Annotated in this window: 32 protein-coding genes, 1 tRNA gene and 1 pseudogene; 18 read left to right on the top strand and 16 right to left on the bottom strand. The window is 56.6% G+C overall.

Annotated elements, in window-relative coordinates; genetic code table 11:
* From ACIQ0G_RS01355 to ACIQ0G_RS01340, 4 genes are all read left to right on the top strand, one after another.
* Positions 1–1,904, top strand: a 1,904-nt coding sequence (locus ACIQ0G_RS01355; protein ID WP_397576354.1) for an ATP-binding protein, incomplete at its 5' end; no start/stop codon positions are given.
* A 117-nt stretch (positions 1,905–2,021) separates the two neighbouring features.
* On the top strand, positions 2,022–3,653 hold the full coding sequence (locus ACIQ0G_RS01350) for a family 43 glycosylhydrolase (protein ID WP_397576353.1): 1,632 nt from the start codon (positions 2,022–2,024) through the stop codon (positions 3,651–3,653).
* Positions 3,650–5,050 (top strand): glucuronate isomerase, encoded by a 1,401-nt coding sequence (gene uxaC, locus ACIQ0G_RS01345; protein WP_397576352.1) that lies wholly within the window; start codon positions 3,650–3,652, stop codon positions 5,048–5,050. Before ACIQ0G_RS01350 ends, uxaC begins: the two co-directional genes overlap by 4 nt.
* The gene (locus tag ACIQ0G_RS01340; protein WP_397576351.1) at positions 5,047–6,414 is read left to right on the top strand and encodes a mannitol dehydrogenase family protein; all 1,368 of its coding nucleotides are present in this window, start codon (positions 5,047–5,049) and stop codon (positions 6,412–6,414) included. Before uxaC ends, ACIQ0G_RS01340 begins: the two co-directional genes overlap by 4 nt.
* A gap of 31 nt (positions 6,415–6,445) precedes the next feature.
* Here the strand turns inward: ACIQ0G_RS01340 and ACIQ0G_RS01335 are convergent, their stop codons facing one another.
* Both ACIQ0G_RS01335 and ACIQ0G_RS01330 read right to left on the bottom strand, forming a co-directional pair.
* Complete coding sequence (locus ACIQ0G_RS01335) at positions 6,446–7,021, bottom strand: hypothetical protein (RefSeq protein WP_397576350.1); 576 nt, start codon at positions 7,019–7,021, stop codon at positions 6,446–6,448.
* A complete protein-coding gene (locus tag ACIQ0G_RS01330) occupies positions 7,021–7,956 on the bottom strand; it encodes a sterol desaturase family protein (RefSeq protein WP_397576349.1) in 936 nt (311 codons plus the stop codon). The genes ACIQ0G_RS01335 and ACIQ0G_RS01330 overlap by 1 nt, the downstream gene beginning before the upstream one ends.
* A 90-nt stretch (positions 7,957–8,046) precedes the next feature.
* On the opposite strand from ACIQ0G_RS01330, the gene ACIQ0G_RS01325 reads away from it, so the two are divergent.
* Positions 8,047–8,949 (top strand): LysR family transcriptional regulator, encoded by a 903-nt coding sequence (locus tag ACIQ0G_RS01325; protein WP_397576348.1) that lies wholly within the window; start codon positions 8,047–8,049, stop codon positions 8,947–8,949.
* Between the two features lie 24 nt (positions 8,950–8,973).
* Here the strand turns inward: ACIQ0G_RS01325 and ACIQ0G_RS01320 are convergent, their stop codons facing one another.
* The 4 genes from ACIQ0G_RS01320 to ACIQ0G_RS01305 are packed head-to-tail and all read right to left on the bottom strand — an operon-like array spanning position 8,974 to position 11,941.
* On the bottom strand, positions 8,974–10,602 hold the full coding sequence (locus tag ACIQ0G_RS01320) for a sulfatase-like hydrolase/transferase (RefSeq protein WP_397576347.1): 1,629 nt from the start codon (positions 10,600–10,602) through the stop codon (positions 8,974–8,976).
* Entirely contained in the window at positions 10,599–11,057 is a 459-nt protein-coding gene (locus ACIQ0G_RS01315) for a hypothetical protein (protein ID WP_397576346.1), read from the bottom strand. The genes ACIQ0G_RS01320 and ACIQ0G_RS01315 overlap by 4 nt, the downstream gene beginning before the upstream one ends.
* A complete protein-coding gene (locus ACIQ0G_RS01310) occupies positions 11,054–11,686 on the bottom strand; it encodes a hypothetical protein (protein WP_397576345.1) in 633 nt (210 codons plus the stop codon). Before ACIQ0G_RS01310 ends, ACIQ0G_RS01315 begins: the two co-directional genes overlap by 4 nt.
* A 3-nt stretch (positions 11,687–11,689) precedes the next feature.
* Positions 11,690–11,941 carry a hypothetical protein gene (locus tag ACIQ0G_RS01305; protein ID WP_397576344.1) on the bottom strand — a complete coding sequence of 84 codons (252 nt, stop codon included), beginning with the start codon at positions 11,939–11,941 and terminating at the stop codon, positions 11,690–11,692.
* Between the two features lie 141 nt (positions 11,942–12,082).
* On the opposite strand from ACIQ0G_RS01305, the gene ACIQ0G_RS01300 reads away from it, so the two are divergent.
* The 4 genes from ACIQ0G_RS01300 to ACIQ0G_RS01285 are packed head-to-tail and all read left to right on the top strand — an operon-like array spanning position 12,083 to position 15,466.
* Positions 12,083–12,703, top strand: a complete 621-nt coding sequence (locus tag ACIQ0G_RS01300) for a TetR/AcrR family transcriptional regulator (RefSeq protein WP_397576343.1) — start codon at positions 12,083–12,085, stop codon at positions 12,701–12,703.
* Entirely contained in the window at positions 12,703–13,617 is a 915-nt protein-coding gene (locus ACIQ0G_RS01295; protein ID WP_397576342.1) for a formylglycine-generating enzyme family protein, read from the top strand. Before ACIQ0G_RS01300 ends, ACIQ0G_RS01295 begins: the two co-directional genes overlap by 1 nt.
* A gap of 59 nt (positions 13,618–13,676) precedes the next feature.
* Positions 13,677–14,567, top strand: a complete 891-nt coding sequence (locus ACIQ0G_RS01290; RefSeq protein WP_397576341.1) for a haloalkane dehalogenase — start codon at positions 13,677–13,679, stop codon at positions 14,565–14,567.
* Between the two features lie 2 nt (positions 14,568–14,569).
* Positions 14,570–15,466, top strand: a complete 897-nt coding sequence (locus ACIQ0G_RS01285; protein WP_397576340.1) for a haloalkane dehalogenase — start codon at positions 14,570–14,572, stop codon at positions 15,464–15,466.
* A gap of 15 nt (positions 15,467–15,481) precedes the next feature.
* Here the strand turns inward: ACIQ0G_RS01285 and ACIQ0G_RS01280 are convergent, their stop codons facing one another.
* From ACIQ0G_RS01280 to ACIQ0G_RS01260, 5 genes are all read right to left on the bottom strand, one after another.
* Positions 15,482–17,275, bottom strand: coding sequence for an arylsulfatase (locus ACIQ0G_RS01280; protein ID WP_397576339.1), 1,794 nt, complete (start codon positions 17,273–17,275; stop codon positions 15,482–15,484).
* Entirely contained in the window at positions 17,272–18,267 is a 996-nt protein-coding gene (locus tag ACIQ0G_RS01275; protein ID WP_397576338.1) for a glutathione S-transferase N-terminal domain-containing protein, read from the bottom strand. Before ACIQ0G_RS01275 ends, ACIQ0G_RS01280 begins: the two co-directional genes overlap by 4 nt.
* 146 nt (positions 18,268–18,413) lie before the next feature.
* Positions 18,414–19,127 (bottom strand): HAD family hydrolase, encoded by a 714-nt coding sequence (locus tag ACIQ0G_RS01270; RefSeq protein ID WP_397576355.1) that lies wholly within the window; start codon positions 19,125–19,127, stop codon positions 18,414–18,416.
* 14 nt (positions 19,128–19,141) lie between these two features.
* Positions 19,142–20,062, bottom strand: coding sequence for an aminotransferase class IV (locus ACIQ0G_RS01265; protein WP_397576337.1), 921 nt, complete (start codon positions 20,060–20,062; stop codon positions 19,142–19,144).
* A 149-nt stretch (positions 20,063–20,211) separates the two neighbouring features.
* Positions 20,212–20,285, bottom strand: a tRNA-Gln gene (locus ACIQ0G_RS01260).
* 168 nt (positions 20,286–20,453) lie between these two features.
* Here ACIQ0G_RS01260 and ACIQ0G_RS01255 point away from each other — a divergent pair.
* Entirely contained in the window at positions 20,454–21,638 is a 1,185-nt protein-coding gene (locus ACIQ0G_RS01255) for a Ppx/GppA phosphatase family protein (RefSeq protein WP_397576336.1), read from the top strand.
* Between the two features lie 2 nt (positions 21,639–21,640).
* Positions 21,641–22,327 carry an RlmE family RNA methyltransferase gene (locus ACIQ0G_RS01250; RefSeq protein WP_395634884.1) on the top strand — a complete coding sequence of 229 codons (687 nt, stop codon included), beginning with the start codon at positions 21,641–21,643 and terminating at the stop codon, positions 22,325–22,327.
* Here the strand turns inward: ACIQ0G_RS01250 and ACIQ0G_RS01245 are convergent.
* From ACIQ0G_RS01245 to ACIQ0G_RS01235, 3 genes are all read right to left on the bottom strand, one after another.
* Positions 22,324–23,130 (bottom strand): DsbA family protein, encoded by an 807-nt coding sequence (locus ACIQ0G_RS01245; protein WP_397576335.1) that lies wholly within the window; start codon positions 23,128–23,130, stop codon positions 22,324–22,326. The genes ACIQ0G_RS01250 and ACIQ0G_RS01245 overlap by 4 nt on opposite strands.
* Before the next feature lie 42 nt (positions 23,131–23,172).
* Complete coding sequence (locus tag ACIQ0G_RS01240; protein WP_397576334.1) at positions 23,173–24,540, bottom strand: M48 family metalloprotease; 1,368 nt, start codon at positions 24,538–24,540, stop codon at positions 23,173–23,175.
* Between the two features lie 107 nt (positions 24,541–24,647).
* Entirely contained in the window at positions 24,648–27,287 is a 2,640-nt protein-coding gene (locus ACIQ0G_RS01235; RefSeq protein ID WP_397576333.1) for a ribonuclease E/G, read from the bottom strand.
* Between the two features lie 530 nt (positions 27,288–27,817).
* Here ACIQ0G_RS01235 and ACIQ0G_RS01230 point away from each other — a divergent pair.
* The 3 genes from ACIQ0G_RS01230 to prfB all read left to right on the top strand — a co-directional run bounded on the left by ACIQ0G_RS01230 (position 27,818) and on the right by prfB (position 32,619).
* Positions 27,818–28,744 (top strand): N-acetylmuramoyl-L-alanine amidase, encoded by a 927-nt coding sequence (locus ACIQ0G_RS01230; protein WP_397576332.1) that lies wholly within the window; start codon positions 27,818–27,820, stop codon positions 28,742–28,744.
* A gap of 82 nt (positions 28,745–28,826) precedes the next feature.
* Positions 28,827–31,343, top strand: coding sequence for a penicillin-binding protein 1A (locus ACIQ0G_RS01225; protein ID WP_397576331.1), 2,517 nt, complete (start codon positions 28,827–28,829; stop codon positions 31,341–31,343).
* 148 nt (positions 31,344–31,491) lie between these two features.
* Complete coding sequence (gene prfB, locus ACIQ0G_RS01220) at positions 31,492–32,619, top strand: peptide chain release factor 2 (RefSeq protein WP_183940049.1); 1,128 nt, start codon at positions 31,492–31,494, stop codon at positions 32,617–32,619.
* Positions 32,620–32,622: 3 nt separating this feature from the next.
* Here the strand turns inward: prfB and ACIQ0G_RS01215 are convergent.
* Positions 32,623–32,733: pseudogene (locus ACIQ0G_RS01215) on the bottom strand (short-chain dehydrogenase); the annotation flags it as partial.
* A gap of 169 nt (positions 32,734–32,902) precedes the next feature.
* Between ACIQ0G_RS01215 and acs the strand changes: the two are divergent.
* The 4 genes from acs (at position 32,903) to ACIQ0G_RS01195 (ending at position 39,561) form a co-directional block, all read left to right on the top strand.
* Positions 32,903–34,855, top strand: coding sequence for an acetate--CoA ligase (gene acs, locus ACIQ0G_RS01210; protein ID WP_397576330.1), 1,953 nt, complete (start codon positions 32,903–32,905; stop codon positions 34,853–34,855).
* Between the two features lie 121 nt (positions 34,856–34,976).
* Positions 34,977–36,134, top strand: coding sequence for a CaiB/BaiF CoA transferase family protein (locus ACIQ0G_RS01205; protein WP_397576329.1), 1,158 nt, complete (start codon positions 34,977–34,979; stop codon positions 36,132–36,134).
* 2 nt (positions 36,135–36,136) lie between these two features.
* Complete coding sequence (locus ACIQ0G_RS01200) at positions 36,137–37,351, top strand: acetyl-CoA C-acetyltransferase (protein WP_397576328.1); 1,215 nt, start codon at positions 36,137–36,139, stop codon at positions 37,349–37,351.
* A 14-nt stretch (positions 37,352–37,365) separates the two neighbouring features.
* Positions 37,366–39,561 (top strand): 3-hydroxyacyl-CoA dehydrogenase NAD-binding domain-containing protein, encoded by a 2,196-nt coding sequence (locus tag ACIQ0G_RS01195; RefSeq protein ID WP_397576327.1) that lies wholly within the window; start codon positions 37,366–37,368, stop codon positions 39,559–39,561.
* Between the two features lie 69 nt (positions 39,562–39,630).
* Here the strand turns inward: ACIQ0G_RS01195 and ACIQ0G_RS01190 are convergent.
* A partial coding sequence (locus ACIQ0G_RS01190) for a TonB-dependent receptor (protein WP_397576326.1) occupies positions 39,631–42,099 on the bottom strand: 2,469 nt, incomplete at its 5' end.

Raw genomic sequence — 42,099 nt, 5'->3', positions numbered from 1 at the left:
TTGCTGTCTTGGCCCCCAATCAAAGCCTGGCGGCATTTGCATCGGCTGAAGGTGGTTCGGTTATCGGAGCAACGAGGGCCAAAGCGGATTTATCGCCTTTGACGGACAAGCGTGCGCGCTTGGTTGCGTTAAATCTTGGGCCAGCGCGATCGAATGTCGATTTTGCATTGGTCGTTCCACATGTTCGAAACGGCAAAGCGGACTATATTGTCGCAATATTACGACCGGCAACGTTGCATGACCTTGTCGAAATCCCCGGCCAGCATTTCATGGACAATATTTTTGTGATCAGCCCTGCTCAAGGGACGTTCGCCCTGACTCATGTCACCACGAACGTGCGCACCCTTGTCGGTTCCATGCCCCAAAGCCAGCAGGCGACTGCAGTTACGAAACCGGTTCTTATAAGTGACGTCGATTATAGGCGTGCAATCACTTACGATCTGCGTGACTCGCAAATCGTTCGCGTGGGACCCATCGCTGCGCTGCCTGAATGGCAAGTTGCGTCAGTGCTTCCGCTGGCACCGGCGGTGCTTAAGGCGCGCAAGGGACAACTGCTTCAATTTGTTGCGCTCATCGCATTTGTTTTTCTGATTGGGCTGCTTGCATCGCGTATGAGCAAGAAGGCGTCGAAAATATTGCGGCGTGTGTCGCAGTCAGCAGCAGACCTTACGCAGTTTGAGGCGGGGCAACCTGCGTCCGACCAGATATTTATTGAGGAAGTTAGCGAGATTTCGGGAACGATAGCGATTGCAGCGGCTTCGTTCGGACGCGAGCGCGGCGCGTTGGCAAGCTATCAACGCCGGCTGAACAGCATCGCGCAGCATGCTCCGATCATCGTCTATGCCGTTGACGTCGCGAATGGCGAAGGGACGGACATGACCTATGTCAGCCCGTCACTTGAACAAATGCTGGGCTATTCGACGGCCGAAGGTTTGACGGAAAAATGGTGGAGCAGTTCCATTCATCCGGACGACTATGATTACTGCATGGCTGCGTTTAGACATTTGGAGCCGGGAAAAGTGTACGCGGCTGAATATCGCCTCCGGCACAAAAACGGCAGCTATGTCTGGGTATATGACACGCTATCCGTGGAGCCCACGGCGCAGGGGGCAGAGCAAGAAGCCGTTGGCATCATCATGGATATTTCCGAGCGAAAGGCATCCGAGGATCAGCTTTTGCAATCGGACAAGATGGCAAGCCTTGGCCGGATGATTTCGGGTACGGCGCATGAGTTAAACCAGCCGTTGAACTTCATCAAAATGGCAGCATCAAACTTGCGTGAAAACGCGGTTCGGGGGCGCTTGGACGCGGAAAAGTTCATTCCCAAGCTTGAAAATGTTCTGGCGCAGGTCGAACGTGCCTCTGCCATTTTGCTGCAGATGCGGATATTTGGCCGGACGTCGAAGGAAGCACCGTCCGCAATCAATATTCAACATACGGTTGAAGCGGCCATCTTAATGGCCGAACCACAGATGGAGCTCGACGGGACACAACTGATCACTGAAGTGAAAGCATCCGACATCTACGTTCGGGCGTTACCCGTGATGCTGGAGCAGGTTCTTCTGAATCTGTTCATCAATGCTAATGATGCCATTCATAGTCGGCATGATGTCGGCGATAGCGCAGAAGGTGAGATAAAAATCACCATTGATCGCAATGAGCGGTCGGCGGTGATCATAGTGGCGGACAACGGCCCCGGCATCCCCCCAGATGTCTTGCCCAAGATATTCGAACCCTTCTTTACGACTAAGCCGCCCAAGGAAGGGACCGGGCTTGGACTATCGATAAGCTATGGCATCATCCGCGACATGGGCGGCGTTTTGCGCGCCAAATCGAGCCGTAAAGGCGCACGGTTCATTATTGAACTGCCACTGGCCGATGCCACAGCAATCGAGGCCGCTTGAACCCGTCTGAGGGTTGGAACCAGATCTTCATGCGGTGTTCCATTGACAGGCAGAAGTCTTCACAGCAAAGTGTGAATGACACCGGTTACCCTAGTCCAATTTAAAAGGAATGAAGCGATGATCAGCCGCCGCACGAGCCTTTTGCTTTTGGGATCCGCGCCACTGCTGCCTTACGCAGCCCGCGCCCAAGGGTCGGCCGCTACATCCAGCCTTGATCCACATGCAGCGATGCGTTGGGCGAAGGGATTTGAAGGCCAGCGCCGTGCAGATTTGGGCAACGGCAAATTCCTTAACCCGATTTTTGCGGGCGATCATCCTGATCCGTCTTTGGTGTGTGATGGAGAGGATTATTATCTCACTTTTTCCACCTTTGACGCATATCCCGGCATTGTCATTTGGCACAGCCGCGACCTTGTGAACTGGCGACCCGTTACCGCCGCGCTAACAAAGCCAATTGGTTCGGTGTGGGCTCCAGATCTGGTGAAGCATGGCGGCCGTTTCTATTGCTACATTCCGGCGCGAACACCCGAAAAAAAATCGATCTACGTCATCACCGCGGACAAGATCGAGGGGCCGTGGAGCGACCCGGTTGACCTGAATTTGCCTCTGCATATCGACCCCGCGCATGTCGCAGACGATGACGGCACGCGTTGGCTGTTCCTGTCCGGTGGAGACCGTGTTCAGCTATCAGGCGACGGCTTATCGACCGTCGGCAATGTCGAGCATGTCTACGACCCGTGGCGTTATCCCGAAGAATGGGTGGTTGAAACATTCGCGCCCGAAGGCCCGAAGATCATGAAGCGCGGTGACTATTGGTATATGACGACTGCAGTGGGCGGCACCGCTGGCCCGCCCACTGGCCATATGGTCATCATGGCGCGCAGCAAATCGCTTGCTGGCCCTTGGGAGAATTGTCCGCGCAATCCGTTAATCCGGACTTTATCAGCGCGTGAAAAATGGTGGTCGCGCGGCCATGCTACATTGTTCGAAGGCCCGGGTGGCACATATTGGATGATGTATCATGGCTATGAAAATGGCTATTGGACCTTGGGCCGGCAGACGCTGCTTGAGCCCGTAAAATGGGACGCTGATGGCTGGCCGCGTCCATTGGGTGGTGATCTGTCCCGCCCGATCAAAAAGCCGCGGGACATTGGCCCTCAACCACATGGTGCGCCATTGTCGGATGATTTTTCGACGGACAAAATGGGCGTGCAGTGGGCGTTTTATGATCCCGCCAATGAAGAAGCCAATAGGCTGAAACGGGTTGGCGGCACCTTGCATATGGCGGCTAAGGGCAAGACGCCGTCAGATTGCTCGCCCTTATGCGCGTTGGCAGGGGATCAGGCGTATCGCGTCATTGTGGATATTGAGGCCGATCCCGGCGCGGAAGGCGGTATATTGCTGTTCTACAATCGCCGGCTTTATGCAGGATTGGGTTTTGGCAGTAAGGGCCTTGTCATGCATCGCTATGGCCTGCAACGGCCGCGCGGCGCCATTCCTGGTCAACGTGACCCCGGCGGCAGCGCTGTGTCAAAACTGTCGATCCGTTTGACCAATGACCGCAACATCCTGACCATCCACACCAGCGATGATGGCCGCAAGACATGGCGCAAGTTCGACGTCCAAATGGAAGTATCGGGCTATCACCATAATGTCGCTTATGATTTCCTTTCGCTGCGTCCAGCGCTCTATGCCGCCGGACAAGGCGAAGTCCGCTTTCGCAATTTTACCTATGAGGCTTTAACGTGACTACGCCCTTGAAACTTCATCCTGACCGGCTTTTCCCGACGGATTCTGCCGTTCGGGATATCGCCCGCCGGCTATACGCCGAAGTCGCTGGCTTGCCGATCATCAGCCCACATGGCCATACCGATCCCGAATGGTGGGCGACTGATGCGTCTTTTGGCAATGCGACAGAATTGCTTCTGCATCCCGATCATTACGTCCTGCGCATGTTATACTCGCAAGGTGTTCCGCTTGAGGCGTTGGGTATCCGCAATGCCGATGCGGACCCGCGCGAAAGCTGGCGGCTGTTTGCCGAACGCTATCATCTGTTCCGGGGAACGCCCTCGCGTATGTGGCTCGACTGGGTCTTTGCCGAAAGCTTTGGCTTGGACGTTCTGTTGTCGGCCGACACGTCAGATCATTATTATGACGAGATTACCGCAAAGCTCGAAACCAGTGCATTTCGGCCGCGGGCATTGTTCGAACGCTATAATATTGAGGTTATAGCCACAACCGAGAACCCCCTCGACGATTTGCGCCACCATCAAGCGATACGCGACAGCGGCTGGTCCGGCCGTGTTATAACGGCGTACCGCCCTGATCCGGTTATTGACCCTGAATTCGAAGGCTTTGTCGATAATCTGAAAACCCTTTCGGCATTGACGGGTGAGGATTGTTTTAGCTGGAGGGGGTATCTGGCTGCGCACCGCCAGCGCCGCGACTTCTTTGCATCTATGGGCGCGACGTCCACCGATCATGGTCATCCGACCGCGCGTACGGCGGATTTGTCGCCGGCCGAGGCAGAGGCGCTGTTCGCCCGCGTGGTGCGTGGATCATGCTCCGCCGCTGACGCAGAATTGTTCCGCGCGCAGATGTTGACCGAAATGGCGGGCATGAGCGTCGACGACGGCTTGGTGATGCAAATTCATCCCGGTGCGTTCCGCAACCACAACCCATCGCTGTTCCATCAATTCGGACGCGACAAGGGGGCGGATATTCCGACGTCCACTGGCTATGTGCATGAACTGCACCCATTGCTGGCCAAGCATGGTAATAATGCCGAGCTGACAATCATCCTCTTTACGCTGGACGAGACCGCGTATGCGCGCGAACTGGCACCGTTGGCGGGGCATTATCCTGCGCTGAAGCTTGGGCCTGCATGGTGGTTCCATGACAGCCCTGAAGGGATGCGTCGCTTCCGCAACCAGATGACGGAAACCGCCGGTTTCTACAATACTGTCGGCTTTAACGACGACACCCGCGCCTTCTTGTCGATACCAGCGCGCCACGATGTTGCCCGCCGGATCGATTGCGGCTTCCTGGCGCAATTGGTTGCTGAACACCGCATGGAAGAATGGGAAGCCGCCGAGCTTGCGGTGGACCTGAGCTATAATCTGGCAAAAGCAGCGTATAAATTATGAGGCTTTCTGACGCCAATCTCGCGCATTTGCCCGTGGCGGTGACACAGCCAGCATATGACCGCAGCGCACGCGGCATTGGCATTGTGCATTTCGGTATTGGCGCGTTTCATCGCGCGCATCAGGCAGCCTATACCGACGATGCAATGGCCGCAGAAAGCGGTGATTGGCGCATCTTGGGGGTGTCGCTGCGTTCCGCCAATGTGCGCGACCAAATGCGTCCGCAAGATGGCCTCTATGCGCTGGTCGAACAGAGCGCAGACGGCAGCAAAGTCCGCGTCATCGGTTCGGTTGCAGATGTGATCGTCGCTGCGGAGGAACGCGACCGGCTTATCGCGGCCTTGGCCAATCCAGCCACCCATATCGTCAGCTTCACCATCACTGAAAAAGGTTATTGTCGCGCGCCAGACGGCACAATCGACTTTGATGTTGCGGATAAAGGTTCGGTATATGCCTATCTGGCGGAAGCATTCCGGCAGCGGCGTGATGCCGGATCACCCGGCCTGACGCTGATGAGTTGCGATAATCTTGCGGGCAATGGCGCGCAGTTGAAACGACTGATGATCGCATATCTCCATCGTCATGCGGCGGAGCTTGTCAGCTGGTTCGAGGACAAATGTGCGTGCCCATCGACGATGGTCGACCGTATCGTTCCGGCAACCACCGAAGCTGACCGGACAAGCATCGCAGCGCTTACGGGCCTGCGCGACGATGCGATGGTGGTGACAGAACCGTTCAGCCAATGGGTGATCGAAGACAATTTTGCGGGGCCGCGGCCAGCTTGGGAAAAACATGGCGCGTTGATGACATCAAATGTCCATGCGTATGAAGAGGCCAAGCTGCGTCTGCTCAACGGTGCGCATTCCGCGCTTGCCTATTTGGGTTTGAAGCGCGGCCATGAATTTGTGCATCAGGCCATCGCTGATCCTGAATTGGCGGCATTGGCAAACACATTGATGCGCGACGAAGCCGCGACCAGTCTGGAGCCCGCTCCGGGACAGGATCTCAACGCATATGCCGATGCATTGATCGCGCGGTTTCAAAACCCCGCGCTCAACCACCGGCTCATTCAAATTGCGATGGATGGCAGCCAGAAAATCCCCCAGCGCTGGTTGGCAACGCTGGCCAGCCAACAGGCGAAGGGCAAACGATGCCCGTCTATCCTGACCGCCATCAGCGGGTGGCTATGCCATATTCGCGGCGACAACGGCTTTGTTGATGATCCTTTGGCAGAGGTTTTGAAAGCAACATGGGCGCAAGCAGGGGCACGCGGCATATCTGCTGCCTTGTTCAGTGCGGGTGGCATAATGGCGAGCGATTGGACGCCAAGCGACGCGGATCTGATCGAGATTGCGCGTCAATTATAGACCATTGCGGCGCGCATAAACCGAGGCTGGATCAGTGCGCGCGCCGTTCGGTGGTCATCAAACCCTTTGCGAGTGCAGCCAGAGCTACGGCAATGAGCACATGATATATGTGCCACGCCACAGCCTCATCCAACCACGCTGCACGCCGAATGAGCAAAGTATTTGCAAGCATTACGGCGCAACCAATTGGCACAAGCCAAGACCGCCCCGACGGGCCGGGTCGCACGATTGAGGCAAAAAACACGATCACTAACGCCAATAGGAAAACAGGGCCGAGCAAAGGTTGCGCGAACAAAAAAATCGCGGTCGCGGCGCACAGGATGACTGCGATTATCGATATTATGTGTTTATCCGCGGGGCGGAACAGATAGCTGGACAATATGGCCACGGCCCCCGCAAGGCCCAACAATTGAGACGTGCCGGCATGCAATGCGGCGAGCGCATCCTGCAAACCAGCTCCAAAACGCACTGCGCCTATCAAGGCTGCAACGCCAAAGCAGGCCATCGCAAATGCCGGTAAATGTCGGCCATTTCGCCAAAGCGCATTGCCAGCAAAAATCGTGACCAACACAATGGCCGCGTCGGATAAAGCGTAATGGGCGGGCATTATACGCTCGTCACGGATTCTGGCGTATTGCCATTGGGGAGCAAACCAGCCTCCCGTTTAATGTCTTCGGACGTCAATCGTGACCCATCATGACTCCAGCCTGGCGGCGCAAAAATGTAACAAAAGCGCTGCCACAGGCTCAACCCGCGCTGCGATGCGTCTTGCACTATGCCGACATATTCATGGGTTAAGATCGTGAATGGATTAAACGTCTCAAGATTTTTGACCAAGCCATAGTCCACCGGCACGGCGCGGTCTTCCTCGACGAATGTGCCAAACATGCGATCCCAGATGATCAAAGTACCGGCAAAATTGGCATCCAGATATTCTGGATTGCGGCCATGGTGCACCCTGTGGTGGCTTGGCGTATTGAAGATATATTCAAACCACCGTGGCAAACGGTCGATCGTTTCGGTGTGGAGGAAGAATTGGTAGGTTGCGTTAAGGATCCCGCAAAAAACAACCAATACCGGATCAAAGCCGATTAAAATCAGCGGAATTTTGAGCATCATCGTTCCGGTAAAGTGCTTCATCCAACTTTGGCGCAGCGCAATGGGCATGTTGAAATTGGTGGATGAATGATGGACCACATGCATGGCCCAACCCCAACGGACGCGGTGGCATATGCGGTGGTGCACGTAAAATCGCAGATCATCGAGCACGAAGCACAGCAGGAACGATCCCCAGGTGATCGGTATTTCACCAAGCGCAAAGGGCGCCGCTGCAAATAAAGCAGCGGTGGTGATGAACGCAAAGATGGCATTTACCGGGTCACTTGCGAGCCCCAGAAATATGGACAGCAACGAGTCTTTTGCCGGGACGTTGCCCTTACGTTTGAGGAAGCGAATGGCACCCAGCTCAAACAAAATGCCCAGCCCAAAAGCGGCAAGCGATATGATGACCCAATTTTGGTTGATGAGCTGCGTTACTGTCACAAAATTCTCTCCCGCGGTTAATGCAAGGAATAGTTTGGTTAACGATTTAAAAAATTGAATAATAAATGCACATTATGTAATTATTGGAACATGAACATTAATCTGAACAGACTGTCCCGGTTCGTGGCGGTTTATCGCCACAAGAGTTTCAGCCGCGCCGCCAGCGAGCTTGGCATGACGCATTCGGCATTGACCAAATCCGTGCAGCTGCTTGAACAAGAACTTGGCGCAGAATTGTTCAACAGGACCACGCGCAGCGTTGTCCCCACCGATGCCGGCAACCGCCTTGCGCAACGCGCAGAGGAACTTTTGGCGCTAGCGGACCAAATCGGCGATGAGGTCTTAACAGGTAGCCGACATCTGCGGCTGATTGCGGGCCCTGCGGTGATCGAAGCATCATTGGCGCCTGCACTTGCTGCATTTTACAAGTCGCATCCGAACATCCGCGTGACGGCAGAAACGCTTCCGTTAGACATCGCCGCAGCACGGTTGCGCCAGCGGGAAGCGGACTTGCTGCTTTTCCATTCAACGACCGTCAGCGCCATTCCCGAAAAGCGGTTGTTTCAGATAAGGCGGATAATCGACGAGGCCTATGTCGCGGTTATGCGTCAGGATCATCCCGCATTGAATCGCGACTTTAGCATTGATGAGATGCTGCGATATAAATGGGCCATTCCCGGCTATGGGAAAATCTACCGCTCTGCCATTCCAACGGACATAGAAGAAAAATATCGCAACGCCGGTTTTCCGCATTACCGCGTTCTCAGTCTCGTCTCGTGCTTGGCGTTGGTCGCCGAAAGCGACATGATTACATTATTGCCAGCCTCGTTCGCCCATAGGGACGCGCGTGCGCTCGGCCTGACGGTCGTGCCGATGCACCCAAGCTATGCGGCACGCTATGACGTAAGCGCAATCACGCTCAAAAATGGCGGGGCTGACCCTGTGTTGGATGCATTGAAAAACGCCTTTGCGGTGCAGACTGGCATAGGCTGAATTTCCGCAAACATCACTGCGCGATCAGTTGGCCCAATAGACATATTCCTGATCTTTTTTCCATGCCGCATTCAACGGAACATCAATCCGGATCGCGCCTTCAAGCAGGCCGGGCCAAAGAGGCTTGGGCAAACCGGCGTTTTGCGCTTCAATCAACTTGCGCAGTTCCGCCACGCGCGCCGGATCCTTGGCCGCCAAATTGACCTGCTCGGTGGGATCGGTGGCGAGGTTGAACAGCCACACTTTGTTGGGACGTTCGGAAACCTGCAATTTCCAGTCGCCTGCGCGCACCACGCGGTAATGCCCCGAACGCCAGAAGGTCACTTCGCGTTTCGGTCCAGTGCCAAACAGGTTGAAGCTGTCCATTTTGCGATCGCTGGGCACGCGCGCACCGGTTGCCGCTGCAATGGTTGCGAACATATCAAGATGCTGCGCGACATCGTTGCGAACCGTGCCCGGCGCAATCTTACCCGGCCAGCGCATCATCATCGGCACATGAATGCCGCCTTCAAAGAAGGTGCCTTTATACCCGCGATAGGGCGTGTTGTGATCCTTGATACCGGTATACCAAGCCCCGCCATTGTCGCTGGTAAAGATAACAAGCGTATTGTTGTCGAGCCCGGTGTCCTTCAACTTTTGCAGCACGTCGCCAATCCGCCGGTCAAGCTGACGCATCATCGCGCCATAGACGCGCTGGGTATGGTCCTTAATTTGTGGCAGCGCGTCATAGTCCGATTTCAGCGCCTGCAGCGGCGTATGCGGCGCATTATAGGCGAGATACATGAAGAAGGGACGGTTCTTGTTCGCGTCAATTGCGGCCAGTGCATTGTCGGTGAAGTAGTCGGTCAGGTGGCCTTTGGGACGGAAACGCGCACTGTCCCCCCAATAGACCGCATATGGCAGGTTCGCCCATAAGAAGCGGTCGATCGGGTCCCATGGCAGCTTTGCATTGACGACCTGCGGGTCATCTTCGGCCATAAACAAATCGCCGCCCGCCCGCATGCCAAGGCTTTCGTCAAAGCCTTGCGACGTTGGCCGCAATGGTTTGGCTTCACCCAGATGCCATTTGCCGATGTGGATATTGTGATACCCCTGCGCTTTCAGTATTTCGGGCAACATGATTTCCGCATTGGGCACACCCATGTCGGCATAGGCCGGCAGGTCGCGGTTCAGCTCTTCATGATAGATGGTCGGATAGGGTGAGTTCCCTCCATTATGCGCGAGATTTGAGGCAAATGCCGCTGGAATTGAGGTAAATTCAAAACCGAACCGTGTCGGATAACGCCCCGTCATCAACGCTGCGCGCGAAGGCGAACAGGTGGCATTGGCGGCATAGCCATTGGCAAAGCTGACACCCTGTTTGGCTATGGAATCGATATTGGGGGTCGGCACCGCGCCACCAGCAACCCCGCCACCGTATAGCGAAATGTCATTCACGCCCAAATCGTCTGCCACAATCAGGATGACGTTGGGCGGACGTTGGCCGGAGGGAGCGACCGCAGGACCCTGCGCCCATGCAATGGGACGGTTTTCGCCAATCGGTTCGCGCCATTCGCTGATGATGCCGGGAATGTAGATTTTATATTGCTGAAAACCCAAATAGCCCGCGCCGATCAACAGCGCCAATGCCCCGATCCATGTCCATTTTTTCATTTTGGGCTCTCCGGTTGGATTTTGCTTGATCGCCGCACGGATAGCCACAGAAACAATAGGATTATCGGTAGCGAAATCAGGCTGGCATAATGTTCGGGCGGGTGATGGCCGCTGACGGGCACATGCTTTATCCAGCCCGACCAGCTCAGCAACAGGCGCTCGATCAGAGATACCAAAAGCAACAGCGGCACGAGCGCGCGATAGCGCAGTGCGACCAAGAGGGTGACGATGCCGTGCGCAATCTGCGTCGCGCCCGCCCAGGCAAACATGCCGAAAATCATCGTTGGATTGTGGCTGAGGTCAAGCCCTGCAATCACGCCCGCACCGCCATCAGGCAGGAAGCTGTGGATCATCCCCGGCACGATCCAGCCAATGCCATATAATGCCAAAAACCACGCAGAGTAACGTGATCCACGATAGTGGATATTTGTACTGGGTGGCAGGAAAGCGTTCATCCGGCGACCGTTAGAACGGCCAGATGCGCAAGAGCCGCCGCAAGCGCCAAGATGAGCGCAACCGTGACGCGCGGGCTGACGTAGAACGACACGACCCGCTGTGTCGGGAATGAAAATGTCGCAAGCGTACCGAGCAGCTTATCGGGATGGCCCTCCATAAACGCGGGGTCCCTAACCAGCTTTATCATGTCGCGGCGGCTGCGGTAACGCATGAGGCCAAAGACGGTCCAATCGGGATCCGCCTCAGTATTCCAAGCATCAATATATCCGCCAACCTTGCGTCCGACCATGCCGGGATGGCCGCCATTGCGGAACAGAGCCGGCATGAAGCGTTGCGAATAGCGCTTCAGCAGATCGAAACCTTGAACCATTTGGCCGGTTTTGGGGTCCTCAACCTGCTCCATCTGCGCTTTCACCAGATTGAGCATGACAAACTCGCGGCCGTCATCGGCTTCAAGGAACGCCCGCATAACCTGCTGGCTATTTCCAGTGCCCTCGAAACGCCCCGCCATTTGCGCGAGGAACGCATCAATTTCGGCAGGTTTCAGTGGGCCTGACCAATTGTCATACCAGAGCCGAAACAGCCCATAGGCGAGCACCGCGGTTCCCCAGATTATCCATGCTGTCATGGCCTAATTGCCCTTCTTTTTGGCGCGCTCGGCATCGCGCCGCGCTTTTGCTGCCTCTTGGCAGGCGGGTGACGTCTTTTTGATATTTTTGATAAGGCAGGCGCGGACATTTTCGCGGCTAAAAGTCGCCAATTCTGCGGAGCAGTATTTACGAATATCGGGCATGCACGCTTGGCGCACATTGTCTTGCGCCGACAGCGGTGCAGCGGACAGCAGCAGGGCTGACGCGGCCAAAATGAAGACTGCTTTTGACATCCTTGTCTTTTCCTTCACCCAATTGTCTTTTGCGTCCCGCAACGAAGCGGCGGAATATTATTGGCATTAATTGTGCCAAAATATATTTGCAATCGCTTTTGTCGCTTGCACCAGCGGCCGTTTGCCGCAAAACATGCCCCCATGACCAACGCATCGCACAAAATGACATCACGCGCAGAAGCGCCGCTGGCCGATGGCCGGCGGGAACGCAGCCGGTCTAGCCGATCGAAGATAGTCGCGGCGATGGTGGATCTGGTCGGTAAGGGCGATGTTGCACCCAGCGCCGCGCGTGTTGCGGAGGTTGCGGGTGTTGGGCTGCGCTCGGTTTTCCGACATTTTGACGATATGGACGAGCTGTACCGTGAGATGGGGGAGGTGATTGCGGCGCAGGTGATGCCCATCATCCTCGAACCACCAAGCGGCGCTAGCTGGAAGGAAAAGCTGTTCGACATCGCTGACCGGCGGGCAGTGGTTTTCGAAACCATCCTGCCTTATCGGATTTCGGCCAATCTTAAACGCTTCCAATCGCCCTATTTGATGCAGGACTATCGCCGGATGCTGCGGCTCGAATCCGACAGTACCGAGGCGCATTTGCCGGTGTCGGTAAAGGCTGATGTGGTCGGTACCCGCAGCCTCAATGTGATATTGAGTTTCCAGACATGGCGATTGTTAAGGCATGATCAGGAACTGCCGTTTGAGGATGCCAAGGCCGTTGTGCGTCGTTTGCTGAGCGATGCCATGTCCGGCATGCCGGAGGATTGATGCAACGCTTTGGTATCGCTTTTGGTCTCGTGCTGCTGCTGTCTGGCTGCGGCGATGCAGATGCGCCGCCCGAAACAATGTGCACTGGTTTGCCAGACAATGAAATGGTCTGGGTCCCGGGCGGTAGCTTTGTGATGGGGGACGGTGCGCATTATGCAGAGGAAGGTCCGCCGCAGACTGTGGCTGTTGAGGGGTTTTGGATCGACACACATGAAGTGACCAACGCCCAATTCGCGGCGTTTGTAAAAGCGACCGGTTACAAGACCATATCGGAGCGCGATCCGCCCAAGCTGTCCGGTGCGCCGCCAGAAATGTTGGTCCCGGGTTCTGCTGTGTTCAATATCCCCTCGGATGACGACCCGCGTTGGTGGCGCTGGGTAGTGGGGGCGCACTGGCGAAATCCCTCCGGCCCGAAAGAGACCATCGTTGGTCGCGACAATGAACCCGTTGTCCAGATTGCCTATCAGGATGCAGAGGCCTATGCGCAATGGGCTGGCAAGGAATTGCCGAGCGAGGCGCAGTGGGAATATGCTGCGCGCGGCGGTGCGGTGGCGTTGCCGGAGCCGGTTGATGCAAAGGGCGAGCCGCAAGCGAACTATTATCAAGGCGTCTTCCCGGTCAAAAACCTGAATACCGACGGCTATATCGGCCGGGCGCCGGTGGGTTGTTTCAAACCGAACGGATACGGTGTGTATGATATGATCGGCAATGTCTGGGAATGGACACGCAGCAGCGGATCGCGCGCCGATGCCAGTGAACCCGTTAATATCATAAAAGGCGGATCCTATCTCTGCGCCGCCAATTATTGCGCGCGCTATCGCCCTGCGGCGCGTCAGTTTCAGGAACGCGGGCTGGGCACCGACCATATCGGGTTCCGGCTTGTCGACACGAAGAAGGCTGGGCCAGCGTCTTGACCCGCCATTGATAATATGACACTTTAAGTGCCAATATCACCAATTTTAGGGATGAAGTCATGAAAGTCCTACGCACACCCGACAGCGCCTTTGCCGCAATCGACGATTTTCCTTTTGCGCCAAATTATGTGGAGATTGCCGATCCCTCGGACGGCACGCCATTGCGTGTGCATTATGTCGACGAAGGCCCCCGCGATGCGCCGGTGGTGCTGATGATGCATGGCGAACCAAGCTGGAGCTATTTGTACCGTCACATGATTGGCCCTGTCGTCGCGGCGGGTTTTCGCGTTGTCGCGCCTGACCTGATCGGTTTGGGTAAATCGGACAAGCCCACGAAAAAAACCGACTATAGCTATGCACGCCATGTTGGCTGGATGCGCCAGTGGATTGAGGCGGTTGGCTTGAGCAACATGACGCTCGTCTGTCAGGATTGGGGATCGCTGATCGGTCTGCGCCTTGTCGCAGAAATGCCCGATCGCTTTGCCAGTGTCGTGCTGTCCAATGGCGGATTGCCCGAAGGCGGCCCGCCACCGCGCGCTTTTGCTATCTGGCGCGCCTTTTCCAAGTGGAGCCCGTTCTTCCCGATTGGCAGAATCGTCAACGCCGGGGCAAAGCGTGCACTCAGCGCGGCGGAGATCGCCGCGTATGACGCGCCGTTCCCCGACAGCCGCTACAAGGCCGGTGCGCGGATATTCCCGAGCTTCGTTCCGTTCGAGAACAATGTCGCGATCCCCGACCAGAAACGTGCGTGGGAAGTGTTTGAGAAATGGGACAAGCCATTCCTGTGCTGCTTCAGCGACGGCGATCCCGTCACGCGCGGGGGCGAGAGCCGTTTCATCGGCCGTGTTCCTGGTACAGCGGGTCAGCCGCATTGCACGTTGAAGGGCGGTCACTTCATTCAGGAAAATGATCCGCAAGGCTTCGTCGACTGCATCCTAAAAGTGCGATAGTCATGCAGGTCCTGCGCACGCCCGAGGCGGCTTTCGCTGACCTTCCGGACTATCCCTTCGCGGCACATTATGTTGAGGTTGAAACGCAGGGCACGCCAGCCTTGCGGTTGCATTATGTCGATGAAGGCCCCCGCGACGCTGCGCCGATCCTGCTGCTGCATGGAGAGCCGACCTGGTCCTATCTCTACCGCAAATTTATACCCCCGCTCGCTGCTGCCGGGCACCGCGTGCTGGCACCTGATTTGATTGGCTTTGGCAAGTCTGACAAGCCGTCCAGTCGTGACGATTATAGCTATGAACGCCATGTCGCGTGGATGAGCGACTGGCTGACGCAGCTTGATCTCAACATCATCACGCTGTTCTGTCAGGATTGGGGCGGGTTGATCGGGCTGCGGTTGGTTGCGGCTTTCCCGGATCGTTTTGCGCGGTTGGTGATTTCAAACACCTATCTGCCCGTTGGCGAGAATATCGGTCCCGGTTTCGATGGCTGGCGCGCATTCAGCCAGGCCACGCCTGAATTCAAGAGCGGCCGGATCGTTGATGGCGGCTGTAACCGCGCACTGACGAGTGCCGAGATCGCCGCTTATGATGCGCCGTTCCCAGATGAGGGTTTCAAGGCCGGCGCGCGCCAGTTTCCGGTGCTCGTGCCTGTGACCCCTGACCATCTGTCGGTTGCGGAAAATTCTGCCGCTTGGGCACAGCTTGAACGCTTCGACAAACCGGTGCTCACCTGCTTTGGCAATCAGGACAAGGTGCTCGGTCATCTCGATACGGAAATTCAGCGCCGTATTCCGGGTGCAAAGGGGCAACCGCATTGCCGGATCGACGCCAGCCATTTCTGTCAGGAAGACCAGCCGGAACAGCTGGTCGCGTTGATCCGCAATTTCATCGCGGCCTAGGCGGAGGTCCGGCGGTTAAGCTGCCCTTCGCCGCCGTCTGCGCCACCAGATCATAGCCGCTGTTGCGAACAATAATAGCCCGCCCACCGGCCACAACTCGATAAGCCGAGGTATCAGCAAGGTGCGCACGGCGTTTGTGAAAATCTGTTTGGGCGCGGTGTAACCGTCCGGCATGGGCAGCACATTGTTTGCTTTGGCAAAGGCGGCGTAATCGGATTGCATATCCGCAAAACGTTGCGGGTCGGAACCGGACAGGTCGTTGGTCTCGCCGGGGTCGGTGGTAATGTTGTACAGCCGCCAGCGGCCATCGCCATAAGGCGGCAGGTTTTTGACGAGCTTGTAATCGCCTTTGAACAACACCGCATTGCCCGACAATTCATAGCCCAATGGCTTGTCCGCCGAATGGACGGACGATGCAGCCCCTGTGAGCATCGGTGTCAGGTCCATCCCAATCATGGGTTCGACGCGGCGTCCCGAAAAACGGCCTTGCTGCGGCGCGACGCCTGCCAGCTTTAGCAAAGTCAGCGGCATATCGGTGACATGCGCAAAACCCGATATAATGGTGCCACCCTTAATCGCCCGGTTGCCCGGCCAAGCGATGATCATGGGAACACGCAGGCCACCTTCGTTCGCAGTAAACTTATATCCACGCAGCGGCGATGCCGATGCACTGGCAAATCCCGCACCTTGCGCGGTCAGCGAACCCGGGCGTCCCTGTTGGGCGATGCTTTGATCATAGAGTAGATTGGCGTTCCAGCGCGTAAATGCGCCCATGCTCATGGGATCAGTCGCTTCTGCGCCATTGTCCGACAGAAACACGAAGATGGTGTTTTCATATTCACCGATAGCCTTCAGATGGGTGATCAACCGGCCGATTTCACGGTCCATCGCCGTGCCCATGGCAGCATAGGCGGCCATTGCGCCCGCACGTTGCCGCTTTTGCTCTGCCGACAATTTCGACCAGTCACCACTGGTGCCCATGGTCACCATCGCAACGTCCGCGGGCATCACGCCTTTGGCAATCGTTGCGGCGCGACGCTCTTTGCGTAGCGCGGTCCAGCCCGCATTATAGCGCCCGGCATAAGCCGCAATGTCCGCATCGCGTGCCTGCACCGGAATATGGTTTGCGATGAAATTGACGGATGCCAGAAACGGTTTTCCGCTCGCTCGGCCGCGATCAATATAGCCGATCATCTTGTCGACAATCAGCGTTGAGGCGTAAAAGCGCTTCGGCAGCTTGGCCGGCTTTCCATCGTCACTCCACTCGGTCTTGTCATAAATCAGCAGATTGGGCTTATCTTCAAAATTGTCGGCGCCCGATTGCGCAAGCGCGAGCGCGTGGTCATAGCCGCGTGCCGTCGGCAAGGTATCGGTTGTGTGGCCCAGATGCCATTTCCCGGTCAAATAAGTGCGGTAACCACCCGCACGCAGCTGGTCCGCAATGGTAACGACGCGATTGTTCAGATGCGCCTCATAACCCGGTTTGCCGAGATGCTCCGGCGGAATTGTCTCCGGCATATTGCCCAGACCCGCGCGGTGATTGATCACGCCGGTTTGCAGCATCGCGCGCGTTGGCGAGCACGACCCTGCCACATGGAAGTTCGAAAAACGCACACCCTTGGCGGCAAGCGCGTCGATATTGGGCGTCGCAATCTCCCCGCCGAAGGCCCCGACATCGCTAAAGCCCCAATCATCGGCCAATAGGATGACGATATTGGGGGCTTTTGCGGGCGCGGACTGTGCGCCAAGCGTGGCTGGGCTGAGCAACGCCAGCGCCGTCAATAGGGTTGCGGGTCCTTTCAGCTTCATTGGTTCAGCAAAGCCTCAAGACAGCCCGTCTGCGCGAGCAGCGGGTCAATCCGTCCCCGCGCATTAGCATCCAACGCGGCATAGCGCGCGCGCAAATCAGCGAGGCACTTCACCTGATATTTGAAAACACCTTGCGTGTAGGGCAGGCCCATCGCGGTGATGTGGAAGCTATCTTCGCCAGCCTCAATCGCCGCTGCGTTGGCGAGCAGGAAGGGCATGTAGATTTCGCCCACCTGTTGCAACCAAGCGGTGATAATAGGCGCAAAGGGCGCATCTGCCTTATCCCATTCGCCCGTTATTCCCGACATATCATCAATATGCAGCAGCCAGCGGAAGCTGTAGGGAAAATCTTTGCGCATCATCGCCTGCGCCGTGGGGTCAACGCCCAGCTGTGACAATTGGCCGTACATCCCGAACTCCGCCATGCTGGGCCGCGAACCGAACAAGCAATGTTGGTCCACCACATGCGCCTCCAGCGCACCCAAAATCGCGCGGGTTGACGCCTCGATCAGCGGGAAGTTTTCAGCCGCGCAGCCGACAATCGCCATGCGGCCGACCTGGCGCGCGCGGAACTGTTCGGCATAGCCCTGACTGGTCGCAAGGCCGCCGCCCTTCATGGCATCAAACGCGAGCCAGCGGCTCATCTGGATCTGGTCAACTTCCTCCAGCCAGCGATAACCAAACATCGCCTTTGTCACCCACTCATCGGCGAAATCCTCAATCAAATGCGCGATAAAGGCGTGTGCCGGATCGGCCGGGATGACCGAGCGTTCGGAATGCCGCGCCTCCAGATCATAGATCAGCGGCGTCGAGTCATTGTGAAATGTCCCATCGGGATATTCCATCACGGGGATGACGGGGGCCTTCACCTTGCTCAACGCATCGCGCGAATCTGCACCATGCACCCACAAATGCGGGATGCGGCGATAGCGCATAAGCGCGCGCATCTTCATCGAATAAGGCGATCCGAGTGCGCCGTTGATGATATACATGGCCGTAGTTCCTTCCGTCATCGTCCGGCATTATGTGTAATGCGCTATATTGACATTATCAATGTCAATATATGGGCGGGGCCGCCGACTGCATGTGGGTGAATGATCCGATGGTTCCGCCGCTGCATGACGCGCGCGGCCAAAAATCAAGGTGCAACAATGCGATGTTTGGCAAGATGTTCATAGTCGGCCATGCAGGCATCCGCGACGGCGCGCGCTTCATCATCGAGGTTGAGCGGGCGTATATCTGGCTTTTGGAAGCCCGTGCTGGCCGCGACCGCGTCATACCAATGGCTTGCCCAAATGCCGTCTTCTGGGTGGATACCAGCGGGCCATGACAACATGGCTGGATCCCATGCGATGTTGAGTGCATCGCAGAGCAAAGCCAACGTCTTCGCGGGATTTTTAAGAATGTCCGCGCTATCGACGACGGGTGGGGCATGGCCTGTCCGATCGGCGATACGATCAAAGAACGCACGCTGGGTTGCGTAACCAAGGTCTTCGACGTTCACGCTCTCTCGCTTAACGCGGTAGCTAGCGACCATATAGGCAGGTTCGCGAACCAGAAAGGCGTGGCGGCAGTTGGTCAAATCATCGGGTTGAATTGGGCCGACCATATGGTGGGTCATCTGCTTTTGATACCACAGGGGCGCACCTCCCGGTGCCGGACCGGAAAGCTGGGCGGCTACGCTGGACCAGTCGCAATCCATATCGGCGATGACGTCTGCTGCCATGGGGTGCGGCTCCCCGCTATGTGCAAGGAAACAGCCGTAAAAGGGTTCGTCACTGACGACGCAATCCGCGCGCGACGAAAAGCTGCGCATCATAGCCGTCGAGATGTTTCGTGGTCCCGACCACATGCATATCCGCTGCGTCAAGGTCGGCTCTGACCTGCGACGTCGCGTTCGATGAAGGCGCGGTAGAGATTTTGCAGACGTTCGACGACTGGCCCCTTTCCATCGGTCAAGACACGGCCATCGATGGTGTGTGCAGGAACAACCCCGGCAAAGGTTCCGGTGACAAAAGCTTCATCGGCACCATAGACATCGGTCATGGAGAAGTTGCGTTCGAACACAGGAATATCATTCTCCCGGCAGATGCGGATGACGTTGGCGCGCGTGATGCCCGCGAGGCAATAATCACCGGTGGAGGTCCACACTTCCCCCTTGCGGACGATGAAGAAATGGGTCGAATTGCATGTGGCGACAAAGCCGTGCGGGTCGAGCATCAAGGCTTCATCTGCGCCCGCTTGCGCCGCCTGAATGCAAGCAGTGATGCAATTAAGTTTGCTATGCGAATTGAGCTTGGGATCCTGCACCGCCGGATCACCGCGACGGACGTGAACGGTAAACAGCGACAGGCCGCGATCAACCGTTGCAGGAAGCGGGTCTTTATATTCGGCAATTATGACAATGGTTGCGGGTGAGACGACCACACGTGGATCTTGGTACGGCGTTGAACGGATACCACGCGTGACCATCAGCCGGATATGGCATTTGTCCATCTGGTTCGCGTCTATGGTGGCATAGAGGCGTTCCTTCATTTCCGCGGGGGAAATGCCGATGTCCATGGCAATTGCCTTTGCGCCTTCCCACAAACGGTCAAGATGCTGGTCCAAAAAGGCCATACGTCCGGCGTGAACGCGGATTCCCTCCCAAACCCCGTCACCCAGCATGAAACCGCTGTCAAAGACAGAGACCATTGCCTGCGCACGGGGCGTGAGCTGACCATTAACGTTGATGAGGATCGCGTCATTGCGCGAATCAGAGACGAAATCATGCGTTCCAAGTGCCATGTTGTTGACCGTAACGTTGGCCGGGCACGCGCGTCAAATAGGAACGCGCAACGTCCATCTCGTAAAGCTTCGCAGAGAACCGCAGCTTCATCGCGTGTCTGACATTTGGTGGAAACGAAACCAAGCGACATCTTGATGACGCGTGCGGTTGGTTCCCCGGTAAGGATTCGAACCTCAATAGACGGAGTCAGAGTCCGTAGTCTTACCGTTAGACGACCGGGGAACAGAAGGCGGGCCTATATGCTGGAGCCCGTGCACGGTCAAGCCGCTGAATTTGGCCGGTTGCGCCGATATTCAAAAATGTTGAATTTTTAACGTGCAGCGCCTATCAAGGTGTCAGGTACCGGCAGCACATCTGCCCGGATAGAAAATAAGAAGTGAGTGTACGGCTATGGGCGAGAATGTCGCGCCATCGCCGCAACAGGGACGCGGGCGTAAACGTAAAAAGCCGCCGCGTCGCAAGAATGCGGCACCCAAGGCTGCAAGACTGCAGCAAGCTTCGGCTGAGGGCGCAGCGCGTGCACACATATCCAGCCCGTCTCCAAAACCTGCCAAGGACTTTGCTCCTGCCGATAACGCGGCTTTGCGGCGTAACTGGCTTGATCGGACAGCATATGCCGCGCTCGACCTTGGAACGAACAACTGCCGATTGCTGATCGCGCGGGCTGGCGGAGAGGATTTCACCGTCGTCGATGCATTTTCGCGGGTTGTAAGGCTAGGCGAGGGGCTGACCGCGACAGGCCGGATGAGCGATGAGGCCATGGACCGCGCGGTTGAGGCACTTTCGGTATGCGCCGAGAAGTTGAGAAAGCGTAATGTCGTTCTGGCAAGGTCCGTCGCCACTGAGGCATGCCGTCAGGCCGTCAACGGCGCGCAATTTATCGAGCGCGTGAAGCGCGAGACCGGTATTCATCTCGACATCATCAGCCCACAGGAAGAGGCGCGCCTGGCCGTCATGGGATGCCATGCCTTGCTTGAGCAGGGGGCTGGCCCAGCGCTGATATTCGACATTGGCGGCGGATCAACCGAGCTTGTGCTGGTGTCTACAAGTGGTGTTGTCCCCGAAATATTAGACTGGGTGAGCGTTCCATGGGGCGTGGTTTCGTTGACCGAAAGCGAACGGGCGGAGGCCGAGACGCCCGAGCAGTTGAACGCCATTTACACAGCGATGCGTGCAAAGGTGATGGCAAGCTTTGCCGAGTTCGCTGCACGCTTGCCGGAGGATGGCGGGGACCGCAGGCTTTTGGGGACTTCGGGAACAGTCACGACGCTTGCCAGCGTCTATCTGAAACTGAACAGCTATGACCGCCGCGCTGTGGATGGGCTGTATTTGCCGACCGCCGCGATGCGCGAGATTAGCCGCGAGCTTGCGCGGCGCGATATAGACGGCCGGGCTGAATTCCCGACCATCGGGCATGAGCGCGCGGACTTGGTCGTTGCCGGCTGCGCCATCCTTGAGGCTATTTTTGATATATGGCCCGGTGAGCGGCTGGGCGTTGCGGATCGCGGAATTCGCGAAGGCATTTTGCGTGCGCTGATGGCGAGCGACGCCAAGCGCAGAAATCGACGGAACTGAAAATGGCAGACAATTTATTTGGTGGTAAAGATTCCGGCCGGACACTGGCTGGTAAACAGAAGGTCAAGACGGCCAAGCGGCGTACCGCTGGATCAACCCGCTGGCTTGAGCGGCAGTTGAACGACCCATATGTGAAGCGTGCGCATGGCGAGGGCTATCGCAGCCGCGCGGCATATAAGCTGGTCGAGTTGGACGAGAAGTTTCACATATTGCGCGGCAAGAAAGCCGTGGTGGATTTGGGCGTCGCGCCGGGCGGTTGGGCACAAGTGGTGCGCAGGCAACAGCCAAAGGCAGCGATTGTGGGTATCGACCTGTTACCGGTCGACCCGCTTGAAGGCGTTGTGTTGCTCCAAATGGATTTCATGCACGACAGCGCGCCGGATAGGTTGATTGCCGAACTCGGCTGCGCTCCGGACCTGATCTTGTCAGATATGGCGGCCAACACCGTCGGTCACAAACAGACCGACCATTTACGCACGATGGGTCTGGTCGAAGCTGCGGTCGATTTTGCGATTCAGGTTTTGCAGCCCGGCGGCGATTTTGTTGCGAAAGTATTTGCGGGGGGAACCGATCCGGTGATGCTGAGCATATTGAAAAACAACTTCACCACGGTCAAACACGCCAAGCCGCCGGCAAGCCGTAAAGGCTCGGTGGAATGGTATGTGATCGCGCAGGGAAAGAAAGCTTAACCCGCTTTACGCGCTTTCGCGACCGCGGCTTTCAAGGCATCAAAGCCAACCGCACCTTCCAATATCTGGTCACCGATAATGAAGGTCGGGGTGCCGCCAAAGCCAACTTGCTGCATGATCGCAATGTTGCTTTCGACCTCGGCAATCGCTTCGCGCGAGCGCGCAAATTTTTCGGCAGCGGCCAGGTTCATCCCTGCTTTTGAAGCGGCGGCACGGATGCTTTGGGCATCAGGGCGTCCACCGCTGAACATGGCATCGTGAAATGCCTTATACTTGCCTTGCTTGGCGGCTGCGAGTGCCCATAAGGCCGCATCGCGGCTGGTCGCGCTGAGGATCGGTACCTCGCGGATGACCACGCGTATGTTGCTGTCGCTATCGATAAGCTTTTGCACATCTGCAACGCTGGAACGGCAAAATCCGCAATTATAATCGGTGAACTCGACGAGCGTGACATCACCATTGGGGTTTCCGAACTCCGCGCCGGGGAAGGGCTCGGTCAGCTTAGCGCCCACGGCGGAGAGGCGCTGCGTTGCCTCACGCTTTTGCAAGACGCCAATGGCTTCTGTGATAATTTCGGGATTTTCCAATATATATGCGCGTACAATTGCCTCGGTCGCTTTGCGGTCGTCGGCGTTCATACCTGCTGCGGCTGCAGCCTTGGCGGCCTCCTCTGCTGCAGCGCCTGCTGGTTCGTGCAGGGACATGCTATCTTTTGGCCAAAGCAGATAAGCGCCGATGGCTGCCAGCAAAAGTGTAGCGGACAGGATGAGGATAAGCGGCGTGCGCGACGTCATGTTGTTCATAGCGGCCCGATTAGCTCCCGTCGCACCCCGTTGCCAGCCAATTCAGCGTTTCCGCTTCTTGAGCTGCGCAAGCTTTGCTTCGGCCACCATGTTGATGTCCTGAGCGCGGATCCAATCGGGGGAATATTCGGGCAGGCCAGCCATTGCGGTCTGCGCGTTCGGCAAGGCCAATTGCGGCGCACCTTCCATCAAGTAACGCTCGGCACTGGCGAGGGCCGCGCGCGCGCTATCGCCCTTTTGCTCGTAAACGACGCCCAATTGGTACCAGGCGAATGGATTTTGATTATCCTTTGTAACCGCAGCCTTCAGCACCTGAGCCGCCTCATCAAGTTTTGTCTTGTCCTCGGTTGCAATCAACGCATGCCCGAATATGGCGGCGATCAACGGCTGATTGCCCGTCAGGCTTACCGCTTTGCGTAAGGGTATGATCGCGTCGGCTGGCCGACCGGATTCGAGCAATATTTGCCCATGCAATTCAAGGAAATAGGGATCTTCGGGGGCTGATGCGACGAGGGACGAGGATTCATCCAGCGCCTTTTGCGGATAGGCGGACTTATGCCACGCATAAGCACGGGCATAGCGGGCAGGAACGCTTTTGTCGTTTTCGGGATAATCGCGCATCGTCGCCGTCGGGTCAGACAGATAGCCTGTCAGCTTTGCCTTGATCCGTTTAAAATCATTCTCCCACTTCGGATTTAGCGGCGCATTCCAAGCCGGATCGGCGGAATATTTGTCCTGCAACACCGAAATACGCTCACCCGACAAGGGGTGGGTGCGGCCGTAGCTATCCTCTTGCGGGATACCGAGGCGGAATTCGAAATTCTGCAGCTTTTTGAAGAAGCTGATGGAGCCACGGCCCGAAATGCCTGCGGTGGAAAGATATTGCGCGCCAGATGCATCCGCTGTGCCTTCTTGTCCGCGGCTGTAGGCAAGGAACTTGCCCATCGCTGCTTGCTGGCCCGCGGATAATATACCCATGCCAGCTTCGCCCGCGCCAGCCGCCATGGCCGCAGCGGCAAGTATAAGGCTGGCAATGCTGATGCCGCTCGCAACCGAGGCGCCCTCGTCGAAGCGCACGGCGTGACCGCCCACGACATGCCCAAGTTCGTGCGCAATGACACCCTGCACTTCGTTTGCGGAGGTTGCGGCATCAATCAATCCACTGTGCAGATAGACCGCTTGCCCGCCCGCGACGAATGCGTTGACGGATTTGTCATTGATCAGGATGATATCGACATTGTTCGGGTCAAGCCCCGCCGCAATAATCAATGGCGCGGAAATTTCTTTGAAAAAAGCTTCGGTTTCGGCATCGCGCAAAATGGACTGCGCCATAACCGGGCGCACGGATATCCATATGGCAAGAAACACCACCAATGCTGTTCGCAGGGCACGAAATACAGAATTGTTCATATGCAGTGAATGGCGCGAACTGGATGAACGCGCAATGAAGAAGTTAGGCAAAACAAAACCCCGCCAGTCAATGACCAGCGGGGCTATGTATAAACAGTAAATCGGGTTTAACCGAACGTGCGTTGCCACCAACCTGAACGGGGCGGGCCATCGTCGGTTCCACCCGCTTCGGTTGTTGATGTTACATCCTGTGCAACATCTTTGGCAGCGGCTTTCTTGCGTGGCGCCTTGGCTTTGGCCTTTGGAGCCTCCGCCGTTTCGTCAGCTACCGCTTCAGCTTCAGCTACCGGTGCTTTTGCACGGCTGCGTGGCTTTGCGGGCGCCTTTGCTTTGGCAACAGGTGCTTCTTCTGGAGCGCTTGCTGCTTCAGTTGCTTTTGCTTCCGGTGCTTCTGCTTCTACAACGACCTTTTCAGCCTTTGGCTTTGCCCGGCTTGCACGCTTTGGCTTTGCGGGTGCTTCGACAGGCGCTTCAGCAACTTCCGCTTCAGCTGCTGCTGGGGCTTCGGTTGTTGCTTCACCTGCACCCGTTTCACGGTCGCGATCACGGCCTCTGCCGCCACGACGACCACGACGAGCCCTTGGCTTGCCTTCGCCTTCGACATCGCCGTCAGTCTGGACTGTTTCAGCGTTGCTTTCGCCTTCTGGACGTTCTGCAGCGTTGTTCTCACCGGCAACAGCATCTTCGCCTTCCGGACGGCCATCGCGATCACGGCCCTTGCCACCACGACGTCCACGACGACGTTTACGCTTGCGGCCTTCGCCACCTTCGCCTTCTTCGCGTGGACGCTCTTCACGCGCACGGCGTGGTTCGCGTTCAGCTTCTTCGGCTTCGTCGTCGAAATCGTCGATTTCGTCTTCGATATCATCTTCTTCAATGTCGATAATCGGTGGCAGTGCGGCTGGCCGTTCTGGACGTGGTCCGGAGCTAGATACGGCAAGCTTCGCGCCTTCGGTTTCGCCATTGGGCACAATCAGCACGCGGACGTGATAACGCTCTTCAATCGCGGCCAGTTCGGCACGCTTGTTGTTGAGGCAGTAGATTGTGGCTTCTTGGCTCGCCTGCAGAACGATCTGGCTGCCATGGCCCTTGGCCGCTTCATCTTCGATGAGACGCAGGGCGGACAACGCAGCAGATGATGCCGTGCGGACAAGGCCAGTGCCTTCACAATGCGGACATTCGCGGGTGGATGCTTCGAGCACGCCGGTGCGCAAACGCTGACGGCTCATTTCCATCAAGCCAAAGCTGGAAATACGGCCGACCTGAATACGGGCACGGTCGTGCTTCAACGCTTCCTTCATCGCGCGCTCGACTTTGCGGGCGTTCGAATGATGCTCCATGTCGATGAAGTCGATGACGACAAGGCCAGCCATGTCGCGCAGGCGCAATTGACGGGCAATCTCACGTGCAGCTTCCAAATTGGTGGAAAGCGCGGTTTGCTCAATGCCATGTTCTTTGGTCGAACGGCCTGAGTTGATGTCGATCGACACCAAGGCCTCGGTTGGGTTGATGACGATATAGCCACCTGACTTCAACTGGACGATGGGCTGATACATGGCGTTCAGTTGATCTTCGACATGGTAACGCTGGAACAGCGGAACCGGGTCTGCATAATGCTGCACGCGTTTTGCGTGGCTTGGCATCAGCAACTTCATGAAGTCCTTGGCGGCTTTATATCCGTCAGGCCCTTCGACGAAGACCTCGTCAATATCCTTATTATAGATATCACGGATGGCACGCTTGATGAGGTCACTGTCGGTGTGGATCAGCATCGGTGCTGCACCACGAAGCGTACGCTCACGGATTTCGTCCCAAAGCCGGGCGAGATAATCAAAGTCGCGCTTGATTTCAGGCTTCGTGCGCGCAAGGCCGGCGGTGCGGATGATGCAACCCATGGTGGATGGCAACGTCAGGTCCGAAATAATCGACTTCAAGCGCTTACGGTCCGCCGCGCTGTGGATTTTACGGCTGATGCCGCCGCCATGCGACGTATTTGGCATCAAGACGCAATAACGACCTGCAAGGCTGAGATATGTCGTCAGAGCCGCGCCCTTATTGCCGCGCTCTTCCTTCACAACCTGAACCAGCAAAACCTGACGGCGGTGAATAACGTCCTGAATTTTGTAACGGCGACGCAGGTTCATGCGCTTTGCACGGACTTCGTCGCTGGCCTTTGGTGCGCGGGTTTCGCCATTGCGACCACCACGGCCACGGCGACGGCGGTTGTTACGGCCGTTTTCGCCGCGCTCGCCTTCGCCTTCGTCTGACGCATCGTCGCCATTGCTGCCAAGGTCAGGTTCTTCGCCCTCGGTCATGTCGATGGTGTCGACGCTGTCGTCGCTATCGACTTCAATCAGGTCTGTGACGTCGTCTTCGCGCTCTGCAGAACCCTGCATGATGTCCGAAGGCTCGTCGCTTTCTTCCTCTTCCTGCTCACGCAGCGCAGCTTCTTCAGCGGCGGCTTCGGCTTCTTCAGCCAACAAACGATCGCGGTCTTCGCGCGGAATTTGGTAATAATCGGGGTGGATTTCGGCAAACGCCAAAAAGCCGTGGCGATTGCCGCCATAGTCTACGAACGCCGCCTGAAGCGAGGGTTCAACTCTTGTTACTTTTGCGAGGTAGATATTGCCTTTGAGCTGCTTGTGCTCGGCCGATTCAAAATCAAATTCCTCAATCTGGTTTCCTGTGACGACTGCGACCCGGGTTTCCTCCCGGTGCCGCGCATCGATTAGCATACGCGTTGTCATTGATATTACTCCAGCGAGCATGTCGCCCGGTTGTCAGCCAAAGGCCGCTCGCTTTATTGTTGATGCAATGCCAGACGGGACGCAGTGCGTTCCTGTCGGCAAAACGATATGGTGGGAATGAAAGAATTGCGTCTGCTGCTTGTGCATGGCGGGCGTGTATCGCGCGCGCTTGATTTCCAGCCCATGCGCCCGTCCCATTGCGGGCGGCGTTGGTGGAAATATCATGCCTCATGCAGCGTCAACCTGTTAATGTGCCGATCGGAAAAGAACCGAAGGCGGATTGGCGGGAAGATCAAATGAGATTCCCTGTAAATATGCGCTAGCACTCCTACAGGTTGTCGGCAAGGGCATCGCGCGAAATAGCTTGCTATTATGGACCGAAAAACCGGTTTTTAGCCTTAATGCGCCATTAACCTCGTCTGGACACCAGCCTTTGCCCGCACACGCCTTAATATCCATTCGTCAGGTAGGCGGAGCTGGGGCGTGCGCGAAAAAATTTTCTGGACGAGGGCAAGGGCTAGAACCCATAAGTGCTATATACGCGCTGCTTTGCTTTTTGCCAGCTTGCCGGTTTTCACGTCCCCGCAATTGGCGGCGCCATTCCGCACATTTCGGTGCAGGGGGCATTAGGACCGCGGATCAGTCAGATTGCGCCATCAGCGCAATTTCGGTCTGAACCACCACAGCGGCGTTACCAAGTGACCGCACCCATTCGCTCGAACGTCGGCAAAGGCTTACCGAAGATAAGCGGCCCTGCGGATGCAAGCCTACCCCTTGTCGTCATTGACGCGGGGCATGGGGGGCATGACCCGGGCGCCATCAGTCCACATGGCGGGCAGCGCGAAAAAGAGGTCACATTGGCAATTGCCAAGGTGGTGCGTGATGAAATGCTCAAAAGCGGCCGTGTCCGCGTTGCGTTAACGCGGGACGCCGATAAATTTATCGTGCTGCAGGATAGGTACCAGATCGCACGCAAGCTGAATGCCGACCTGTTCATTTCTATTCACGCGGACAGCGCCGACAATCCGCAAGCCAGCGGCGGCACCGTTTATACGCTGTCCGAAATTGCGTCCGATCGCGAGGCACAACGGCTTGCCGCGCGCGAAAACAAGGCGAATATCCTCAACGGCGTTAATCTGGGCGGTGCTGATGCCAATGTATCGTCCATCCTTATCGACCTGACGCAGCGCGAAACCATGAACGTATCCGCTGATTTCGCAAAGCTGTTGCTGCGTGAGGCAACGCCAAACATGCGCATCCGTGGAAATTCGCACCGCTTTGCCTCGTTTATCGTCCTCAATGCGCCAGATACGCCGTCGGTTTTGTTCGAAACGGGATATCTGAGCAATGCATCCGATGTCAGCTTTCTGGCATCATCCACCGGACGTCAAAAAGTCGCGCGGGCAGTGGCAAATGCCATTCAGGTCCACTTTGCACGCAGGGTCGCGACCCGATAACCAGCCGGTGCGATAAAAATCGCGTCAAGTTGCAGAACAAGATTCTGGACCTGTCCGGCAAATCGGCTAGAGAGGGCCGATAATGGATAACTCGTCTCCAACCACCCAAGAGCCAACTGCGATCAGCTACAGGCTGAAACGCGAAGCCGAAGGATTTATCGGCCAGTGGCAGATCTGGTGGCAAAGCAAGCGGTTTCGGCGCGCGACCTACGCGGTTGGCGCGTTTATTCTGTTTCTCATGCTCTTTTGGGTGCTTTTTGCGCGCAATCTTCCCGATGCCGAAGCCTTGATAGAATATGAATCGCCACTGCCAACGGTGGTGCGCGACGTTAATGGCGAACCATTTCACAGCTACGCCCGCGAACGGCGCGTTCAGCTGGAATATGCCGACTTCCCCAAATTACTGGTTCGGGCCTATATGGCCGCGGAAGATAAAACATTCTTCAGCCATGGCGGTATTGATTATCCCGGTATCGTTTCGGCGATTTTTGACAATATCTTCAGCAGCAAACGCTCACGCGGTGCTTCGACGATAACGCAGCAGGTCGCCAAAAACCTGTTGCTGACGAACGAGTATAGTTACACCCGCAAGGTCAAAGAGGCGATTTTGGCCAAGCGTATTGAAAGCGCGCTGACGAAGCAGCAAATCATGTCGCTGTACCTCAATGAAATTGCGCTCGGCCGTCAGGCATTCGGCGTGGAAGCCGCAGCGCAGGCCTATTTTGCGAAAAGCGTGGACCAGCTTCAACTGCATGAAATGGCCTTTCTCGCGATCTTGCCCAAGGCACCAGAACGTTATGGTCGCGCAAAGAATGCGAAGCTTGCCATTGCCCGACGCAACTGGGTGCTGGGCGAAATGCGCAAGAATGAATGGATCACCGACGCGCAACTCGTGGCCGCCCGTGCACAGCCGCTTGGCCTCGTTGCGCAGCGCGGCACCGGATATAAAAATGTCGGCGGATATTTCGCGGAAGAAGTGCGCCGCCAACTGATTGAACGCTTTGGTGAAACCGATGCCGACGGACCTTATAGCGCCTATTCGGGCGGCCTGTGGGTGCGTTCATCGATGAACGCCGATTACCAGATACTTGCGACGCAGGCACTGCGCGACGGTTTGCTGCGCTACAACGCCGGCAAAGCGTGGAAAGCCAATATGGGCACGATCGACGTGTCGGACGACAAATGGGCGTCACGATTTGCAGCGACCAATATTGCCATTGATTACGCCCAATGGCGCGCTGGTGTTGCTTTGGGCAAAGGCAAAGTGGGCTTTGCTGATGGCAGCATTGCGCAGTTAGACGGCGCGCCATCGGCGATGAAAGCCGGCGATGTTATCGCTGTCGCGCCCAATGGAACGAATAGCTACGCCGTGCGCAGCGTTCCAGAAGTCGGCGGCGGCATGGTGGTGCAAAACCCAATGAACGGCCGTGTTTTGGCGATTCAAGGCGGTTTTGATAATCGCATTTCCAGTTTCAACCGCGCGACGCAGGCGCAGCGTCAGCCGGGCTCTACGATCAAGCCATTCGTCTATGCAACGGCGCTGGATAACGGCATGACGCCGACATCCATCATCGTCGATGGACCATATTGCGTATGGCAAGGGGCATCGCTTGGCCAAAAATGCTTCCGGAACTTCACGGGTAATGGCGCAGGACCGCAAACGATGCGTTGGGGGTTGGAGCAATCGCGCAATCTGATGACGGTGCGTGCTGCGGCGGAATCGGGTATGGACAATGTGACCGATACCTTCCGCGATTTTGGCATCGGCGATTATCCGGATTATCTTTCTTATGCCTTGGGCGCGGGTGACACGACCGTGCTGAAGATGGTCAATGCCTATTCGATGCTGGTCAATCACGGCCGCGAATTGAAGCCGACGCTCATAGATTTTGCGCAGAACCGTAAAGGTAAAGTCATTTTTCCGGCCAAGTGGCAACCTTGCAAGGGCTGCCTTGCCAAGGATTGGAACGGCAAGCCAATGCCGCGCTTTGCTGCCGCGGGTAAGCAGGTCATGGACCCAATTACCGCTTATCAAGTCGTCCACATGCTTGAAGGCGTCATTGAACGCGGCACAGCGGTCACATTGCGCGAGTTGGATCGCCCGTTATTTGGCAAGACCGGCACGACAACTGGCCCCACCAACGTATGGTTTATTGGTGGGTCGCCGCATCTGGTCGCAGGGCTCTATTTGGGCTTTGATCAGCCGCGGAATATGGGTGGCTATGCGCAGGGTAGTTCACTTGCGGCCCCGATCTTCAAACAATTTGCGCGGTCCGCCATGGCCGGCATGCCAAAGACACCGTTTATCGCGCCCGCGGGAACCCGACTTGTGCGCATCGACCGTAAGAGCGGCAAGCGCGTCTATGGCGCTTGGCCGGGCAGAGACCCTATGAGCGCGGTGATTTGGGAAGCATTCAAGGCCGAGACCGAACCGAAGCGCTCCATTCGCCAAGAGGAGCTAGCGGCCCGCGAAGACAAGCCCAAGGAAGCATCCGAGGCGCAGTCCAATAGCACAACGCGATCGTCGACATCGGCGAGCACCAGCGTCGGGACAAAACGCGATCAGGAGTTTATTCAGCAAGAAGGCGGAATATACTAAACATTCGCCTGATTTAGGGCGTGTCGTCCTAAATTTGGGCGCCAATTTGGTAAGCCGAAGAACGTTCGCGCAATTAGCTGGCTTTGACTTCGCGGGCGTTTCGGTTAAAGGCCGCGCCTGACGTTTTTCATTCCCTTGGAGTTTCCCCATGCGCGCCGACGCAGAAGGCTATGTTGCCCGCATTGATGCTGCCCTTAACCTGGTCAAGATGTCGCTTGATTGGGACCGGGCATTGCGCCGCCTTGATGAGTTGAACGCAAAGGTTGAAGACCCGACCTTGTGGGACAATCCCAAAGCCGCTGAAGAGGTTATGCGCGAGCGCCGCCGCCTTGATGCCGCCATCAGCACCGTGCGCGAAATTGACGCCGACAAGAGCGGGACGGTTGAACTGATCGAGCTTGCCGAAATGGAAGGCGATGCAGAACTCGGCGACGAAGGTGCAGCCGCGCTTAAGGCGTTGGCGGACCGTGCCGACAAGGACAAGGTCATGGCGCTGCTGTCGGGCGAAGCCGATGGCAATGACACCTTCATCGAAATTCACGCTGGTGCAGGCGGCACGGAAAGCCAGGATTGGGCCGAAATGCTACAGCGGATGTATTATCGCTGGGCCGAACAGCGGGGCTATAAAGTCGAAATGGTGGATTATCAGGCGGGTGATCAGGCCGGCATCAAATCGGCGACGTTGCTGGTCAAAGGCGAAAATGCCTATGGCTATGCCAAGACCGAAAGCGGCGTCCATCGCCTTGTCCGTATTTCGCCTTATGACAGCGCAGCGAAGCGCCACACCAGCTTCTCCAGCGTCTGGGTCTATCCTGTCATTGATGACAATATCGACATTGAAATCAACGAAGGCGATTTGAAGATCGACACCTACCGCGCGTCAGGCGCAGGTGGGCAGCACGTTAATACGACCGACTCCGCCGTGCGTATCACCCACAAACCGTCCGGCATCGTCGTGGCCAGCCAAAATGACCGCAGCCAGCACAAGAACCGCGCAACCGCGATGGGCATGTTGAAGGCGCGCTTGTACGAAGCCGAACTTCGCAAGCGTGAAGAAGTCGCATCGGGCGAATATGCGGCGAAAACCGAAATCGGCTGGGGCCACCAAATCCGTTCTTATGTGCTGCAGCCCTATCAGATGGTCAAAGACCTGCGCACGGGCGTGACGTCCCCAACGCCCAGCGATGTGCTTGACGGTGACCTAGACAATTTCATCGCCGCCGCATTGGCCCAGCGCGTGACAGGCGAGGCTGTTTCCGTCGACGATGTTGATTGACGCTTAGTCGCTCGGAGACGCTGAAGACCCCGCCAATAGTCCGCCGTCCAGATGCACCTCGCTTCCGGTCATATAGCTTGCATCATCCGATGCCAGCATCAGGGCAATTGCCGCGCCACCAATTCGGTGCGTTTCCTGTATTCAAAGGATATTTGACCACTGCATCGCTGTGCGGCGGCTATCTGAGCCGTGTGAAGAGCGTTTGCACTCTTTAGCCTTGAATCACTGGACCTACTCCACTTAAGCAGGCCACAAGGATTAACAGCGTTACGGGAGAGAGCAAGTGAGTGAGCATCAGGACTGGTTTCCAATTCCCGAGACGGCTGCCCGTAACACGCAATGCAGCGCGGCGGATTATGACCTTATGTATGCGCAAAGCATCAGCGCGCCCGATGCATTTTGGGCCGAGCAAGCCAAGCGGATCGATTGGTTCACGCCGCCGACGAAAATTGGCAACTGGTCTTTCGATCCCGTGTCGATCAAATGGTATGAAGACGGTGTTTTGAACCTTTGCCACAACGCCGTTGACCGCCATGTTGCCGCGGGGAGGGGCGACGCGATTGCGTTTATCTTTGAGCCTGATGACCCGACCAAAGATGCGCGTAGGGTTTCCTACTCCGCGTTGCTGACAGAGGTTAAGCGTATGGCTGGCGCGCTCAAGACCCTTGGCGTTGGCAAAGGGGACCGTGTCACAATCTATATGCCCATGTGCGTTGAGGGCGCGGTGGCGATGCTCGCCTGCGCACGGATCGGCGCGGTGCACAGCGTTGTTTTTGGCGGCTTTTCGCCGGAGGCGATTGCTGGACGCATTCAGGATTGCGCAAGCCGGTTTGTGGTCTGCGCAGACACGGCGTTGCGCGGTGGCAAGTCGGTGCCGTTAAAGGCGAATATCGATGCGGCGCTGACGAAAGTGGACGGCGTCGATGCCGTTTTGGTTGTGCAGCACACAAGCGAACCCGTTGCGATGCAGGCTGGCCGCGACCATTGGTATCACGACTTTGGCGCGTCGGATGATTGCCCCTGCGAACCGATGAACGCCGAAGACCCGTTGTTCATATTATACACATCAGGATCAACGGGCAGCCCAAAGGGTGTGTTGCACACCGTCGGTGGCTATTCGGTATGGACCGCGAGCACATTTCATTATGTCTTTGACTATCGCCCAGGAGAGGTCTTCTTTTGCTCGGCCGACATTGGTTGGGTCACGGGGCACAGCTATGTCGTCTATGGACCGCTACAAAATGGCGGCACCAGCCTGATATTCGAAGGCATTCCAAGCTACCCCGACAGCGGGCGTTTCTGGGACATTATTGACCGGCATCAGGTGAACATATTCTACACGGCGCCAACGGCATTGCGCGCGCTGATGCGCGATGGCGATGCGCCAGTTTTGGCACGCTCGCGCAAGTCGTTGCGCTTGCTCGGCACGGTAGGTGAGCCCATCAATCCCGAAGCTTGGCGCTGGTATCACGCGACCGTGGGCGAAGGGAAATTGCCCATTGTCGACACATGGTGGCAGACAGAAACCGGCGGCGTGATGATCACAACCTTGCCCGGCGCGCATGGCATGAAACCGGGCAGCGCAGGGCGACCTTTCTTTGGCATTCAGCCGCAGTTGGTGGATAATGAAGGCGTCGTACTTGCCGATGAGCATATTGGCGGCGCAACGTCGGGCAATCTGTGCATCACGCACAGCTGGCCGGGGCAGGCACGCACCGTCTATGGTGATCATAACCGTTTCGTGCAGACCTATTTTTCGACCTATAAGGGCAAATATTTCACCGGCGACGGCTGCCGCAGGGATGAAGACGGCTATTACTGGATTACGGGCCGCGTCGACGACGTCATCAACGTATCGGGCCACCGCATGGGCACTGCCGAGGTGGAAAGCGCGCTTGTGCTGCACGAAAAGGTCGCAGAGGCAGCCGTCGTTGGATTTCCGCACGATATAAAGGGGCAGGGCATTTACTGTTATGTAACCCTGAATGTCGGCGAGGAGCCTTCGGATGAACTCCACGCGGAACTTCGGCAGCAGGTGCGCGTTGAAATCGGACCAATTGCGTCGCCCGATCATATCCATTTCACCACCGCATTGCCCAAAACGCGATCGGGCAAAATCATGCGGCGCATATTGCGGAAGATTGCCGAAAATGACTTTGGCGCCTTGGGGGATACGTCAACGCTTGCTGACCCAAATGTTGTCGATGCGCTTATTGAGGGGCGTCAGAACCAGTGACGTCAGCACAGCGTTAGAATTCCCGCGTTCACCTGTACTTGACGCTTGCGTCAAGTGCCGCGACACCTTAACAGATACGCCTTAATCGCGCGATTAAATGCGCCATATTGGGAAAAGCTTCATGACCGATTCTCCAGCAAAAACGGGTCCCTTAAAAGGCATTAAGGTCGTTGAGCTCGCGGGAATTGGGCCGGGGCCATATGCGGGCCAGCTGCTGTCCGACATGGGCGCGGATGTCATTGTGATTGACCGGCCGGGCGGCTCAATTGTTCCCAAGGGGATTGATGCGCGCGGCAAAAGGTCGATGGTCCTAGACCTGAAAAAACCGGAAGCGGTCGCGGCTTTGTTAAAGATTGTCGCAACTGCCGACGTCCTGATCGAAGGTCTGCGGCCCGGTGTGACCGAGCGCATGGGTGTTGGCCCCGATGTCTGTCACGCCATCAACCCGCGCCTGATCTATGGCCGCATGACCGGCTGGGGACAGACTGGTCCATGGAGCCAGATGGCGGGCCATGATATCAACTATATCGGTATGACCGGCGTATTGAACGCGATTGGCAAAGATGGCCAGCCGCCCGTTCCGCCGCTCAACATGATCGGTGATTTCGGGGGCGGTTCCATGTTCCTCGTCAACGGCATCCTTGCTGCAATAATTGAGCGTGCGCAGACGGGCCGTGGCAATATCGTCGATGCCGCGATTGTTGATGGCACGCATAGCCTGATGAGCTTTGTCCACGGCATGGCCGGCGTTGGCCAATGGCGGACGAAGCGTGAGGCGAATTTGCTCGACGGCGCTGCGCCATTTTATCGTTGTTACATGACGGCCGATGGCAAGTTCATGGCGGTAGGCTGCATTGAACCGCAATTTTTTGCCGCGATGATGGAACGTTTGCCCATTGATCGGGAGGCTTATGGCGCGCAGCATGACCATGCCGCATTCGCGAAGCAGCATGAAATGTTGGAGGATGTGTTCGCAACCAAAACGCGCGACGCTTGGGAAGCGATTTTTGCCGGTACCGATGCATGCGTAACGCCCGTGCTCGACTATGTTGAGGCGGCGTCACATCCTGTAAATGCGGAACGCCACGCGGTTGTCACCGACGGTCGTTGGCTGCACCCTCAAGTCGCGCCGCGTCTTGCAACGCAGGCTTTGCCAACCCATTTTGATATCGCAACAAAAGGTGCAGATTACGCAGCCATATTGGCCGAAGCGGGACTCAGCGCCGATGAAATCTCCCAACTGATCGCGGCAGGCGCCGTGGTCGCAAATAAGGACTGAATATGACCGAAGCCTATATCTATGATGCGGTGCGTAGCCCGCGTGGCAAGGGGCGGCCCGATGGCGCGCTGCATGAAATAACGCCCATCGACCTCGCGGCGCAGGTTCTGGCTGCCATTCGCGACCGCAATGGTCTGTCGGGTGAAGAGATCGAAGACGTCGCCTTTGGTTGTGTATCGCCAGTGGGCGAGCAAGGCGCGGTTATCACGCGCACCGCCGTTTTGGCTGCGGGCTATCCGCACACAACGTCGGGTATTCAGGTGAACCGTTTCTGCGGATCGGGCTTGGAAGCATCGAATATCGCTGCGGCCAAAGTAAAGTCGGGCGAATGCGATCTGGCTGTTGGCGGCGGCATTGAATCAATGAGCCGCGTGCCCATGGGTTCGGACGGCGGCGCGTGGCCCATCGACCCGCGCTCGGCGATTGCCAATTATTTCATCCCGCAGGGCATTTCTGCAGACCTCATTGCCACCAAATATGGCTATAGCCGCGATGATGTCGATGCCTATGCGGTCGAAAGCCAAAAGCGGGCTGGCCGGGCATGGGCTGAAAAGCGTTTTGCGCGTTCCATCCTGCCGATCCGGGACGTCATTGGTGAAGTCGTCCTCGACCATGACGAATTGATGCGTCCGGAAACGGATATGCAGTCCTTGGGCGCATTGGCCCCTGCATTCCAGATGATGGGCACGATGATGCCCGGTTTTGATGACATTGCCATCATGCGCTATCCTGATGTCGAAAAGATCAACCATGTCCACCATGCTGGAAATAGCTCGGGCATCGTCGATGGTTCGGCCGCTGTGCTGATTGGCACGAAGGAAGCTGGCGAGAAATATGGGCTGAAGGCGCGTGCACGTATCGTATCGATGGCCTCCATCGGTTCCGAACCCGCCATCATGCTCACCGGCCCCGAATTCGCCGCGCAAAAGGCGCTAGCGCGTGCCGGAATGGACAAGAGCGACATTGATGTGTGGGAATTGAACGAAGCCTTTGCTTCGGTCGTTCTGCGCTTCATGGAAGCGATGAACGTCGACCATAGCGACATCAACGTCAACGGTGGTGCCATTGCCATGGGACATCCGCTTGGCGCGACAGGTGCCATGATCCTCGGCACCGTGTTGGATGAACTGGAGCGTTCCGGCAAGTCGACTGCGCTCACCACGCTGTGCATTGGTGCCGGAATGGGCACTGCAACCATCATCGAACGCGTGAATTGATCTGGAACGAAAATATGACTTACACAACTTTCTCCGTCGATATCGACGCCGATGGCATTGCGCTTCTGACGATCGACCTTCCCGATGCATCCATGAACGTATGGAATGGCGCATTGATCGAAGAATTCGGCAAATGGGTCGATGATTTCACCACCAACGAAGCCGTAAAGGGCGCGGTCATTACATCGGGCAAGAAATCCGGTTTCCTGGCCGGTGCTGACTTGACCATGCTGGGCGGCGCAAAGGCGAACAGCACGAAAGAAGCGTTCGACCAGGCTTTCGCTTTGAATGCGTTGCTGCGCAAAATGGAATCCGGCGGTCATTCCGCCAAGGACCTGAGCAGCGGTAAGGCGTCGGCAAAGCCAGTCGCATGTGCGCTGAATGGTCTTGCTCTGGGCGGCGGTTTGGAACTTGCGCTTGCGTGCCATTACCGCGTCGTTGCGGACAATCCAAAAATCCAGCTCGGCATGCCCGAAGTGATGGTTGGACTGTTGCCCGGTGGCGGCGGAACACAGCGGACGCCACGCCTCATTGGCCTGCAGAACGCAGCGATGATGATTATTCAAGGCAAGTCGCTCGACCCGGCAACGGCGAAGGCACAGGGACTGGTGCATGACGTTGCGCCGGCTGCGGATGTGATTGCCAATGCGAAGGCATGGGTAAAGGCCAATCCGAAGGCGACGGCGCCTTGGGATAAGAAGGATTTCAAATTCCCCGGCGGTGCAGGCGCGATGGACCCACGTGCGGTTCAGCTGTTCGTCGGCCTGAACGCGATGGCGCATAAGGAAAGCAAAGGCAATTTTGACGCCATTAAGGCCATTTTGTCATGTCTGTATGAAGGTTCGATTTTGCCGTTCGACACTGCGCTGCGTGTGGAATCCAAATATTTCACGAAACTGCTTTCGGGCAGCCAAGCGAAGAATATGATCCGCACCTTGTTCATCAACAAGCAGGCTGCTGAAAAGGGCGCTGGCCGCCCTGCAGGCGTCCCTGCGGTTGAGATTAAAAAGGTTGGCGTATTGGGCGGTGGCCTCATGGGCTCCGGCATCACGCATGTTACCGTCAAGGGCGGCATGGAAGTCGTCGTTCTCGACCGCAGCCTTGAAGATGCCAATAAGGCGGTCGACTATAGCCGCAAGATCATCGACAAGGCCGTCAGCCGCGGCAAGATGACCAAGGAAGCGGGCGATGCGTTCATGGCGCGGATTACGCCGACGGACAATTATGACGATCTGAAAGATGTCGACCTCATCATCGAAGCCGTGTTTGAACGTCCTGATGTGAAGGCAGACGTCATTAAGAAGGCAGAAGCGGTGATTGGTCCCGATGTCGTGTTCGCGTCTAATACGTCGACATTGCCGATTACGGGTCTTGCGAAGAATTCGTCACGTCCGGAATTGTTTGTCGGGCTGCACTTCTTCTCGCCGGTTGAAAAAATGCCGTTGCTGGAAATCATTCCCGGTGAATTGACAGGCGATCGGGCTATGGCCGCGGCGTTTGATTATAACGCAAAGATCAAGAAGACGCCGATCGTCGTGAAGGACGTCCGCGGTTTCTTCACCAACCGCGTATTCCCGCCTTATATGGGTGAGGCGATGAAGCTGGTGACCGAGGGCGTAAAACCTGCGCTGATCGAAAATGCCGCCAAGTCGCTTGGCATGCCAATTGGTCCGCTGGCGTTGCTGGATGAAACCACATTGCAGCTTGGCTATGATGTGATGCAGTCGACCAAGAAGGAATTGGGCGACGCGTATCAACCAAGCGGCACCGAAGACTTCATGGAATTGATGGTCGTTAAGCTTGGCCGTAAGGGGCGCCGTTTCGGCTCTGGCTTCTATGACTATGACGAAAAGGGTGAGCGCAAGACTTTGTGGCAGGGCATGGCGGAGCATTACCCGCTCGCCGAAGACCAGCCTTCGGTCGATGAAGTGAAACAGCGCCTGCTGTACATCCAGTTGATTGCCACAGCGCAATGCTTTGAAGAAGAGGTCGTGCGCGATCCACAGAGCGCTGATCTGGGTGCAATCTTCGGTTGGGGCTTTGCGCCGTACACCGGTGGCCCGATGAGCTATATCGACACGGTTGGCTTGGAGAACTTCGTTCGCACCGCCGACAATTTGGCGCAGCGATTTGGCAACCGTTTTGCACCACCCAAAAGCTTCCGCGACATGGCGGACAAGGGCGAGACGCTGTATAAAGCTGCGGCATAAAAACCCGCAAACAAGGCACAAAAAAGGGCGACCTCCGCGGAGGCCGCCCTTTTTGTTTGTGTCGATGGTTTAGAACTTGGCGCGGACGGTCATGCCGTACATGCGTGGTTCTTCAACGAAACCAATCCGCGAACGGTTGCCAGCACTGCCGCGAAGCGGGGTGCTAGATGTAATTCCGCGCGTGATTTCATTGCTCAGGTTTGTACCCCATAATTCAAAAGTAAGCTGCTCGTTCGGCGTGGTGAGGCCGATGCGTGCATTCATTTTGAAATAGGCATCCTGATAATCCAGAGGGACTGGCAGGTTGTTGCTATCCAAAGGAATTGTGCTGGTGCGGCGGCGATCCGAATAGTTTATATTGCCATTTACCAGCAGACCCCAGCCAGAGTCACTGACCTGACCTTCATAGGTAAGGCCAACAACACCGGCAAATTTCGGCGCATTGGTCAAAGACGATCCGCACAGACGGTTGACCGACGCCAAAGCTGCAGCAGCTACACCGACATTACAGTCTTTGGGATAACGGGCATTTGCATAAGTCGCAGAAACATTGGCCGATATGTTATCGCTTAGTCTGCCAAATAGCTCCAACTCAGCGCCGGTTGAGCGGGCCGAATTGACATTGAAGGTCAGGAACTGGACACCTGTAAATTCAAGCACCTGGAAGTCGCTCATTTTCATATCGAACAGAGCCAGGTTGGCTTTGATCGATCCGAACAAAGTTGCCTTTGCGCCGATTTCGATTTGGTTGACTTTTTCCGATTTGAAGCTCGGGTCCGCATAAACACGTGTTGCCGTTTGGCCGGCAAGAAGTGCGGACGAGTTTTGCAAAATTGCTGCCGTCGGATCGAGGTTGAAGCCACCCGATTTGAAGCCATGGCTGTAACCAGCGTAGAGCAACAGATCTTCGTTCGGCTTGTATCCAAGTTGCCCCGTGTAGGTGATTTCATCGTCCTTGAACTTCTGTGCCCACAGACGCGGCAACGGCAGCCATGCGCTTGCCAACCCACCGCCTAATGCTGCTGGCGCTGTCAGATTGGTCGACACCGCAAAGGGGAAGCAGTTTACGCCGTAAACACCTTGTTGAACGTTTGCAGGCAGACCTGCTCTCGTAAAGGCACCACTCAACAAACCATTCACGCTGGCTTGGCAGGAACTGGCAGCTGTTGCAGCGAGCTGATTGAATGCGCCGTCCTTAGATTCACTAACATAACGCGCACCGAGTGTTAAGCTGAGCTTGTCCGTAACACTGATGACATTGTGCGTGAACACCGACCAGCTGCTTGCATCCTGCAGGAACCGGTTTTCGGCATAGTTGCCATTGGCATTAACTGGGCCGCCAGTTCCATTGCCGAGGGCCGTCAGTGTAAATAACGGGTTAGCCCTCAATGAGGGGGAAAAGCCAAAATTACCGGCGCTTCCAGCCGCCTGGAAATCGGCATTCAGGGTCATTGTCTGGTCAGCACGGATTTTCTCACTGGAGTAAAATCCGCCGACTAGCCAGTCGAGACGATCGTTAAACGCCGTACCCTGCAAGCGCAGTTCCTGCGTAAAGGTCTTGATATGGTCGCCCGACGGCAAAATTCCGACGCGTGACGTCGGTGCGCCATTACCGACCGTATAGGTGTTGTTCGAGGTGAAGCCGCCGACCGTTGTCGAACTTGAATCGAATTTACGATATGCGGTTACTGAGGTCAGCTTTGCTCCACCCAAGTCCCATTTCACTTCTGCCGATGTGCCCCATTGCTTTGAGCCGTTCAGATATGGGCCGCCGTTGACCGACAAATTCTTGAGCGCGCTCATTCCAAACTGATCGACGCCATCGCTTGCCAGCCCGTTTGCGACGAAGTCTTGTGCTAGCGAAGTATCCTGAACAATAACGGCGTTGCAGCAATGCTCGTCAGTCTTGGCATAATCGGTCAACAGACGGATGCTGACATCTGCATTTGGTTCGATATAAAGCTGTCCGCGCAGCATGTAACGATCACGATCATTGCTCTCTGCGCCCGATGGCGTTTTGAGATAGCCGTCGCGTTTGCGCCATGTGCCGGACACGCGGAGGCCCGCAACATCAGTGGTGATAGGCACGCTGACGCCAGCTTGAAGGTTCATGAAATTGTAATTGCCGTAACTGGCATTTGCGAAGCCTTCGACCTCAGAGAGGTTTGGACGCTTTGTCGTTACGTTCAGCGCTCCAGCCGAAGTGTTGCGGCCAAACAAAGTGCCTTGCGGGCCACGTAAGATTTCAAGTCGTTCAACATCGACAAGGTCACCCAATGCAACGCCTGGACGTGACTGATATACGCCATCGATGAATACGCCAACCGAGCTTTCAAGGCCGGTGTTGTTGCCGGTCGTGCCGACGCCGCGGACCTTGATCGAGGTACCTTGGGTTTCGGTCTGCGAAGATTGGATGTTGATGCTTGGTGAAATCGACGCCAGATTTTTGATGTCGTTGACGCCCTGACGCTCCAGCGCCTCTGGCGCGACGGCGGTCACGGCAAGCGGAATGTCTTGCACATCCATTGCGCGCAATGT

This window comes from Sphingorhabdus sp., from assembly GCF_044354325.1.
Taxonomy (GTDB): domain Bacteria; phylum Pseudomonadota; class Alphaproteobacteria; order Sphingomonadales; family Sphingomonadaceae; genus Sphingorhabdus_B.
This window is presented reverse-complemented; position numbering and strand designations above follow the sequence as displayed.

What these genes read in the sequence shown, in the direction of transcription:
- ACIQ0G_RS01350 (WP_397576353.1), top strand. Translation starts at nt 2,022, where the DNA reads ATGATCAGCCGCCGCACGAGCCTTTTGCTTTTGGGATCCGCGCCACTG.
- ACIQ0G_RS01340 (WP_397576351.1), top strand. Translation starts at nt 5,047, where the DNA reads ATGAGGCTTTCTGACGCCAATCTCGCGCATTTGCCCGTGGCGGTGACA.
- ACIQ0G_RS01335 (WP_397576350.1), bottom strand. Translation starts at nt 7,021, where the DNA reads ATGCCCGCCCATTACGCTTTATCCGACGCGGCCATTGTGTTGGTCACG.
- ACIQ0G_RS01325 (WP_397576348.1), top strand. Translation starts at nt 8,047, where the DNA reads ATGAACATTAATCTGAACAGACTGTCCCGGTTCGTGGCGGTTTATCGC.
- ACIQ0G_RS01320 (WP_397576347.1), bottom strand. Translation starts at nt 10,602, where the DNA reads ATGAAAAAATGGACATGGATCGGGGCATTGGCGCTGTTGATCGGCGCG.
- ACIQ0G_RS01315 (WP_397576346.1), bottom strand. Translation starts at nt 11,057, where the DNA reads ATGAACGCTTTCCTGCCACCCAGTACAAATATCCACTATCGTGGATCA.
- ACIQ0G_RS01310 (WP_397576345.1), bottom strand. Translation starts at nt 11,686, where the DNA reads ATGACAGCATGGATAATCTGGGGAACCGCGGTGCTCGCCTATGGGCTG.
- ACIQ0G_RS01305 (WP_397576344.1), bottom strand. Translation starts at nt 11,941, where the DNA reads ATGTCAAAAGCAGTCTTCATTTTGGCCGCGTCAGCCCTGCTGCTGTCC.
- ACIQ0G_RS01300 (WP_397576343.1), top strand. Translation starts at nt 12,083, where the DNA reads ATGACCAACGCATCGCACAAAATGACATCACGCGCAGAAGCGCCGCTG.
- ACIQ0G_RS01295 (WP_397576342.1), top strand. Translation starts at nt 12,703, where the DNA reads ATGCAACGCTTTGGTATCGCTTTTGGTCTCGTGCTGCTGCTGTCTGGC.
- ACIQ0G_RS01290 (WP_397576341.1), top strand. Translation starts at nt 13,677, where the DNA reads ATGAAAGTCCTACGCACACCCGACAGCGCCTTTGCCGCAATCGACGAT.
- ACIQ0G_RS01285 (WP_397576340.1), top strand. Translation starts at nt 14,570, where the DNA reads ATGCAGGTCCTGCGCACGCCCGAGGCGGCTTTCGCTGACCTTCCGGAC.
- ACIQ0G_RS01280 (WP_397576339.1), bottom strand. Translation starts at nt 17,275, where the DNA reads ATGAAGCTGAAAGGACCCGCAACCCTATTGACGGCGCTGGCGTTGCTC.
- ACIQ0G_RS01275 (WP_397576338.1), bottom strand. Translation starts at nt 18,267, where the DNA reads ATGTATATCATCAACGGCGCACTCGGATCGCCTTATTCGATGAAGATG.
- ACIQ0G_RS01270 (WP_397576355.1), bottom strand. Translation starts at nt 19,127, where the DNA reads ATGTGGTCGGGACCACGAAACATCTCGACGGCTATGATGCGCAGCTTT.
- ACIQ0G_RS01265 (WP_397576337.1), bottom strand. Translation starts at nt 20,062, where the DNA reads ATGGCACTTGGAACGCATGATTTCGTCTCTGATTCGCGCAATGACGCG.
- ACIQ0G_RS01255 (WP_397576336.1), top strand. Translation starts at nt 20,454, where the DNA reads ATGGGCGAGAATGTCGCGCCATCGCCGCAACAGGGACGCGGGCGTAAA.
- ACIQ0G_RS01250 (WP_395634884.1), top strand. Translation starts at nt 21,641, where the DNA reads ATGGCAGACAATTTATTTGGTGGTAAAGATTCCGGCCGGACACTGGCT.
- ACIQ0G_RS01245 (WP_397576335.1), bottom strand. Translation starts at nt 23,130, where the DNA reads ATGAACAACATGACGTCGCGCACGCCGCTTATCCTCATCCTGTCCGCT.
- ACIQ0G_RS01240 (WP_397576334.1), bottom strand. Translation starts at nt 24,540, where the DNA reads ATGAACAATTCTGTATTTCGTGCCCTGCGAACAGCATTGGTGGTGTTT.
- ACIQ0G_RS01235 (WP_397576333.1), bottom strand. Translation starts at nt 27,287, where the DNA reads ATGACAACGCGTATGCTAATCGATGCGCGGCACCGGGAGGAAACCCGG.
- ACIQ0G_RS01225 (WP_397576331.1), top strand. Translation starts at nt 28,827, where the DNA reads ATGGATAACTCGTCTCCAACCACCCAAGAGCCAACTGCGATCAGCTAC.
- prfB (WP_183940049.1), top strand. Translation starts at nt 31,492, where the DNA reads ATGCGCGCCGACGCAGAAGGCTATGTTGCCCGCATTGATGCTGCCCTT.
- ACIQ0G_RS01205 (WP_397576329.1), top strand. Translation starts at nt 34,977, where the DNA reads ATGACCGATTCTCCAGCAAAAACGGGTCCCTTAAAAGGCATTAAGGTC.
- ACIQ0G_RS01200 (WP_397576328.1), top strand. Translation starts at nt 36,137, where the DNA reads ATGACCGAAGCCTATATCTATGATGCGGTGCGTAGCCCGCGTGGCAAG.
- ACIQ0G_RS01195 (WP_397576327.1), top strand. Translation starts at nt 37,366, where the DNA reads ATGACTTACACAACTTTCTCCGTCGATATCGACGCCGATGGCATTGCG.